55 protein-coding genes and 1 pseudogene (1 of these 56 running past the window's edge) are annotated in these 55,646 nt (G+C 72.5%); 22 read left to right on the top strand and 34 right to left on the bottom strand.

Annotated elements, in window-relative coordinates; all coding sequences use genetic code 11:
- Positions 1–72: 72 nt before the first annotated feature.
- Entirely contained in the window at positions 73–2,598 is a 2,526-nt protein-coding gene (locus ACZ3KJ_RS08665) for an ATP-dependent Clp protease ATP-binding subunit (RefSeq protein ID WP_389524877.1), read from the bottom strand.
- A 430-nt stretch (positions 2,599–3,028) separates the two neighbouring features.
- Between ACZ3KJ_RS08665 and ACZ3KJ_RS08660 the strand changes: the two genes are divergently transcribed.
- Positions 3,029–3,625: an SCO3374 family protein gene (locus tag ACZ3KJ_RS08660; protein ID WP_467525685.1), complete on the top strand. Its 597-nt coding sequence runs from the start codon at positions 3,029–3,031 to the stop codon at positions 3,623–3,625.
- Here ACZ3KJ_RS08660 and ACZ3KJ_RS08655 read toward each other — a convergent pair.
- The 10 genes from ACZ3KJ_RS08655 to ACZ3KJ_RS08610 form a co-directional block, all read right to left on the bottom strand.
- Positions 3,604–3,939, bottom strand: a complete 336-nt coding sequence (locus ACZ3KJ_RS08655; RefSeq protein WP_385065922.1) for a histone-like nucleoid-structuring protein Lsr2 — start codon at positions 3,937–3,939, stop codon at positions 3,604–3,606. The genes ACZ3KJ_RS08660 and ACZ3KJ_RS08655 overlap by 22 nt on opposite strands.
- A gap of 225 nt (positions 3,940–4,164) precedes the next feature.
- Positions 4,165–4,698 carry an amino-acid N-acetyltransferase gene (locus tag ACZ3KJ_RS08650; protein WP_385065924.1) on the bottom strand — a complete coding sequence of 178 codons (534 nt, stop codon included), beginning with the start codon at positions 4,696–4,698 and terminating at the stop codon, positions 4,165–4,167.
- A gap of 9 nt (positions 4,699–4,707) precedes the next feature.
- Positions 4,708–5,136 carry a BlaI/MecI/CopY family transcriptional regulator gene (locus ACZ3KJ_RS08645; protein ID WP_467525682.1) on the bottom strand — a complete coding sequence of 143 codons (429 nt, stop codon included), beginning with the start codon at positions 5,134–5,136 and terminating at the stop codon, positions 4,708–4,710.
- Positions 5,137–5,274: 138 nt separating this feature from the next.
- Complete coding sequence (locus tag ACZ3KJ_RS08640; RefSeq protein ID WP_401686908.1) at positions 5,275–5,454, bottom strand: hypothetical protein; 180 nt, start codon at positions 5,452–5,454, stop codon at positions 5,275–5,277.
- Between the two features lie 75 nt (positions 5,455–5,529).
- The gene (locus ACZ3KJ_RS08635) at positions 5,530–6,228 is read right to left on the bottom strand and encodes a hypothetical protein (RefSeq protein WP_467525785.1); all 699 of its coding nucleotides are present in this window, start codon (positions 6,226–6,228) and stop codon (positions 5,530–5,532) included.
- Positions 6,229–6,616: 388 nt separating this feature from the next.
- The gene (locus ACZ3KJ_RS08630) at positions 6,617–7,414 is read right to left on the bottom strand and encodes a type III pantothenate kinase (RefSeq protein ID WP_467525680.1); all 798 of its coding nucleotides are present in this window, start codon (positions 7,412–7,414) and stop codon (positions 6,617–6,619) included.
- A gap of 15 nt (positions 7,415–7,429) precedes the next feature.
- Positions 7,430–8,419: a carboxylating nicotinate-nucleotide diphosphorylase gene (nadC, locus tag ACZ3KJ_RS08625; RefSeq protein WP_467525678.1), complete on the bottom strand. Its 990-nt coding sequence runs from the start codon at positions 8,417–8,419 to the stop codon at positions 7,430–7,432.
- A gap of 5 nt (positions 8,420–8,424) precedes the next feature.
- A complete protein-coding gene (locus ACZ3KJ_RS08620) occupies positions 8,425–10,197 on the bottom strand; it encodes an L-aspartate oxidase (protein ID WP_467525677.1) in 1,773 nt (590 codons plus the stop codon).
- Positions 10,194–11,186: a pantoate--beta-alanine ligase gene (gene panC, locus ACZ3KJ_RS08615; RefSeq protein ID WP_467525675.1), complete on the bottom strand. Its 993-nt coding sequence runs from the start codon at positions 11,184–11,186 to the stop codon at positions 10,194–10,196. Before panC ends, ACZ3KJ_RS08620 begins: the two co-directional genes overlap by 4 nt.
- On the bottom strand, positions 11,183–12,112 hold the full coding sequence (locus tag ACZ3KJ_RS08610) for a Rossmann-like and DUF2520 domain-containing protein (protein WP_467525673.1): 930 nt from the start codon (positions 12,110–12,112) through the stop codon (positions 11,183–11,185). Before ACZ3KJ_RS08610 ends, panC begins: the two co-directional genes overlap by 4 nt.
- 368 nt (positions 12,113–12,480) lie before the next feature.
- Between ACZ3KJ_RS08610 and ACZ3KJ_RS08605 the strand changes: the two genes are divergently transcribed.
- A complete protein-coding gene (locus tag ACZ3KJ_RS08605; RefSeq protein WP_467525671.1) occupies positions 12,481–13,851 on the top strand; it encodes a threonine aldolase family protein in 1,371 nt (456 codons plus the stop codon).
- Here ACZ3KJ_RS08605 and ACZ3KJ_RS08600 read toward each other — a convergent pair.
- Positions 13,820–14,035: a hypothetical protein gene (locus ACZ3KJ_RS08600; protein WP_467525669.1), complete on the bottom strand. Its 216-nt coding sequence runs from the start codon at positions 14,033–14,035 to the stop codon at positions 13,820–13,822. The genes ACZ3KJ_RS08605 and ACZ3KJ_RS08600 overlap by 32 nt on opposite strands.
- Positions 14,036–14,253: 218 nt before the next feature.
- Between ACZ3KJ_RS08600 and ACZ3KJ_RS08595 the strand changes: the two genes are divergently transcribed.
- Positions 14,254–15,360, top strand: a complete 1,107-nt coding sequence (locus ACZ3KJ_RS08595) for a DUF5937 family protein (protein WP_467525667.1) — start codon at positions 14,254–14,256, stop codon at positions 15,358–15,360.
- A 50-nt stretch (positions 15,361–15,410) separates the two neighbouring features.
- Here ACZ3KJ_RS08595 and ACZ3KJ_RS08590 read toward each other — a convergent pair whose 3' ends face one another.
- From ACZ3KJ_RS08590 to ACZ3KJ_RS08580, 3 genes are all read right to left on the bottom strand, one after another.
- The gene (locus ACZ3KJ_RS08590; protein ID WP_467525665.1) at positions 15,411–16,067 is read right to left on the bottom strand and encodes an AAA family ATPase; all 657 of its coding nucleotides are present in this window, start codon (positions 16,065–16,067) and stop codon (positions 15,411–15,413) included.
- 270 nt (positions 16,068–16,337) lie between these two features.
- Entirely contained in the window at positions 16,338–17,006 is a 669-nt protein-coding gene (locus ACZ3KJ_RS08585; protein ID WP_467525663.1) for a response regulator, read from the bottom strand.
- A gap of 116 nt (positions 17,007–17,122) precedes the next feature.
- Positions 17,123–18,325, bottom strand: a complete 1,203-nt coding sequence (locus ACZ3KJ_RS08580) for a sensor histidine kinase (RefSeq protein ID WP_467525661.1) — start codon at positions 18,323–18,325, stop codon at positions 17,123–17,125.
- Between the two features lie 118 nt (positions 18,326–18,443).
- On the opposite strand from ACZ3KJ_RS08580, the gene ACZ3KJ_RS08575 reads away from it, so the two are divergent.
- The gene (locus ACZ3KJ_RS08575; protein WP_467525659.1) at positions 18,444–19,511 is read left to right on the top strand and encodes an SAM-dependent methyltransferase; all 1,068 of its coding nucleotides are present in this window, start codon (positions 18,444–18,446) and stop codon (positions 19,509–19,511) included.
- A 164-nt stretch (positions 19,512–19,675) separates the two neighbouring features.
- Here ACZ3KJ_RS08575 and ACZ3KJ_RS08570 read toward each other — a convergent pair whose 3' ends face one another.
- On the bottom strand, positions 19,676–20,827 hold the full coding sequence (locus tag ACZ3KJ_RS08570; protein WP_467525657.1) for an NADH-quinone oxidoreductase subunit D: 1,152 nt from the start codon (positions 20,825–20,827) through the stop codon (positions 19,676–19,678).
- 31 nt (positions 20,828–20,858) lie between these two features.
- On the opposite strand from ACZ3KJ_RS08570, the gene ACZ3KJ_RS08565 reads away from it, so the two are divergent.
- Together ACZ3KJ_RS08565 and ACZ3KJ_RS08560 are read left to right on the top strand one after the other, a co-directional pair.
- Entirely contained in the window at positions 20,859–21,362 is a 504-nt protein-coding gene (locus tag ACZ3KJ_RS08565; protein ID WP_467525656.1) for a PH domain-containing protein, read from the top strand.
- Complete coding sequence (locus tag ACZ3KJ_RS08560; RefSeq protein WP_467525654.1) at positions 21,359–22,702, top strand: PH domain-containing protein; 1,344 nt, start codon at positions 21,359–21,361, stop codon at positions 22,700–22,702. The genes ACZ3KJ_RS08565 and ACZ3KJ_RS08560 overlap by 4 nt, the downstream gene beginning before the upstream one ends.
- 146 nt (positions 22,703–22,848) lie before the next feature.
- Here the strand turns inward: ACZ3KJ_RS08560 and ACZ3KJ_RS08555 are convergent, their stop codons facing one another.
- Together ACZ3KJ_RS08555 and ACZ3KJ_RS08550 are read right to left on the bottom strand one after the other, a co-directional pair.
- Positions 22,849–24,633 (bottom strand): hypothetical protein, encoded by a 1,785-nt coding sequence (locus ACZ3KJ_RS08555; RefSeq protein ID WP_467525652.1) that lies wholly within the window; start codon positions 24,631–24,633, stop codon positions 22,849–22,851.
- 177 nt (positions 24,634–24,810) lie between these two features.
- Positions 24,811–25,929 (bottom strand): alpha/beta hydrolase, encoded by a 1,119-nt coding sequence (locus ACZ3KJ_RS08550; RefSeq protein WP_467525651.1) that lies wholly within the window; start codon positions 25,927–25,929, stop codon positions 24,811–24,813.
- Between the two features lie 229 nt (positions 25,930–26,158).
- Between ACZ3KJ_RS08550 and folP the strand changes: the two genes are divergently transcribed.
- From folP to ACZ3KJ_RS08525, 5 genes are all read left to right on the top strand, one after another.
- Entirely contained in the window at positions 26,159–27,058 is a 900-nt protein-coding gene (folP, locus tag ACZ3KJ_RS08545) for a dihydropteroate synthase (protein ID WP_467525649.1), read from the top strand.
- On the top strand, positions 27,055–27,558 hold the full coding sequence (locus tag ACZ3KJ_RS08540; RefSeq protein ID WP_467525647.1) for a nuclear transport factor 2 family protein: 504 nt from the start codon (positions 27,055–27,057) through the stop codon (positions 27,556–27,558). Before folP ends, ACZ3KJ_RS08540 begins: the two co-directional genes overlap by 4 nt.
- 259 nt (positions 27,559–27,817) lie before the next feature.
- Complete coding sequence (folB, locus tag ACZ3KJ_RS08535; protein ID WP_389524936.1) at positions 27,818–28,177, top strand: dihydroneopterin aldolase; 360 nt, start codon at positions 27,818–27,820, stop codon at positions 28,175–28,177.
- Positions 28,174–28,785 (top strand): 2-amino-4-hydroxy-6-hydroxymethyldihydropteridine diphosphokinase, encoded by a 612-nt coding sequence (gene folK, locus ACZ3KJ_RS08530; RefSeq protein WP_467525646.1) that lies wholly within the window; start codon positions 28,174–28,176, stop codon positions 28,783–28,785. The genes folB and folK overlap by 4 nt, the downstream gene beginning before the upstream one ends.
- A 71-nt stretch (positions 28,786–28,856) precedes the next feature.
- Positions 28,857–29,342, top strand: a complete 486-nt coding sequence (locus ACZ3KJ_RS08525) for a DUF3180 domain-containing protein (RefSeq protein ID WP_389524942.1) — start codon at positions 28,857–28,859, stop codon at positions 29,340–29,342.
- A 22-nt stretch (positions 29,343–29,364) separates the two neighbouring features.
- Here the strand turns inward: ACZ3KJ_RS08525 and folE are convergent, their stop codons facing one another.
- From folE to dacB, 6 genes are all read right to left on the bottom strand, one after another.
- A complete protein-coding gene (gene folE / locus ACZ3KJ_RS08520) occupies positions 29,365–29,970 on the bottom strand; it encodes a GTP cyclohydrolase I FolE (RefSeq protein WP_389524943.1) in 606 nt (201 codons plus the stop codon).
- A 143-nt stretch (positions 29,971–30,113) separates the two neighbouring features.
- On the bottom strand, positions 30,114–32,153 hold the full coding sequence (gene ftsH, locus ACZ3KJ_RS08515; RefSeq protein WP_467525644.1) for an ATP-dependent zinc metalloprotease FtsH: 2,040 nt from the start codon (positions 32,151–32,153) through the stop codon (positions 30,114–30,116).
- Positions 32,154–32,334: 181 nt separating this feature from the next.
- A complete protein-coding gene (gene hpt / locus ACZ3KJ_RS08510; protein WP_094057060.1) occupies positions 32,335–32,895 on the bottom strand; it encodes a hypoxanthine phosphoribosyltransferase in 561 nt (186 codons plus the stop codon).
- Between the two features lie 62 nt (positions 32,896–32,957).
- A complete protein-coding gene (tilS, locus tag ACZ3KJ_RS08505; protein ID WP_467525642.1) occupies positions 32,958–34,028 on the bottom strand; it encodes a tRNA lysidine(34) synthetase TilS in 1,071 nt (356 codons plus the stop codon).
- A 234-nt stretch (positions 34,029–34,262) separates the two neighbouring features.
- Complete coding sequence (locus ACZ3KJ_RS08500; protein ID WP_467525640.1) at positions 34,263–35,393, bottom strand: zinc-dependent metalloprotease; 1,131 nt, start codon at positions 35,391–35,393, stop codon at positions 34,263–34,265.
- Between the two features lie 171 nt (positions 35,394–35,564).
- On the bottom strand, positions 35,565–37,238 hold the full coding sequence (dacB, locus tag ACZ3KJ_RS08495; RefSeq protein ID WP_467525638.1) for a D-alanyl-D-alanine carboxypeptidase/D-alanyl-D-alanine endopeptidase: 1,674 nt from the start codon (positions 37,236–37,238) through the stop codon (positions 35,565–35,567).
- Positions 37,239–37,317: 79 nt separating this feature from the next.
- Here dacB and ACZ3KJ_RS08490 point away from each other — a divergent pair, with 79 nt between their 5' ends.
- Both ACZ3KJ_RS08490 and ACZ3KJ_RS08485 read left to right on the top strand, forming a co-directional pair.
- On the top strand, positions 37,318–37,809 hold the full coding sequence (locus tag ACZ3KJ_RS08490) for an inorganic diphosphatase (RefSeq protein WP_030734045.1): 492 nt from the start codon (positions 37,318–37,320) through the stop codon (positions 37,807–37,809).
- A gap of 171 nt (positions 37,810–37,980) precedes the next feature.
- Positions 37,981–39,645, top strand: a complete 1,665-nt coding sequence (locus ACZ3KJ_RS08485) for a threonine/serine exporter family protein (protein WP_467525636.1) — start codon at positions 37,981–37,983, stop codon at positions 39,643–39,645.
- A 190-nt stretch (positions 39,646–39,835) separates the two neighbouring features.
- Here ACZ3KJ_RS08485 and ACZ3KJ_RS08480 read toward each other — a convergent pair whose 3' ends face one another.
- Together ACZ3KJ_RS08480 and ACZ3KJ_RS08475 are read right to left on the bottom strand one after the other, a co-directional pair.
- Positions 39,836–40,819: a DedA family protein gene (locus tag ACZ3KJ_RS08480; protein WP_467525634.1), complete on the bottom strand. Its 984-nt coding sequence runs from the start codon at positions 40,817–40,819 to the stop codon at positions 39,836–39,838.
- 182 nt (positions 40,820–41,001) lie between these two features.
- Positions 41,002–41,763: a MerR family transcriptional regulator gene (locus tag ACZ3KJ_RS08475; protein ID WP_467525633.1), complete on the bottom strand. Its 762-nt coding sequence runs from the start codon at positions 41,761–41,763 to the stop codon at positions 41,002–41,004.
- Between the two features lie 138 nt (positions 41,764–41,901).
- Between ACZ3KJ_RS08475 and ACZ3KJ_RS08470 the strand changes: the two genes are divergently transcribed.
- On the top strand, positions 41,902–43,185 hold the full coding sequence (locus ACZ3KJ_RS08470; protein ID WP_467525631.1) for an ion channel protein: 1,284 nt from the start codon (positions 41,902–41,904) through the stop codon (positions 43,183–43,185).
- Positions 43,186–43,407: 222 nt separating this feature from the next.
- The gene (locus ACZ3KJ_RS08465) at positions 43,408–44,808 is read left to right on the top strand and encodes a glutamate decarboxylase (RefSeq protein WP_467525630.1); all 1,401 of its coding nucleotides are present in this window, start codon (positions 43,408–43,410) and stop codon (positions 44,806–44,808) included.
- A 131-nt stretch (positions 44,809–44,939) separates the two neighbouring features.
- Here ACZ3KJ_RS08465 and ACZ3KJ_RS08460 read toward each other — a convergent pair whose 3' ends face one another.
- Together ACZ3KJ_RS08460 and ACZ3KJ_RS08455 are read right to left on the bottom strand one after the other, a co-directional pair.
- Positions 44,940–46,400, bottom strand: coding sequence for an aldehyde dehydrogenase family protein (locus tag ACZ3KJ_RS08460; protein WP_467525628.1), 1,461 nt, complete (start codon positions 46,398–46,400; stop codon positions 44,940–44,942).
- A 109-nt stretch (positions 46,401–46,509) separates the two neighbouring features.
- Entirely contained in the window at positions 46,510–47,334 is an 825-nt protein-coding gene (locus ACZ3KJ_RS08455; protein ID WP_467525783.1) for a helix-turn-helix domain-containing protein, read from the bottom strand.
- A gap of 354 nt (positions 47,335–47,688) precedes the next feature.
- Here ACZ3KJ_RS08455 and ACZ3KJ_RS08450 point away from each other — a divergent pair, with 354 nt between their 5' ends.
- The gene (locus ACZ3KJ_RS08450; protein ID WP_467525627.1) at positions 47,689–48,195 is read left to right on the top strand and encodes an ATP-binding protein; all 507 of its coding nucleotides are present in this window, start codon (positions 47,689–47,691) and stop codon (positions 48,193–48,195) included.
- A gap of 204 nt (positions 48,196–48,399) precedes the next feature.
- Here the strand turns inward: ACZ3KJ_RS08450 and ACZ3KJ_RS08445 are convergent, their stop codons facing one another.
- From ACZ3KJ_RS08445 to rpmG, 5 genes are all read right to left on the bottom strand, one after another.
- The gene (locus ACZ3KJ_RS08445) at positions 48,400–48,660 is read right to left on the bottom strand and encodes a DUF397 domain-containing protein (protein WP_389524979.1); all 261 of its coding nucleotides are present in this window, start codon (positions 48,658–48,660) and stop codon (positions 48,400–48,402) included.
- A gap of 768 nt (positions 48,661–49,428) precedes the next feature.
- A complete protein-coding gene (gene rpsR / locus ACZ3KJ_RS08440) occupies positions 49,429–49,671 on the bottom strand; it encodes a 30S ribosomal protein S18 (protein ID WP_467525624.1) in 243 nt (80 codons plus the stop codon).
- A gap of 6 nt (positions 49,672–49,677) precedes the next feature.
- Positions 49,678–50,961, bottom strand: a complete 1,284-nt coding sequence (locus tag ACZ3KJ_RS08435) for a GTP-binding protein (RefSeq protein WP_467525622.1) — start codon at positions 50,959–50,961, stop codon at positions 49,678–49,680.
- Positions 50,958–51,212: a type B 50S ribosomal protein L31 gene (locus ACZ3KJ_RS08430; protein ID WP_467525621.1), complete on the bottom strand. Its 255-nt coding sequence runs from the start codon at positions 51,210–51,212 to the stop codon at positions 50,958–50,960. The genes ACZ3KJ_RS08435 and ACZ3KJ_RS08430 overlap by 4 nt, the downstream gene beginning before the upstream one ends.
- Positions 51,213–51,221: 9 nt before the next feature.
- A complete protein-coding gene (rpmG, locus tag ACZ3KJ_RS08425) occupies positions 51,222–51,386 on the bottom strand; it encodes a 50S ribosomal protein L33 (RefSeq protein WP_467525619.1) in 165 nt (54 codons plus the stop codon).
- Between the two features lie 62 nt (positions 51,387–51,448).
- On the opposite strand from rpmG, the gene rpmB reads away from it, so the two are divergent.
- The 6 genes and pseudogenes from rpmB (at position 51,449) to ACZ3KJ_RS08395 (ending at position 55,422) form a co-directional block, all read left to right on the top strand.
- Complete coding sequence (rpmB, locus tag ACZ3KJ_RS08420) at positions 51,449–51,685, top strand: 50S ribosomal protein L28 (RefSeq protein ID WP_385066022.1); 237 nt, start codon at positions 51,449–51,451, stop codon at positions 51,683–51,685.
- On the top strand, positions 51,685–51,990 hold the full coding sequence (gene rpsN, locus ACZ3KJ_RS08415) for a 30S ribosomal protein S14 (protein WP_467525617.1): 306 nt from the start codon (positions 51,685–51,687) through the stop codon (positions 51,988–51,990). Before rpmB ends, rpsN begins: the two co-directional genes overlap by 1 nt.
- A 654-nt stretch (positions 51,991–52,644) precedes the next feature.
- A complete protein-coding gene (locus ACZ3KJ_RS08410) occupies positions 52,645–53,157 on the top strand; it encodes a hypothetical protein (RefSeq protein WP_467525782.1) in 513 nt (170 codons plus the stop codon).
- 223 nt (positions 53,158–53,380) lie between these two features.
- Positions 53,381–53,911, top strand: coding sequence for a DUF4232 domain-containing protein (locus ACZ3KJ_RS08405; protein ID WP_467525615.1), 531 nt, complete (start codon positions 53,381–53,383; stop codon positions 53,909–53,911).
- Positions 53,912–53,997: 86 nt separating this feature from the next.
- A pseudogene (locus ACZ3KJ_RS08400) lies at positions 53,998–54,573 on the top strand (RICIN domain-containing protein); the annotation flags it as partial.
- Between the two features lie 3 nt (positions 54,574–54,576).
- Positions 54,577–55,422, top strand: coding sequence for a pectate lyase (locus ACZ3KJ_RS08395; RefSeq protein ID WP_467525780.1), 846 nt, complete (start codon positions 54,577–54,579; stop codon positions 55,420–55,422).
- 75 nt (positions 55,423–55,497) lie between these two features.
- Here the strand turns inward: ACZ3KJ_RS08395 and ACZ3KJ_RS08390 are convergent, their stop codons facing one another.
- Positions 55,498–55,646: the final stretch of a DUF2786 domain-containing protein gene (locus ACZ3KJ_RS08390; protein ID WP_467525614.1), read on the bottom strand. 970 nt of this gene lie beyond the right edge of the window; 149 of the gene's 1,119 nt are visible here — the last part of the coding sequence; the start codon falls outside the window, past its right edge; the stop codon is at positions 55,498–55,500.

Raw genomic sequence — 55,646 nt, 5'->3', positions numbered from 1 at the left:
TCCTGAGAGCACCGGCCCCTTACGTCAGGTCCGTCGGGTTCCGTCAGGTCCGTCGGGCGAACTCCGGGACGGTCACGCGTCCTTGCTCAGGTTCGGCCCGGCACCGCCGGCCGCCTGCTCGATCGGCGGGACGTCCGGCAGGGCCGACTTCTCCTCACCCCGGAAGGTGAAGGTCTTGGTCTCGCCCTCGCCCTCGGTGTCCACGACCACGATGTGACCGGGGCGCAGCTCGCCGAAGAGGATCTTCTCCGAGAGCGTGTCCTCGATCTCGCGCTGGATGGTGCGGCGCAGCGGACGCGCACCCAGCACGGGGTCGTACCCCTTCTTGGACAGCAGCTCCTTGGCGGACTGGGAGAGCTCGATGCCCATGTCCCGGTCCTTCAGGCGCTCGTCGACCTTGCTGATCATCAGGTCGACGATCCGCAGGATGTCCGCCTGCGTCAGCTGCGGGAACACGACGACGTCGTCGACGCGGTTGAGGAACTCGGGCCGGAAGTGCTGCTTCAGCTCGTCCGAGACCTTGTTCTTCATGCGCTCGTAGTTGGTCTTCGTGTCGCCCGCGGCCGCGAAGCCGAGGTTGAAGCCCTTGGAGATGTCCCGGGTGCCGAGGTTGGTCGTCATGATGATGACCGTGTTCTTGAAGTCCACGACCCGGCCCTGGGAGTCGGTCAGGCGACCGTCCTCCAGGATCTGCAGCAGCGAGTTGAAGATGTCCGGGTGGGCCTTCTCGACCTCGTCGAAGAGGACGACGGAGAACGGCTTGCGGCGGACCTTCTCGGTCAGCTGGCCGCCCTCTTCGTAGCCCACGTATCCGGGCGGGGAACCGAAGAGACGCGACACCGTGTGCTTCTCGCTGAACTCCGACATGTCGAGGGAGATCAGCGCGTCCTCGTCGCCGAAGAGGAACTCGGCGAGCGCCTTGGACAGCTCGGTCTTACCGACACCGGACGGGCCGGCGAAGATGAACGAACCACCGGGGCGCTTGGGGTCCTTCAGACCGGCGCGGGTACGGCGGATCGCCTTCGACAGCGCCTTGACGGCGTCGTTCTGGCCGATGACCCGCTTGTGGAGCTCGTCCTCCATGCGGAGCAGGCGGCTGGACTCCTCCTCGGTCAGCTTGAAGACCGGGATGCCCGTCGCCGTGGCGAGGACCTCGGCGATCAGCTCGCCGTCGACCTCGGCGACGACGTCCATGTCGCCGGCCTTCCACTCCTTCTCCCGCTTGGCCTTGGCGGCCAGGAGCTGCTTCTCCTTGTCGCGGAGGGAGGCGGCCTTCTCGAAGTCCTGCGAGTCGATCGCGGACTCCTTGTCGCGGCGGACGCCGGCGATCTTCTCGTCGAACTCGCGCAGGTCCGGCGGAGCGGTCATCCGGCGGATGCGCATCCGGGAACCGGCCTCGTCGATCAGGTCGATCGCCTTGTCCGGCAGGAAGCGGTCCGAGATGTACCGGTCGGCCAGGGTGGCGGCCTGGACCAGTGCCTCGTCGGTGATGGAGACGCGGTGGTGGGCCTCGTACCGGTCGCGCAGACCCTTGAGGATCTCGATGGTGTGCGGCAGGGACGGCTCGGCGACCTGGATGGGCTGGAAGCGGCGCTCCAGGGCCGCGTCCTTCTCCAGGTGCTTGCGGTACTCGTCCAGCGTGGTCGCACCGATGGTCTGGAGCTCACCGCGGGCCAGCATCGGCTTCAGGATGGAGGCCGCGTCGATGGCGCCCTCGGCGGCACCCGCACCGACCAGCGTGTGGAGCTCGTCGATGAACAGGATGATGTCGCCGCGGGTGCGGATCTCCTTGAGCACCTTCTTCAGGCGCTCCTCGAAGTCACCGCGGTAGCGGGAGCCGGCGACCAACGCGCCGAGGTCCAGGGTGTAGAGGTGCTTGTCCTTGAGGGTCTCGGGCACCTCGCCCTTGACGATGGCCTGGGCGAGGCCCTCGACGACGGCGGTCTTGCCGACGCCGGGCTCACCGATCAGCACCGGGTTGTTCTTGGTACGGCGGGACAGCACCTGCATGACCCGCTCGATCTCCTTCTCGCGCCCGATGACCGGGTCGAGCTTGGACTCACGAGCGGCCTGGGTGAGGTTCCGGCCGAACTGGTCGAGGACCAGGGACGTCGAAGGCGTGCCCTCGGCAGGCCCGCCGGCGGTGGCGGTCTCCTTGCCCTGGTAGCCGGAGAGCAGCTGGATGACCTGCTGCCGCACCCGGTTGAGGTCTGCGCCCAGCTTGACCAGGACCTGGGCGGCGACGCCCTCGCCCTCGCGGATCAGGCCGAGCAGGATGTGCTCCGTGCCGATGTAGTTGTGACCCAGCTGAAGGGCCTCGCGGAGCGACAGCTCCAGGACCTTCTTGGCACGGGGGGTGAAGGGGATGTGGCCCGAGGGAGCCTGCTGGCCCTGGCCGATGATCTCCTCCACCTGCTGGCGGACCGCCTCGAGCGAAATCCCGAGGCTCTCAAGGGCCTTGGCGGCGACACCCTCACCCTCGTGGATCAGGCCCAGGAGGATGTGCTCGGTGCCGATGTAGTTGTGGTTGAGCATCCGGGCTTCTTCCTGAGCCAGGACGACAACCCGCCGCGCGCGGTCGGTGAACCTCTCGAACATCGTTAATCGCTCCTCAGAGCGGTCAGGCAGTGGGGGGAACTTCCCCTCCCTGTCCTTCCGCAGCTTAGTCCCGCAAGCGGGGACCGCTCATTCCAACTGCCGACACCGTCGATGGCCTCCTGACCCCGAACGCCGACATCTGCTCCAACCCGATGGTGCGAGACGATGTTCCCGCAGGCCAGACAGTTACCCCCTTCGCCAGTACGCCGATGGCGAACGTGAGACGTCCCGTCCTGCGTGTCGACCCCTCCCACTAGGGATGTCTTACCCGCTGCGACGGACAGTCCATGCCGCGTGCACCGGTTCCCTCCGCTATGGGCGAACAACCTCACGCCCCCCGGGATCCCCGCGCGCCCCCGCTTTCGGCACGCTGGGCATCCAGGTGAATACTCAGCGTAACTCTCGGGCGTTCCGGACGGTTGCCTTGGGCATGACTGATACGGCCGGCGCCACGGACACGGTCGATGCCGATACGGACACGGTCGATGCCGATACGGCCGATACCGCCGCCCGTGTCCGCGGCTGGTACGAGAACGAACTGGGGTGGGCGACGGCGCCCGGGACGCCCGTGCGGCTTGCGGTCGGCGTGCGCTTCGACGTCCTGGAGGTGCCGGCCGAGGCGGGTCACGCGGCTCTGCGGCGCCTGGCGCCGGGCTCTCCCGTGGCCGTCGAGGGGGAGCGGATACGGCTCCTGGTGGCCGCGGGCAGCACGGAGGAGCTGCCGGGGATCCTTCGGTGGCTCGACTGGGGGGCGCTGCCGCTGGAGCTTCGGGCGATCGGCGCGGGCGGCCTCATCGAGGCGCCGCTGCCCCCGGGCGCGGGGTCCGCCGGGACTGCGCAGGGGGCCGCCCTGTGGGTACGGCCCCCCGTGGCCGGGCGCGAGATCGAGGCCTCATTGGCGACGGTGTCGGCCCTGGGGGGCGGTGGGGGCGCCCCCGATCTGGTGCGGTGGGTGGACACGCTGGCGACGCAATGTCACCGTGTCCGGCTGCGGCGCGCCTGCGCTCAGCCGTTGGCCTTCTCGTAAGCCTCGCGAATGGACGCGGGAACACGGCCACGGTCGTTGACCTCGTAACCGTTCTCCTTCGCCCATGCGCGGATCTGCGCGGTGTCCTGGCTGCCACCGGAAGCGGCGCGCGTCTTTCCGCGTCCGCCCGAAGCGCGGCCACCGGTGCGACGGCCACCCTTCACATAGGGGTCGAGAAGGCCGCGCAGCTTGTCCGCATTGGCCGTCGTGAGATCGATCTCGTAGGTCTTGCCGTCCAGCGCGAACGTAACGGTCTCGTCCGCCTCGCCGCCGTCGAGGTCGTCGACAAGAAGGACCTGAACCTTCTGTGCCACCGGATTTCCTTTCATCGATAACGTGAGGGCCGGGGCTCTGCGGCGTGCGCCGTTTCGCCGCCCCTGTTATATGCAGTACTGCAGTACGTCGGAAAGCAAACCGCTTTTGCTGGAAAAACACAAACCCCCGGCAGAGGCCTGCGGCCCGCCCGCCGTCCGGAAAGATACGCGTTTCGGACATAGGGCACCCGGGCAACGGCGTCCGGCCCGGAATGGACTGGACGATCACAGATGCAGAAGCATCCGGCTGTTGCCCAAGGTGTTCGGTTTCACTCGTTCGAGTCCCAGGAACTCGGCGACGCCCTCGTCATAGGAACGCAACAGCTCCGCGTAGACATCGGTGTCGACCGGCGTCTCGCCGATCTCCACGAAGCCGTGCTTGCTGAAGAAGTCGACTTCGAAGGTCAGGCAGAAAACGCGGCGAACGCCCAGCCAGCGGGCGGTGTGCAGCAACTTCTCCAACAACTGGTGACCCACGCCGGCGCCCTTCAGGCCGGGCTTCACCGCGAGAGTGCGGACTTCCGCGAGGTCTTCCCACATCACGTGCAGGGCGCCGCAGCCGACGACCTCGGCGTTGTCGTCCCGTTCGGCGACCCAGAACTCCTGGATGTCCTCGTAAAGCGTCACGGTCGCTTTGTCGAGCAGGATGCGGTCGCGGACGTACGCGTCAAGGAGACGGCGGACGACGGGGACATCGCTGGTCCGGGCCCGGCGGACGGTGATGGCTTTAGCGCTGACTTCGGGGCTCCGTGCTGACATGTGCGGACGCTATCGCCCGTCGGGTCCGGTTGCCGAGCCGGGGTTCTGGTTCTCCCCGGCACTCGCCGGCCGGGGGGCTTCGGACGTTTCCGGACCTTGGACGATGCGCACCGCGTCCCGCAGGGCGAGCCGCTGTTCCTCGCTCATCATGCCGAAGAAGGCGACGAGAGCGGCGGCGGGGTTGTCGCTCTGCGCCCAGGCGTCGTTCATCAGGGCGGCCGCGTAGGCGGCGCGGGTGGAGACCGCCTCATATCGATAGGCCCGGCCTTCCGCCTCGCGGCGGACCCAGCCCTTCTGATGGAGATTGTCCAAAACGGTCATCACCGTGGTGTACGCGATGGACCGTTCCTGCTGGAGGTCTTCCAGGACTTCTCGAACGGTCACCGGGCGGTTCCACTTCCACACCCGCGTCATGACCGCGTCTTCGAGTTCTCCCAATGGGCGAGGCACACCTCAGAACAATAGTGGGAGATCTCGCCCATCGCGTGCCGGACGTGCAGGTTCACCGACGAAGGAGCACAAAAAGGGCGTACGGCTGCCGGGAGGCTGCCGTACGCCGTGCGGGGGGTGTCCTGGTCAGGCGTCGGGCTGGGCGGAGGGCCGGGGGGTGCCCTCCGCGCGCGCGAGGGCGGCGTCGACGGCCGCGTCCTCCTTGGCCTTGTTGGCCCCGCCCTGGGTCTTCACGATCACCCTGACCACACCGATGAAGAACGCCGCCATGACGACGGGGGGCACGAGCGCGGAGACGTAGTCCATGGATCCAGGGTAGCCAGGAGGGAGGGGGGCTCCGGGGCGGGGTCGGGTGCGGCGGGGCGCCCCGGTGCCGTTCCCTCAGCAGACCGCGAGCCGCCGCTTCCCGGCCCCGGCGGGCGGCGGGACCGGTTTGCGGCGCGGGAAGACCTCGCCCGGCGTGGGGACGGGCCGACGCGGGGGCTCGGGCGCGGCAGGCTTCACGGGCACGGGGCCGGGAGCGGGGTGGGGTGCGGCGGGCCTCTGGGCGGGCTTCTTCCCCGGCTCCCCGTCCGTGCCGTCCGCGGCCACGGCGACCCGGCCGCCGGACACCCGGTCCACGGCCTCCGCCCGGCCCCCGGGCAGGGCCAGGAGGCGCATACGGGACACCGGCACCACGGGAGCCGCCGGAGCGGGCCGACGGGCCGTCTGGCGCGCCAGGCGGGCGCGTACGTCCTGTTCCGCGAGGACCTGGCAGTGGGCCAGGAGGACGGCCGCCGCCGGATTGCCGCGCAGGGCGCGCAGGGCGGCGAGGTCGTCCGCGCCGGGCCGGTGGCCGGCGGCCAGGACCTCCTCCAGCAGCGTGAGGTATCCGGCCGCGGTGCCGGGCAGGGCGGCGCGGTACCGGGCGAGGTCGGCCACCAGGAAGGCCCGCAGCCGGGCGGTCTCACGCACCGCCTCGTCGAGGGACTCGGCGAGGCGGTGGCAGTCCTGGACGTCCTCGGCCGAGGCGGGACCGGGGTGGAGGGCGAGGGCGAGAGCGCGGCGGAGCACACGCAGCTCCTCCGCGCCGAACGCCATGCCGCCGCGGGATCCGTATGGCGTGGGCATGCGGCGACGATACGCGCTAATCAGACAATCTCGGTATAACGGTCAGGCGTGGCGTGCCCTAATCCGCCCGCGGCCCGCGCCGGCTCACCCGTGCGGGCGGTCCGGCACGGGCCGAAGCGGTCCGGCACGGGCCGAAGCGATCCGGCACGGGCCGGTCCTGATCCGGTCCCGGTCAGTTCTTGTCTGGTCCTGTTCCGGTCCGCGGGGCCGGTCTTGCCCAGCCCGGTCCGGCCCGGCCCGGTCTTGTCTGAGCCGGACCGGACCGGTCTTGTCTGAGCCGGTCCGGACCGGTTCCAGACCGGGCCGCAGGGAAACGGGTCCCGTCTGCGCGCGGCGCCCCCGGGGGGGCGTGCGCCGGTCACATGCGGGACACGTTCCGCTCGTACACCAGGCGCAGCCCTATCAGCGTCAGCCACGGCTCGTGCTCGTCGATCACCGAGGACTCGCCCAGCACCATCGGCGCCAGGCCGCCCGTGGCGATCACCGTGACGTCGTCCGGGTCGTCCGCCAGCTCGCGTGCCATCCGGCTGACGACACCGTCCACCTGGCCCGCGAAGCCGTAGATCACGCCCGCCTGCATCGCCTCGACCGTGTTCTTGCCGATCACGCTGCGGGGGCGGGCCACCTCGATCTTGCGCAGTTGCGCGGCCTTGATGCCGAGGGCCTCCACGGAGATCTCGATGCCGGGGGCGATGACGCCGCCGACGTACTCCCCGCGCGCGCTGATCGCGTCGAACGTCGTCGCCGTGCCGAAGTCGACGACGATCGCGGGACCGCCGTAGAGCTCGTTCGCGGCGACCGCGTTGATGATGCGGTCGGCCCCGACCTCCTTGGGGTTGTCGAAGAGGATCGGCACACCGGTCTTCACGCCGGGCTCGACGAGCACCGCGGGCACGTCGCCGTAGTAGCGGCGGGTCACCTCGCGCAGCTCGTGGAGCACCGAGGGGACGGTCGCGCAGATCGCGATGCCGTCGATGCCGTCGCCCAGCTCCACCCCGAGGAGGGGGTGCATGCCCATCAGGCCCTGGAGGAGCACCGCGAGCTCGTCGGCCGTACGGCGGGAGTCCGTCGAGATGCGCCAGTGCTCGACGATGTCCTCACCGTCGAACAGGCCGAGCACGGTGTGCGTGTTCCCCACGTCGATCGTCAGCAGCATGGCCGGATCCCGCTCCTACTCCGCCGCTCGCAGATCCAGGCCGATGTCGAGGATCGGCGAGGAGTGGGTCAGGGCGCCCACGGCCAGGAAGTCGACGCCGGTGTCGGCGTACGCCTTGGCGTTGTCCAGGGTGAGCCGGCCGGACGCCTCCAGCAGCGCGCGCCCGCCGACGATGCCGACGGCCTCCGCGCACTCGCCGGGGGTGAAGTTGTCCAGCAGGACCAGGTCGGCGCCGGCGTCCACGACCTCGCGCAGCTGGTGCAGGGTGTCGACCTCGACCTCGATCGGCACGTCCGGGAAGGCCTCGCGCACGGCCTCGAAGGCCTGGGCGACACCGCCGGCGGCCACCACGTGGTTGTCCTTGACCAGGGCCGCGTCGGACAGCGACATGCGGTGGTTCACCCCGCCGCCGCAGCGGACGGCGAACTTCTCCAGGGCGCGCAGGCCCGGGGTGGTCTTGCGGGTGTCCCGCACCCGTGCCTTGGTGCCCTCCAGGACGTCCGCCCACGCGCGCGTGGCGGTCGCGATGCCGGACAGGCGGCACATCAGGTTGAGCGCGCTGCGCTCGGCGGTGAGCAGGTCGCGGGTGCGCGTGGTGACCGACAGCAGCTTCTGCCCGGCCTCCACGCGGTCGCCGTCCTCCACGTGCCGCTCGACCTCGAACTCGTCCGTGCAGACGACCGAGAGCACGGCCTCGGCGACGCGCAGGCCCGCCACCACGCCCGCCTCCCGCGCGGTGAAGTCGGCGGTGGCGACCGCGTCCTCGGGGATGGTCGCGACGGTCGTCACGTCCACGCCGTGGTCCAGGTCCTCCTGGATGGCGACGTTGGCGATGTCCTCGACCTCCAGCGGGTCGAGCCCGGCGTCGGCCAGGAGCTGGGCGAGCGCGGGGTCCAGCCCGCACTCCAGGTACTCCTCGTCGTCGTGGCCGGCGTCCGCGCCGCAGGCGCAGCCGTCGCCGCAGCCGCCGCTCTGGACGAGGGGAAGGTCCTCGGGGGTGCTCACTTGTGTCACTGCTCCTGCTGGTGCTGCCGGGTAGGGGGGAAGTCTGCGGTATCGGTGGTGCGTACGGCGAGGGTCCGGTCCGGATTCAGCCGTACGACGATATGACGGCGCCAGTCGGTGTCGTCGCGGTCGGCGTGGTCCTCGCGCCAGTGGCAGCCGCGGGTCTCCTCGCGCAGCCGCGCGGCGGCGACCAGGGCACGGGCCACGCACAGGAGGTTGGTGGCCTCCCAGGTGTCGACGCCTGGCTCGGCGGTCTTGCCGTTCTCGGCCAGCGCGTCGCGCGCCTCGGCATGCAGCCGCTGGAGCTGGTCGGCGGCCTTCTCCAGGGAGTCGGCGGAGCGCAGGACGCCCGCGCCGTCGGTCATGATCCGCTGGATCGCGAAGCGGGCCTCGGCGCCCAGCAGCGGGTGCTCGGGCGGCTGCTGGGACGGCTGCCCGGGGCGCTGGGAGGGCTGCCCGGACCGCCCGGGGCCGTCGGGCCGCTGCCCGGCCGGCGCGGGCACGCGCGCGGGGAGCCCGCCGTCCGCGCGGCTCGCCGCGATGTCGGCGGCGATGCGCTCGGCGTAGACGAGGCCCTCCAGGAGCGAGTTGGAGGCGAGCCGGTTCGCGCCGTGCACGCCCGTGCAGGCGACCTCGCCGCACGCGTACAGGCCCGGGACGGTGGTGCGGCCGTGGGAGTCGGTGCGCACGCCCCCGGAGGCGTAGTGGGCGGCCGGGGCGACCGGGACCGGCTCGGTGACTGGGTCGATGCCGTGCGCGCGGCAGGCGGCCAGGATCGTCGGGAAGCGGTGCTCCCACATGTCGGCGCCGAAGTGACGGGCGTCGAGGAACATGTGGTCGGCGCCCTGCTCGTGCATGCGGCGCGTGATGCCCTTGGCGACGATGTCGCGCGGCGCGAGTTCCGCCAGTTCGTGCTGTCCCACCATGAAGCGGACGCCGTCCCCGTCGACCAGGTGGGCCCCCTCACCGCGGACGGCCTCGGAGACGAGGGGCTGCTGGCCCTCCGCGTCCGGGCCGAGGAACAGCACGGTCGGGTGGAACTGGACGAACTCCAGGTCGGAGACCTCCGCGCCGGCCCGCAGGGCGAGGGCCACGCCGTCGCCCGTGGAGACGGACGGGTTGGTGGTGGCGGAGAAGACCTGGCCCATGCCGCCGGTGGCCAGGACGACCGCCGGGGCGTGCACGGCGCCCACGCCGTCGTGCTGTCCCTCACCCATGACGTGCAGGGTGACGCCCGCGGTGCGGCCGTCGGCGTCGGCCAGGAGGTCCAGGACGAGCGCGTTCTCGATGGTGCGCAGCCCGCGCGCGCGGACCGCCTCGACGAGGGCGCGGGAGATCTCCGCGCCGGTCGCGTCGCCGCCGGCGTGCGCGATGCGGCGGCGGTGGTGGCCGCCCTCGCGGGTGAGCTGGATGCCGCCCTCGTCGTCGGTGTCGAAGGCGGCGCCGGTGGAGATCAGCCGCCGTACGGCGTCGGGGCCCTCGGTGACCAGGATCCGCACCGCGTCCTCGTCGCACAGGCCCGCGCCCGCCACCAGCGTGTCGTCCAGGTGCTGTTCGGGCGTGTCGCCCTCGCCGAGCGCCGCGGCGATGCCGCCCTGCGCCCAGCGGGTGGAGCCGTCGTCCAGGCGGGCCTTGGTGACGACGACCGTGGTCAGCCCCTCGGCCTCGCAGCGCAGGGCGGCGGTCAGGCCGGCGACCCCGGAACCGACGACCACGACGTCCGCGGAGATGGACCACCCGGGGGCGGGCGCGTGCAGTCGTATGCCTGTGCTGGTCACGAGGCGGCTCCGAAGGTGAGGGGAAGGTTGTCGATCAGCCGGGTCGTCCCCACCCGGGCGGCGACGGCGAGGACGGCCTCGCCGGTGTAGTCGTCCTCGACCTCGGTGAAGTCGGAGGGATCGACGAGGGCGAGGTAGTCCAGCTCCAGCGGCGGACTCAGCCGGACGGCCTCGTCGAGGACGAGGCGGGCGGCGGCACGGACGGCCGCGGCGGCACCGGGGACGGCCTGGGCGACGGCGTGCGCGTCGGCGGCCGCGCGGGACTCCCCCAGGGCGCTGAGCGCCTCGGCACGCGCCTGCGTGGCGGGGACCTCACGCGCGCGTGCCCGCAGCGCCTCCTGCGCGGCGTGCCGGTCCCGGCCGGCGAACAGCGCCTGCGAGAGGACGAGCGCGGTGCGCCGCTCGGCCTTGGAGAGGTACCGGTTGCGACTGGACAGGGCCAGCCCGTCCTCCTCGCGCACGGTCGGTACGGCGACGATCTCGACGCCGAAGTTCAGGTCGCGCACCATGCGGCGGATCAGGGCGAGCTGCTGGGCGTCCTTCTGCCCGAACAGGGCCACGTCCGGCCGCGTGAGGTGCAGCAGCTTGGCGACGACCGTCAGCACGCCGTCGAAGTGGCCGGGGCGCGAGGAGCCCTCCAGGCGCTCCCCCATGGGGCCCGCGGCGACGCGGACCTGGGGCTCGCCGCCCGGGTAGACCTCGTCCACGGACGGGGCGAACACGACGTCCGCGCCGGCCTGCTCGGCGATCTTGACGTCGGAGTCCAGGGTGCGCGGATAGCGGTCGAGGTCCTCTCCCGCGCCGAACTGGAGCGGGTTGACGAAGACCGTGACCACGACCTCGCCGTCCGCCCCGGCGAGCTCGCGGGCGGTGCGGATCAGGGTGGCGTGTCCGTCGTGCAGGGCACCCATCGTCATCACGACGGCCCGGCGGCCCGCACGCGTGCGTGCGTGCAGTTCGCCGGCGGTGCGCAGCAGGGTCGTGGTCATCCGGCATCTCCCTCGGCGCCGTCGGTCCCGTTGGCGAGTACCCCGAGGAGGTCCTCGGCGAGCTCCGGCTTGAGCAGTCCGTGGGCGAGCGCGCGGTCGGCGGTCGCCCGGGCCATCGCCAGGTAACCGCCCACGGTCTGGGGGGCGTGCTTGCGCAGTTCGCTGACGTGCGCGGCGACCGTGCCCGCGTCGCCGCGGGCCACGGGGCCGGTGAGCGCCGCGTCGCCGGAGCGCAGCGCGTTGTCCAGGGCGGCGCCCAGCAGGGGGCCGAGCATCCGGTCGGGAGCCTCGACGCCGGCCGCGCGCAGCAGCTCCATGGACTGGGCGACCAGGGTGACCAGGTGGTTGGCGCCCAGGGCGAGGGCCGCGTGGTAGAGCGGCCGGCTCTCCTCGGCGATCCACTCCGGTTCGCCGCCCATCTCGATGACGAGGGCCTCGGCGGCCAGCCGCAGCTCGTCGGGCGCGGTCACGCCGAACGAGCAGCCGGCCAGCCGCTGGACGTCGACGGGCGTGCCGGTGAAGGTCATCGCCGGGTGCAGGGCCAGCGGCAGCGCGCCCGCGCGCAGGGCGGGGTCGAGCACGCGCGCGCCGTATCGCCCGGAGGTGTGCGCGAGGAGCTGCCCCGGCCGTACGGCGCCGGTCTCGGCGAGGCCCTCGACGAGCCCGGGCAGGGTGTCGTCGGGGACGGTCAGCAGGACCAGGTCGGCCCGTTGGAGGACCTCGGCGGGCGGCACGAGCGGCACGTCGGGCAGCAGGAGGGCCGCCCGTCGCCGGGAGGCGTCGGAGACTCCGGAGACGGCGACCGGGCGGTGCCCGGCGAGCTGGAGGGAGGCGGCGAGCGCCGGGCCCACACGGCCGGCGCCGACGACGCCGACGGTGAGCCGCGCGGGGCGGTCCCTGGGGTCTGGCTGTTGGCTTGTACTCACGCGACGGCGGCCTTCCCGTTCCAGTCCGCTCCGGGTACCGGACGATTTCTCGTCATGTTAACGCGATCGGTTCCCGGGGCGTCCGTTCGTCCACAGGCTGTGGGTGACCCGCGGGCCGCGGCCGGCCGGGAAGAGACGGGCGCCCCGGGCGGAAGCCCCGGGGGCCACCGGGCGGGAGACCGCGGGGTGGGAGGCCGCGGGGGGGCCGCGGGGTGGGGGGCCGAAGCGGAAGCCCGCTGGGTGGGAGGCCTCACGCGGCCCGCAAGGCGGGCAAGGCGGGAGGCAGCACGGCGGGAGGCCGCGCGGTCCGCGGCCTCCTCGCGGAAACGACGGTGACCCGCGCGGGCGGGCACGGCATGATCCGGGGCATGACGGAGACGGCGCGGGACAGCAGGGGCCGGGCGACGACGGACCAGGCGGCAGCGGACCAGGCGGCGACAGACCGGGCCGCAGTGGGCCCGGCGGCGCAGGGCGGCACGGGTCGGGCGGCGCACGACAGCGCCGGGCGGGCGGCGCACGGCAGCGCGGGGCGCGAGGTGACCGGCCTGTCCGCGGGGGAACGGCTCAGGGAGCGCCGCGCGAACGCGTACCGGACGGCGGAACGCGTCCTGTCGCGCGCGGGCTTCCGCAGGACCCTGCGCGAACAGCTCGCCCTGCTCCAGGAGGCGGCGCCGCAGGTGTACGACGTGGACGAGCCCGGCGACATGTACGGCAACCGGGTCGTGGAGGCCCTGGAACGGCGGGTCGCGGCGCTGCTGGGCACGGAGGCCGCCGCGTTCTTCCCGACGGGCACGATGGCCCAGCAGGTCGCGCTGCGCTGCTGGGCGGGCCGCACCGGCGACCCCACGGTCGCGCTGCACGCGCTGGCCCACCCCGAGGTGCACGAGCGAAGCGCGCTCAGCCTGGTCAGCGGGCTGCGCCCGGTGCGGCTGACCGGCGAGCACCGGCAGCCGACGGCCGAGGAGGTGCGCGACCACGAGGAGCCCTTCGGGACACTGATGCTGGAGTTGCCCCTCAGGGACGCCGGTTTCCTGCTGCCCTCGTGGGAGGAGCTCACCGACGTCGTCGCGGCGGCCCGCGAACGCGACGCGGTGGTGCACTTCGACGGCGCGCGCCTGTGGGAGTCCACCGTCCACTTCGGCCGCCCCCTGGAGGAGATCGCGGGTCTGGCGGACAGCGTCTACGTGTCGTTCTACAAGTCCCTCGACGGCTTCGGCGGCGCGGCCCTCGCCGGTCCGCTGACCCTGGTGGAGGAGGCCAGGATCTGGCGGCACCGCTACGGCGGCACGGTCTTCCAGCAGTTCCCGACGGCTCTGTCGGCGCTCGTCGGCCTCGAACGGGAACTGCCCCGGCTTCCGGAATACGTCGCTCACGCGCGCGTGGTGGCCACCGCGCTGCGCGAGGGGTTCGCGGCGGCCGGCGTGCCGTGGGTACGCGTGCACCCCGAGGTGCCGCACACCCACGAGTTCCAGGTCTGGCTGCCGTACGACCCGGAGGTGCTCACCGAGGCGGCGCTGCGGCAGGCCGAGGAGACGGGGACGCTGCTGTTCGGCGTGAACTGGATGCGGGGCGGGCCGGGCCTCGGCGTCACCGAGGTCACCGTGCGCGCCGACGGCCTGGCCTGGACGGCGGCGGACGTGCGGACCGCGGTGGCCCGGTTCATGGCGCGGGTGACCGCGCTGACGGACGGGACGACGACGGACGAGGTCAGCGGATGGAGCGCGGCCCCGGGTGCGTGAGGCGTCCCAGGGCCGTCCGGATCCGCCCGCGGACCGGGCGGCCGGCGAGGACCGCGCGGAAGCGGCGCCGGTCGCGCAGGCCGCGGACGACCTGCCGGTCGTGGGCGCCGGGTGCGGGCGGGACGGGCTCGCCGAGCTGCCGGGCCCGGTAGGTGTCGAGGACGTACTGCTGCGTGATGCTCATGGCCGGCTTCTCCTCGTGACGTGGGAACGGGGAACGTGAGGCGGGAACGGAGATCGTGACGCGGGAGTGGAGACGTGACGTCGGAACAGGGGGCCCGGAAGGCTCCGCGGTCGCCCCGGTGTCCCAGACTGCGCCGGGCCCGTGCGCCGCGTCGCGTCGATTGACGACGGTCGTCAATCGACGACGGCGTTGTCAGTGGCGGGGTGCACCATGAGGGCATGAGCGTGAGCATCGACATCGCGGGGCTGCGGCCGGAGAGGGTCGCGATCGTGCCCTCCCCCCTGGCCGAGCTCGGCATGGCGCTGCACGCGCTGTCGGAGCCGGGCCACCACCCCGGCCTCCAGGGCTGGGTCACGAGCGTCACCGCACGCCTCGATTCGCACCTGGCCGACCGGATGTGCGAGGCCGACTTCCTGTGGCGCACCACGTTCTCCGACCTGTTCCTGCCCTGCGCGGGCGTCCCCGGCAGGACCACGCTCCCCGGCGCCACCCTCGCCGAGGACCTGGACCTCCTGGACAAGCTGACGGACGAGCAGTTCGCGGACTCGGCGCTGGAGTTCACCTGTGCGCCGGGGTACGACCTGCCCGGCCCCGGCGTCCTCTCCGACCCGGACCTGCGCCGCCGGGCCCTCGACCTCGCCGCCACACGCGGCCCGCGCCAGGTGCGCTTCACCCGGCGGCTGCTCGACGACCCGCCCCGCGTGCGTGCCTGGGTGCGGCAGTTCCTGGAGGAGTGCGACGAGGCGTTCTTCGCCGATGTCTGGGCGCGGGTCCGCCACCCGCTCGCCGCGGACGCCCGCCACAAGACGGAGCTGCTGCACCGCAAGGGCCTCGCGGACGCGCTCGCCTCGGTCTCCTCCGCCGTGGCGCTGGAGGAGCGGGCCGCGCGGATCACGGTGGACAAGCTGGTCGAGGGCCGCACCGCCACCGAGGACGGCGGCCTCCTCCTCGTCCCCACGAGCCTCGGCTGGCCGCACCTGCTGGTCCTGCACCAGTACGGCTGGCAGCCGGTGGTGCACTATCCGCTGAGCTCGCCGGAGCTGGCCTCGCCGCCCTCGGTCGAGCAGCTCACGCTGCGGATGACCGCGCTGTCCCACCCGGTGCGGATGCGGATCTGCCGCCTGCTGGCCCGCAGCGCCTACACGACGACCGAGCTGGCCCAGGTGCACGCGATGACGGCGCCCGAGATATCCCGGCACGTCGGCGTGCTGAAGAAAGCGGGCCTGGTCACCACGCGCCGGCGTGGGCGGTACGTGCTGCACCAGCTCGACGTGACGGCGGTGGCCCGGCTGGGCAGCGACTTCCTCGAGGGGATACTGCGCTAGCGCCGACACCGGCAGCGGCAGCAGCAGCCGATGACACCCCGCCCCACCCGTCAGTCGATGCGGACGTGCCGCAGTCCCACCCGTGCCTGCCGCAGGCGTGTCCGCAGCGCGCCCTCCGTGTTCGGGCGCAGGGTGAGACCGGCCAGGACGGCGATCCGGTCCGCCGTCTTCGGCACCGTCGACTGGTCGGTCCACAGGTGCTCGGCGAACTCCGGCTCGCTCAGCCGCTCCAGGCAGTGGTCCAGCCGCTGGACGGCCCAGCTCTCGCGCCGGGGACCGGCGCCGCGGGCGACGTACGACACCAGGCGGCCGAAGCCGCGCTCGCGCAGTCGCCGCAGGACGGTCTCCCGCTCCGCGAGGAGCGTGAAGTGACGGACGTCGTGGCCCAGTGCGCGCAGCCGGCCGACGGTCTCGTCGAAGCAGCGCGGGTCGGTGACCGTCATGGGGACGACGACCACGCCGTCGTGCCGGGTGAGCACCAGGTCGAGGACCTCGACGACGCCCTGCCGCCAGGACACCAGGTCCTGGAAGTCCTCGATCAGCGGCGTCCCGCCGCGGGCACCGCGCAGCTCGGGCGGCAGCACGCGGCGCAGGCCGAACCCGGCGTGCTCGGGGTCGCAGACGACGCTGCCGGGCAGCCGGCGCTGTATCTCGTGTGCCGTCTGTGTCTTGCCGCCCCCGAAGGGGCCGTTGATCCACAGGAGCATGCGCAGACCCTAATGCGTGTCCGCCGCGCATGGGTGACGTTCGCCGCGGTTCGACCGGGACTCCGGCGGCAGGACCCGGATGCCGGCGGCCGGGCCGAGACTCCGGCAGTCGGACCGGGACTCCGGCGGCCGGGCCGAGACTCCGGCAGTCGGGCCGGGACTCCGGCGGCCGGGCCGAGACTCCGGCAGTCGGACCGGGACTCCGGCCGTCCGGGGTTCCGGCAGGGGTTTCGGCAAGGGCTTCGGCGGTTCGGCGGAGACGCCTGCGGCTCAGCGCCCTCCGGCCCGTACGAGGCCCGTCTCGTAGGCGAGGACCACCACCTGCACCCGGTCCCGCAGCCCCAGCTTGGTCAGGATGCGGCCCACGTGGGTCTTCACGGTCGCCTCGGACAGCACCAGCCGGGCCGCGATCTCGCCGTTGGACAGTCCCTGGGCGACCAGCACCATGACCTCGCGCTCCCGTTCGGTGAGCCGCTCCAGCTCCTTGTGCCGGGGCTCCTTGACCGTGCTGGGCAGCATCGGCGCGAACCGGTCGAGGAGCCGGCGGGTGGTGGACGGGGCGACCACCGCGTCACCGCTGTGCACGGAGCGGATGGCGGCGAGCAGCTCGGCGGGCGGCACGTCCTTGAGCATGAACCCGGAGGCGCCCGCCTTCAGCGCGGAGAAGGCGTACTCGTCGAGGTCGAAGGTGGTCAGGATCAGCACCTTCGGCGGGTCGGTCTCCGCGCAGATGCGCCGGGTGGCCTCCACGCCGTCCAGCTTCGGCATGCGCACGTCCATGAGGATGACGTCGACCGCCGTGGACCGCGCCACCTGGAGGGCTTCGACGCCGTCGCCCGCCTCGGCCACGACCTCCATGTCCGGCTGGGCGGCGAGCACCATCCGGAAGCCGGTGCGCAGCAGCACCTGGTCGTCGACGAGCATCACGCGGATCGTCATCGGGATCGAGTCCTCTTCCGTGTCGTTTCGCAGGATGCGAAGGGGGTTTCGCGCTGTGGTGGCCAGTGTCGTGCGCCGGGTCGTGACAGGTGTCAACGGGGGTGCGTGCGCGGACGTCAATGTGCCGGTTTCAGCGGGAGCAGGGCGCTGATGCGGAATCCTCCGCCCGGGCGCGGGCCGGCGTCCAGGGTGCCGCCGACCATGCCGACCCGCTCCCGCATCCCGATCAGGCCGTGGCCCTGGCCGTCGGCGCCGCCCTCGTCGTACAGCTCGTGCGGGGCGCCCTTGCCGTCGTCCTCGACGAGCAGGCCGAGGCCGTCGTCGAAGTAGACCAGGCGCACGCTGGCGCCCGCGTCGGGACCGCCGTGCTTGCGCGTGTTGGTCAGCGCCTCCTGCACGATGCGGTACGCGGTGAGCTCGACGCCGCTGGGCAGCGGCCGCGGAGTGCCCTCGATCTTGAAGTCCACGGGCAGTCCGGAGCCGCGGCACTGCTCCACGAGGTCCTCGATCTGCTCGACGTCCGGCTGCGGCACGTACTCGCCGCCCTCCTGGTGCTCGCCGGTGCGCAGCACGCCCAGCAGGCGGCGCATCTCGGCGAGGGCCTGCCGGCCGGTGGAGGAGATCGTCTCCAGGGCCTTCTTCGCCTGGTCGGGGGCGGCGTCGAGGACGTAGGCGGCGCCGTCGGCCTGCACCACCATCACCGACACGTTGTGCGCGACCACGTCGTGCAGTTCGCGCGCGATCCGGGCCCGTTCGGCGGCGACCGCGACCTTCGCCTGGGCCTCGCGCTCCTTCTCCAGGCGGGCCGCGCGCTCCTCCAGCTGGGCGAAGTAGGCGCGGCGGGTGCGTATGGAGTCGCCGAGGACCCAGGCGAGGGCGAACGGCACCGTCTGGAACACGACGAGCGCGATGTTGCCCGCGACGCCCGTCTGCGCGCTGGGCCAGCGCAGCTGCGCCAGCGTGGCGGCGCACAGGCCCGTGCCCAGCGCGAGCCTGGACGCCCAGCGGGCGCCGGTCGCGGCGACCGTGTACACGATCACCAGCAGAGCGAAGTCGGCGGCCGTCGTCGGGACGTCCAGCACCAGCTGCGCCAGCCCGAGCGCGCCGGCCAGCAGCAGCATCTTCTCGGGCAGCCGGCGGCGCAACGCGATCACCAGGCACAACAGGAGCACGACCGGCACGACGACCGTCGGGGAGTCCGTGCCGGTGGCCTCCTGCCGTGTCGTCTCCGAGACGAGGGAGATCCCGAACAGGACGAGGGCCCAGAAGCCGTCGACCCCGGTCGGGTGCCTACGGAGGAAGTCATAGAGGCGCTGCACGTAACCCAGAGTAGGGAAGCGTGACGAGTGCACGGGTCAACCGGAGGGCCGATCCGCGACCGGCGCGCGTACTCCGCAAGGTGGAGGCGGTGATCAGCTGTGCGCATAGTCTGACCAGGTGGTGGAGAAGGTGACGGACCCCGGCGGGTGGCGCGGCTGGCGGGCGGCGACGCAGGCCGCCCTGTACGGACCGGGCGGCTTCTACCTGCGGCCCGAGGGGCCCGCCGGGCACTTCCGTACGTCCGTGCACGCGTCGCCGCTCTTCGCCCGGGCGGTGGCCCGGCTGCTGTGCCGGGTCGACGGGGCGCTCGGCCGGCCCGCGACGCTGGACTTCGTCGACATGGCCGCCGGACGCGGCGAACTGGTCACCGGGGTGCTCGCCGCGCTCCCCGCCGACGTGGCCGCCCGCACGCGCGCCTACGCCGTCGAGGTCGCCGCACGCCCGGCGGTCCTCGCGGACCGGATCACCTGGCTCGCGGAGCCTCCACCGCAGGTCACCGGCCTGCTCTTCGCCAACGAGTGGCTGGACAACGTGCCCGTCGAGGTCGCCGAGACGGACTCCGCGGGCGTGGCGCGGCTGGTGCTCGTGCGGGACGACGGGGCCGAGCGGCTCGGGGAGCCGGTGTCGGGCGCGGACGCGGAGTGGCTGGCTCGGTGGTGGCCGCTGCCGGGTGAGGAGGGGCTGCGGGCCGAGATCGGGCGGCCCCGGGACACCGCGTGGGCGTCCGCCGTCTCGTGCCTCGCGCGGGGGCTCGCGGTGGCGGTCGACTACGCGCACACCGTGGACACGCGCCCCGCGTCCGGGACGCTCACCGGCTTCCGGGGAGGGCGCGGGACGGCGCCCGTACCGGACGGGTCGTGCGACATCACGGCGCACGTGGCGCTGGACGCGTGCGCGGACGCGGGGTCGGAGGCCGCGGCGTGCGTGGGGCACGCGGGGGCGGAAGCCGCGGCGTGCGCGTCCCCGGGAGCGCGTCTGCTGAGCCAGCGCGCCGCGCTGCGCGCGCTCGGCGTCACCGGCGCACGCCCCCCGCTCTCGCTCGCGAGCACGGACCCCTCCGCGTACGTGCGCGCCCTGGCGGGCGCCGGGGAGGCCGCCGAGCTCACCGCACCCGGCGGACTGGGCGACTTCGGATGGCTGCTCCAGCCGGTGAGGATGCCGAACCCGCTCCTCCCGGAGGAATGACGGCCGGTCGGCTCGGCGGCCGGCCCTCCGCCGCCGCCTGCTTGCCGGCTCACCGCCTGCCTGCCGATCGCCACTTGCCTGCCAATCGCCGCCTGCCTGCCGATCGCCACTTGCCTGCCGATCGCCGCCTGCCTGCCGATCGCCGCCTGCTTGTCGGTGTCGCGCTACTTGTCGATGTCGCCGACCACGAAGAACATCGACCCCAGGATCGCCACCATGTCCGCGACCAGCGTGCCCGGCAGCAGCTCGGTGAGCACCTGGACGTTGTTGTACGAGGCCGAGCGCAGCTTCAGGCGGTACGGGGTCTTCTCGCCCTTGCTGACGAGGTAGTAGCCGTTGATGCCGAGGGGGTTCTCGGTCCACGCGTACGTGTGTCCCTCGGGCGCCTTGAGGACCTTGGGGAGCCGCTGGTTGACCGGGCCCGGCGGGAGGTCGGCGAGCCGGTCCAGGCAGGCGTCGGCGAGGTCGAGCGCGTTGTGCGTCTGCTCCAGGAGGCACTCGAAGCGGGCGAGGCAGTCGCCCTCGGTCCGGGTCACCACCTTCAGGGTGTCCTGGAGCTCCCCGTACGCCAGGTAGGGCTCGTCGCGGCGCAGGTCCAGGTCGACCCCCGAAGCGCGCGCGATCGGCCCGCTCACGCCGTACGCGTGCACGGCCCCGGGGGTGAGGATGCCGACGTCGCGGGTGCGGCCGCGGAAGATCTCGTTGCCGAGCACCAGGTCGTCGAAGACGTCCATGCGCGAGCGCACGGCGGCGACGGCCGCACGCGCGCGTGCGGCCCATCCGGCCGGCAGGTCCTCCTTGAGGCCGCCGACGCGGTTGAACATGTAGTGCATGCGCCCGCCGGACACCTCCTCCATGACGTTCTGGAGGACCTCGCGCTCGCGGAAGGCGTAGAAGACGGGCGTGATGCCGCCGAGTTCCAGCGGGTACGAGCCCAGGAACATCAGGTGGTTGAGCACCCGGTTCAGCTCCGCCAGGAGGGTGCGCGTCCACACCGCGCGCGGGGGGACCTCCATGCCGAGCATGCGCTCCACGGCGAGGACCACGCCCAGTTCGTTCGAGAAGGCGGACAGCCAGTCGTGGCGGTTGGCCAGCATGATGATCTGCCGGTAGTCCCGCGCCTCGAACAGCTTCTCCGCGCCGCGGTGCATGTAGCCGATCACCGGCTCCGCGTGGGTGATGCGCTCGCCGTCCAGCACGAGCCGCAGCCGCAGCACGCCGTGCGTAGAAGGGTGCTGCGGCCCGATGTTGAGCACCATGTCGGTGCTCTCCGCGGCACCGCCGATCCCGACCGTGGTCTCCGTCGTAGGAGTCATGGCCCCAGTCTCCCCTACGTACGCTGGCCGCATGGAAACGGGGAGCACGGCGGGCGAGCGGACGGAGGGGGCCGGTCCCGTGTGGACCGGGCTGCCTCCGGGGCTGCTGCGGATGCGGCGGCTGTTGCTGGTGGTGTGGCTCGGGACGGCGGCCGCCGGCCTCGGGGTGCCGCTCGGGCTGCTCGCCGGCCCGGCGTGGGCCGCTTTCGCCCTGCTGCCGCTGGCGGGCATCGGCTGGGGCTGGGTCGTGCTGGGCCGCAACTGGCGGTCCTGGCGGTACGCGGAACGCGCCGACGACCTGCTGATCAGCCGGGGCGTGCTGTGGCGCGAGGAGACGGTGGTGCCGTACGGGCGGATGCAGCTCGTGGAGGTGACCTCGGGGCCCGTCGAGCGGCACTTCGGACTGGCCGGCGTCCAGTTGCACACCGCGGCCGCCGCGACCGACGCGAGGATCCCGGGCCTGGACCCGGCCGAGGCGGAACGGCTGCGGGACCGTCTCACCGCACTCGGCGAGGCCCGATCGGCGGGTCTGTGACGGCCCCGGGCGCCGACGAGGCCGACCCCGGCGGGCCCCCCGCGCGGGTCGTCGCCGAGCGCCGGCTGCATCCCGTCACGCCGTTCCGGCGGGCGTGGGCGCCCGTCGCGGTGCTGGCCGGCTGGGCCGCGCACGACCCGAACCAGGCGCACGCGCAGCTGACCCGGCTGACCGCGACGACCCTGCTGATCGCGCTCGCCGTGGTCGTGCCCGCGGCCGGCCTCTACGGGTTCCTGTCCTGGTGGTTCACACACTTCGCGGTCACCGACTCCGCACTGCGCATACGGACCGGCCTGCTGTTCCGGCGCACCGTCCACATCCGGCTGGAGCGCGTCCAGGCCGTCGACGTCACCCAGCCGCTGCTCGGGCGGATCGCGGGCGTGGCGAAGCTGCGCCTCGACGTCGTCGGCACGGACAAGAAGGACGAACTCGCCTTCCTGGGCGAGGCCGAGGCACGCGCGCTGCGGGCCGAGCTGCTCGCGCGCGCCGCGGGGTTCGCGCCCGAGACGGCGCACGAGGTCGGTGAGGCACCGGCGCGCGAGCTGCTGCGCGTGCCGGCGCGCGAGCTGGCGGTCTCGCTGGTCCTGACCGGCGCGGCCTGGGGCGCGCTCGTGGCCGCGCTCGTCGTGCCGCTCGCGCTGTGGCCGGCCACCCACAGCGTGTGGACGGTCCTCGCGACCGGCGTGCCGCTGCTCGGCGCGGCGGGCGCGAGGAGCGCGGGCCGGTTCGCCGTCGAGTACGACTGGACGGTCGGCGAGTCGCCGGACGGACTGCGGATCGACCACGGTCTGCTGGACCGTACGCACGAGACGGTGCCGCCCGGGCGCGTGCAGACCGTGCGGATCGTCGAGCCGCTGCTGTGGCGGCGCCGGGGGTGGGTGCGGGTCGAGCTGGACGTGGCCGGATCGGCGAACTCCGTGCTCGTGCCGGTCGCCCCGCGCGGGGCGGCGGAGGCCGTCGTCGCGCGCGTGCTGCCCGGCACGGCCGTCCCGGCGGCGGCCGCGCTGTCCCGGCCCCCGCAGCGCGCCGGGCGCTGCCTCCCCCTCTGGTGGCGGGGCCACGGCCTCGCCGTCACGGAGGCGGTGTTCGCCGTACGGCACGGGCTCCTGCGCCGGAGCCTGGCGCTCGTGCCGCACGCCAAGGTCCAGAGCGTACGGCTCTCGCAGGGTCCCTGGCAGCGGCTCTGGGGCGTCGCGGACGTGCACGTGGACACGGGAGCCGGGAAGACCGTGACGGCGCGTCTGCGGGACGCGAGAGAGGCCGGGGAGCTGCTGCTGGCCCAGGCGGAGCGGTCCCGCACCGGGCGCCGGGACGCGCGGCCCGACCGGTGGATGGCGTAGGGAACGGCCAGGGCCCGCCCCGACGCGCGGAGAGCGGCGGGACGGGCCCTGTGGGTCGTGAGTCGTCGGGCGTACGTCGTGTTCGTGAGTCGTCGGCCGTGAGTCGTCGGCCGTGAGTCCTGGTGGGGGTGTGCGGGCGCGGTGGTTCAGGAGACGGCGCTGCGCAGTCCCTGGAGCTCGATGTGCTCGGTCTCGTCGTGCGCGGTCAGGTCGATCACCTGGCCGACTCCGCGCGACGCCTCGTCCGCGGGCTTGAACTCCGCCTCCGCCTCGGCCTTGTGCAGGACGATCGCCTCCTCGCCGGCGACATCGGCGAGGTCTTCGTTGCGGACGGCGTCCGGCTCCTCGGGCGTCGAGGACTTCTTCGTACCGAAGAAGTCGAACCCGCCCTCGGCCGCCGGAGGCCGCACCGGCTGCGCGGCCGGTACGACGGCCACGGCGGTCGGCACGGTGAAGTGCCCGGAGGGGGGCTGCACGGGGCCCGCGGGGCGCGGGACGAGGGCACCGGTGTCGGAGGCGAGGGCGGCCTCGGGCGCGACGGACTCCGGGAACTCGGCTTCGGAAACGTCGGCTTCGGAAACGTCGGCTTCGGAGGCGTCCGCTTCGGGAGAGTCCATTTCGGGAGAGTCGGCTTCGGCACGGCTGACCTCGGGGGCTCCGGCCTCGGGAACACCCGTCTCGCGCGCGTCGGCGTCCAGGGCGGCGGTGCCGGACACCTCGGCCTCGGAGACGGCGTGCTCGACCGGCTGCCCGGCCTCCGACCGCGGGGCAGCGGCCTCGGCGTCGGGTCCGTCCGAAGGGTCCGAAGCGTCCGGCACGTCCGCGGCGGTGGCGGGGTCAGTGTCGGTGTCGGCGGAAGCGGCCGGGAACTCCAGGTCCTGCGGCCGGGCGGCGGCCTCTTCGACAGTGGCCGGTCCGGCGGGGTTCCCGCTCTGTCCGACGGCCGTGTGGGGGGCGACCGCGCGCGGGTGCTCGTCGGCCGCCTCGGGCTTCCCCTTCGCCTCGTCCTCCCGCGCGGCCTCCGCGTCGCCGCCGGTCTCCGCGACGGCGGCCCGCACGGGCGCTTCGGCCCCGGCGGACTCCTCGCCGCTCACCGGCTCGGCCGCGTCGGCGTCGGAGCCGAACCGGGCCAGCGCCGCCCGTGCCCGCCGGAACAGCGGGGAGCCCTCCGGCGAGAAGACCGCGGGAGCCTGCGGCTCGTCCTCGGCAGCGTCGACGGTCTCGTCGGTCCCGCCGTCGGTCCCGACGGTCCCGGCGGTGCCACCGCCGGGCGCCTCGCCCTCGGAGTCCTCGACCTTGTCGACCTTGTCGACGTCTCCGATGCTGTCGTCTTGGATGCCGTCGTCTTGCATGCCGTCGGCGTTCTCGGCGCTCCGGACGCTCTCGGCGTTCTCGGTGTCCTCGACGCTTCCGGTCCCGTCCGCGTCGGGCGCGTCCTGCGCGGACCGCGCGGGCGGCAGGGCGAGCGACGGGGCGGTGGTCTCGATCTCGAGGAGGCGGCGGCCCTCCAGGGCGCTCGCCCGCTCGGTCTCCGCCGTGGCGTAACGGCGCAGCAGTGCCGCGTGCTCGTTGCGCAGTCCGGCCAGCTCGGCACGCTTGGCGCGCAGCCGCTGTTCCAGCTTGCCGCGCAGCTCCCGCGACTCGTCGAGGTCGCTCTCCAGTTCGGCGAGGCGTTCCTCGAAGCGCCACTCGTCGCTCGCACGCGCGCGCGTGAGCTCGGCGACCTGTTTGCCGGCCTGGATGTCCCAGCGGCGCATGACGAACGCGCCGGCGACCGCCGTCACCGCGGCGACCGCGGCCAGACCTCGGAGCACCAGTGGCTCCGAGAACGCCCAGGGGCCGAGGGCGCAGACGACGGAGACGCCTGCGATCGCCGAAGGCGGCAGCAGCCTATGCAAAGGCGGGGAATGGCGGTGACGTCCACGTGGCATGGCCAGAAACTTACCGCGCGTAGACGAATGTTGGCGCCCCGCCCCGTAAAAACACAGTCATACCGAAGGCTTCACAGAGCATCAGCAATCACTCGTGTCGCGGAATTCGACAAGAATCAAGATCATTTCTGATCAACGCGCCCCTCGGCCGGCGTCCCGACCCGCTCGACCACCCGCTCAACCGCTCAACCGCCCGCCGATCCACTCCAGCGCCGACGGGATCTCGCGCCGCCAGGTGTTGAAGTTGTGCCCGCCGCTTTCGAGGATGATCGACGAGATCCTGGTCCTGTTCGTCGCCTTCACCTGTTCGATGAACTTCAGCGTCGCCTTGTAGTTGGATTCCCCGGCCTTGCTGCTGGTGACGAGCAACGAGGTGTCCGGCGCGGACCGGTTCTTCAGGTACCACCGCAGGTCGGCCTCGTTCCGCAGCGTCGCGTTCCTGTGGAAGAGGTCGCCGGTGGTCGGGTCGGTCGGCGCCTTGTAGTACGCCGAGAGGCCCGCGCCCGCCGCGAACACGTCGGGGTGGTGCATGGCGAGCTTCAGCGCGCAGTACCCGCCCGTGGAGTTCCCGATGACGCCCCATCCGCCCGGTTCCCCGCTCACCCGGTAGCGCGCCGCCACGGCCTCCGGCAGGTCCTTCGCGAAGAACGACTCGGTCCGCGGTCCACCCGGTATGTCGACGCACTCCGTGTCCCTCGGTGGCGCCACCGTCGGCCGCAGCATCACCAGGATCATCGGCCGCGTCCGCCCCTCCGCCACGAGCCGTCGCGCGGTGCGCGGGTAGTCCAGCCTGTCGACGAGCGCCTCCGCCGTACCGGGATATCCCGTGAGGACCACGGCCGCCGGGAACGTACGCGTCGGCCGGCGGGGGTCGAAGTACTCCGGCGGCAGATACACGAACGCGGGCGTGGCGATGCCTGTGGTCCGGCCGGAGACGGCGACCTCCTGCACCTGCCCGCCGGACCGCGGCCGCCCGCCCGCGCCCTCCACCCGCCGGGTCGCCACCACCCGCAGCGCCGCCGCGCCGGCGCCCGCCGCGTGGTCGACGACCACGCCCTGGCCGGTCTCCCGGCCGAACAGGTCCGCCCAGCTCGCGTAGAAGCCGAAGGCCTGGTTGGCGGCGAGCCCCACCGCCACGAAGACCGCCGACTGGGTGGCGAGCAGCAGGCCGACGCGCCCGCTGACGGCCCGCGCGCCGGGCCCGGCCAGCCGCGGCCACTGCCACACCGTCCCGGCGAACAGCAGCACGGCGGACGAGACCGCCAGCAGCAGCACCGTGGTGCTCGTAAGACCCATGCGCGTTCCCGTCCACCGTGTGTTCGCGGCCGCCATGTATGCCCGGCCACCATGCGTTCCCGACCACCATGCGTTCCCGACCGCCATGTATGCCCGGCCACCCTGCGACGAGTGCACCTCCTTCCCGGATGGACGACCCCGCGGACCGCGCCTCTCCCCCGCCCCGGCCCGGGGGCGTCCGCCCGGGCCGCACCGCATGGCCGCACCTTCCGGGGCCTACGCTGAACGTATGAGCAAGCAGAGCGGACGCGGGCGCGTCGCCGGCCTTCCGGAATGGGACCGCTGCGCGGTCATGGGAGTCGTCAACGTGACCCCCGACTCCTTCTCCGACGGCGGCCGCTGGTTCGACACGACGGCCGCCGTCAAACACGGCCTCCAGCTCGTCGCCGAGGGCGCCGACCTCGTCGACGTCGGCGGCGAGTCGACCCGCCCCGGCGCGACCCGCGTCGACGAGGCCGAGGAACTCCGTCGCGTGATCCCCGTCGTCCGCGGCCTCGCCTCGGAGGGCGTCGTCGTCTCCGTCGACACCATGCGCGCCTCCGTCGCGGCCCGCTCCCTCGCCGCCGGCGCCGCCCTCGTCAACGACGTCAGCGGCGGCCTCGCCGACCCGGAGATGGTCCCGGCCGTCGCCGAGGCGGGCGCGCCCTTCGTCGTCATGCACTGGCGCGGCTTCCTGGAGGGCGGCAACGTCCGGGGCGTCTACGACGACGTCGTCGGCGAGGTGGTCGACGAGCTCCACGCGCGCGTGGAGGCCGTGCTGGCCGGAGGCATCGCCCCCGACCGCATCGTCGTCGACCCGGGTCTCGGCTTCTCCAAGGGTGCCGAGCACGACCTCTCCCTGCTCGCCCACCTCGACCGGCTGCACGCCCTCGGGCACCCCCTGCTCGTCGCCGCCTCCCGCAAGCGGTTCCTCGGCCGGGTGCTGGCGGGGCCCGAGGGCGCCCCGCCGCCCGCCCGCGAGCGGGACGCCGCGACGGCGGCCGTCTCCGCCCTCGCGGCCCACGGAGGCGCGTGGGCGGTACGCGTGCACGAGGTACGCGCGACGGCGGACGCGGTACGGGTCGCGCGCGCCGTGGAAGGGGCGCGCACCACCGCGGGCAGCCGCGACGGCGCAGAAGGAGCCCGGTGAGCGCCCCCCACACCGATGTCGAGCAGGTCGAGGCAGCCAACACCGCCTTCTACGAAGCACTGGAACAGGGTGACTTCGAGACGGTGTCCTCGCTCTGGCTCACCCCGGCCGACCTGGGGGTCGACGAGGAGTACCACGACCCGGCCGACACGGGCGTGATCTCCTGCGTGCACCCGGGCTGGCCCGTGCTCACCGGGCGCGGCGAGGTGCTGCGGTCGTACGCGCTGATCATGGCGAACACCGACTACATCCAGTTCTTCCTCACCGACGTCCACGTGTCCGTCACCGGCGACACCGCCCTGGTGACCTGCACGGAGAACATCCTCAGCGGCGGCCCCGCCCCGAGGGCCGGCGAGGAGCTGGGCCCGCTCGTGGGCCAGCTGGTGGTCGCCACGAACGTGTTCCGCCGCACCGCCGACGGCTGGAAGATCTGGGCGCACCACGCCTCCCCGGTCCTGGCCGAGAACGGCGAGGAGGAGGACGAGGAAGGCCCCTCCTGAGGGAGGTGGAGGGCCGTTCCCGAGGGGGTAGGCGGAAGAAGTGGCTGGAATCACGAACCCGTGGGTAGGCGCGGCCACCGACCCATGAGCCACCGGGTTCCCCAGGGGAAACGCATGGTGAAACCTCGTGGCGGCCGGCCGTGCCGAAGCCCCCCGTGGCCCGGTCCTGCCGGTGTTCGCGGGTACATTCGTTCGAGGCCGGTGCGCCGCCCGCACAGGGCAGGACCGGCCGTCACCGACGACGGCAGGAGTGATTCGCGTGGATCGTGTCGCGCTGCGCGGCCTGAAGGCCCGCGGGTACCACGGCGTGTTCCCCAAGGAACGCGAGGAGGGGCAGACCTTCATCGTGGACCTCTCCCTCGGCCTGGACACCCGTCCGGCCGCGGCGGACGACGACCTGGCGAAGACCGTGCACTACGGCATCGTGGCGGAGGAGGTCGTGGCCGTCGTCGAGGGCGAGCCGGTCGACCTCGTCGAGACGCTCGCCGAGCGCATCGCGCAGGCCTGTCTGAAGCACGAAGGAGTCCAGGAGGTCGAGGTCTGCGTCCACAAACCGGACGCGCCGATCACGGTCCCCTTCGACGACGTGACCGTCACCATCACCCGGAGCCGAGTATGACCGCGTCCTTCACCGAGGGTCACAGCGACCCGACCGTACAGCCGGTACCCGCCTCCGTCGTCGAGAGGGTCGACGCCGCCGACACCACCCTGCACAACCCGAAGCGGGCCGTCGTCTCCATCGGCTCCAACCTCGGCAACCGCCTGGAGACGCTCCAGGGCGCCATCGACGCCCTGGAGGACACCCCCGGTGTCCGGGTCAAGGCCGTGTCCCCCGTGTACGAGACGGAGCCGTGGGGCGTCGAGCCCGGCAGCCAGCCGGCCTACCTCAACGCGATCGTCCTGCTGAAGACGACCCTGCCCCCGTCCTCGCTCCTGGAGCGGGCCCACGCGGTGGAGGAGGCCTTCCACCGCGTCCGCGACGAGCGCTGGGGCGCCCGCACCCTCGACGTCGACATCGTCGCGTACGCCGACGTCGTCTCCGACGACCCCCACCTCACGCTCCCGCACCCCCGCGCGCACGAACGCGCCTTCGTCCTCGCCCCCTGGCACGACGTGGAGCCGGACGCCCTGCTGGCCGGCCGCGGCCCGGTCGCCGACCTGCTCGACGTCGTCACACGCGACGGCGTGGCCGCCCGCGAGGACCTGGAACTCCGGCTGCCCGAGTAGTCGTTAAGGTCGACGACGACCACCGTCGCACGACCACAGCCCGTGGCATCCGGGGGAACCGAAGGGACACCGTGAGAGAGCTGCGCATCAGGACGCTGGCCGGCGTCTTCGTCGTCGCCGGCGTCCTGTCCTGGGCGGGCGCCCGCCTCTGGAACTCGGTCGGGACCCTCCCCAGCGTCCCGCTCGCCGCCCCCATCGTCCTCGCCGTGATCGCCGCGATCCTGCTCGCCACGGCGCTCTCCCTGCGCGCCCGGCTCAAGGCCCAGCGCGAGCGCCGCCCCGAGGCCAAGGGCGTCGATCCCCTGATGGCGGCCCGCGCGGTCGTCTTCGGCCAGTCCAGCGCCCTGGTCGCCGCCCTGGTCGCCGGCATGTACGGCGGCACGGGCGTCTTCCTCCTGGAGTCCCTCGACATCCCCGCCCGCCGCGACCAGGCCATCTACGCCGGCTTCTCCGTCCTGGCCGGCGTCGCGGTCATAGCGGCGGCCCTCTTCCTGGAGCGCGTCTGCAAGCTCCCGGAGGACGACGACGACAACACCGGGGCGGCTTCGACGGCCTGAGCCGCCGGCCGCCCCACGGGCGTCAGCGCGCCATGATCAGGCTCATCGCCTCGTTGCGCGTGGCCGCGTCCCGCAGCTGCCCGCGCACCGCCGAGGTGAGGGTCTTCGCGCCGGGCTTGCGGATGCCCCGCATGGACATGCACATGTGCTCGCACTCCACGACGACGATGACGCCGCGCGGTTCGAGGATGTCCATCAGGGAGTCCGCTATCTGAGTGGTGAGTCGTTCCTGCACCTGCGGGCGGCGGGCGTAGACGTCCACCAGGCGGGCCAGCTTGGACAGACCCGTGATCTTGCCGGTGGTGGCCGGGATGTACCCGACGTGCGCGACTCCCCGGAACGGCACCAGATGGTGCTCACAGGTCGAGTACACCTCGATGTCCTTCACCAGCACCATCTCGTCGTGCCCCAGGTCGAACGTCGTCGTCAGGACGTCCTCGGGCAGCTGCCACAGCCCGGCGAAGATCTCCTTGTAGGCGCGCGCCACCCGCGCCGGCGTCTCCCTGAGCCCCTCGCGGTCCGGGTCCTCGCCGACCGCGATCAGCAGTTCGCGTACGGCGTTCTCGGCGCGCTTCTCGTCGAACTCGCCTATGCGGCCCTCGCCGTCCAGCGTCACGGGGTCGGTCATCCTGGGTGCCTCGTTCCTGTGCGGGTCGCGTCTCGGTCACGCGTGTGTGTGCGGGCATAACGGAAATGCCGCGCCCCCCAAGGCTAGAACCAGGGGGGCGCGGCATCCATTCCGGGCCTGGTGGGCCGCCGGAGGCCGGAGGGTCAGTTCTCCGGACGCTCCTCGGGGGCCGGCTCGGCCACCGCGGCGGAGTCCGCCACGGTGGACTTGGCGGTGGTGATCGCGGGCGTCGCGCCGTTGGCACCGTTGGTCAGTGCGAGCTCCTTGGGGGAGAGCACCGGCGGGCGGGTGGACGGCGTGCGCCGCGAGGAACCGGTCCAGGCGGGCCGCGGCGGGCGCTTGACGATGGGGGCGAAGATCTCGGCGATCTCCTCCTTGCCCAGCGTCTCCTTCTCCAGCAGCTGGAGCACCAGGTTGTCGAGGACGTCGCGGTTCTCGACGAGGATCTCCCACGCTTCGTTGTGGGCATTCTCGATGAGCTTCTTGACTTCCTCGTCCACCAGGGCGGCGACCTCTTCCGAGTAGTCGCGCTGGTGGGCCATCTCACGGCCGAGGAAGGGCTCGGTGTTGTCGCCGCCGAACTTGATGGCGCCGAGCCGCTCGGTCATGCCGTACTGGGTGACCATCGCGCGGGCCGTGGCGGTGGCCTTCTCGATGTCGTTCGCGGCACCCGTGGTCGGGTCGTGGAAGACCAGTTCCTCGGCCGCGCGTCCGCCCAGCATGTAGGCCAGCTGGTCGAGCATCTCGTTGCGGGTGGTCGAGTACTTGTCCTCGTCCGGGAGCACCATCGTGTAGCCGAGGGCACGGCCACGGGACAGGATCGTGATCTTGTGGACGGGGTCGGAGTTGGGGGAGGCCGCCGCGACCAGGGCGTGACCGCCCTCGTGGTACGCGGTGATCTTCTTCTCCTTGTCCGACATGATCCGGGTCCGCTTCTGCGGGCCCGCCACGACGCGGTCGATGGCCTCGTCCAGCATCTGGTTGTCGATCAGCTTGCGGTCGGAGCGCGCCGTGAGCAGCGCGGCCTCGTTCAGCACGTTCGACAGGTCCGCGCCGGTGAAGCCCGGCGTGCGGCGGGCGACCGCCGAGAGGTCGACGTCGGGCGCGACCGGCTTGCCCTTCTGGTGGACCTTGAGGATCTCCAGGCGGCCCTGCATGTCCGGGCGGTCGACCGCGATCTGGCGGTCGAAGCGGCCGGGGCGCAGCAGGGCCGGGTCGAGGATGTCGGGGCGGTTCGTCGCGGCGATGAGGATCACGCCGCCCTTGACGTCAAAGCCGTCCATCTCGACGAGCAGCTGGTTCAGCGTCTGCTCGCGCTCGTCGTGACCGCCGCCGAGGCCGGCGCCGCGGTGACGGCCGACCGCGTCGATCTCGTCGACGAAGACGATCGCCGGGGCGTTCGCCTTGGCCTGCTCGAAGAGGTCACGGACGCGGGAGGCACCGACACCGACGAACATCTCGACGAAGTCGGAACCGGAGATCGAGTAGAAGGGGACGCCCGCCTCGCCGGCGACGGCGCGCGCGAGCAGGGTCTTGCCGGTGCCGGGAGGCCCGTAGAGCAGCACGCCCTTGGGGATCTTGGCGCCGACGGCCTGGAACTTCGCCGGTTCCTGGAGGAACTCCTTGATCTCCTGGAGCTCCTCGACGGCCTCGTCCGAACCGGCGACGTCCGAGAACGTCGTCTTCGGGGTGTCCTTGGTGATGAGCTTCGCCTTGGACTTGCCGAAGTTCATGACCCGGGAGCCGCCGCCCTGCATCTGGTTCATCAGGAACAGGAAGACGACCACGATGAGGACGAAGGGGAGCAGGGAGAGCAGGATGCCCACGATCGGGTTCTGCTTGGACGGCGCCACGGTGTAGCCGTCCGGGATCTGCTTGTCCTGGTATTTGGTCTGCAGCGTGTTGGCGATGGTCACGCCCTGGTCGCCGATGTAGCTCGCCTGGATCTTCGAGCTGTCCTCGACCTTTACGCCGTCCTTGAGCGTGACCTTGATGATCTGCTCGTCACCGGTGGTGAGCTTGGCCGACTCGACCTTGTTGTCGTTGATCGCTGCCACGACCTGGCCGGTGTCCACCGTCTTGTAGCCGCCGGACGAGCCGACGACCTGCATCAACACGACCACGGCAAGGACGGCCAGCACGATCCACATGACCGGCCCACGGAAGTATCGCTTCACGTCCATCCATACGGAGCGGTGCCGCCCCGTCCCTCCTGCCATAGTGAGTTTGATAAGACAGTTCTTCTGACGGTACCCCAGCATTGTCGCCCGAAGCGGCACGGGACGGCTGGCGAACCCGTCTGCATGCTCCAACGGCGCGGAACCCGCTGGGGTTCCCGCTCGTCCTGCGAGGGACTCGTGTGGCTCAGCCGCCGTAGACGTGGGGCGCGAGCGTCCCCACGAACGGGAGGTTGCGGTACTTCTCGGCGTAGTCGAGGCCGTAGCCCACGACGAACTCGTTGGGGATGTCGAAACCGACCCACTCGACGTCGATGGCGACCTTCGCGGCCTCGGGCTTGCGCAGCAGCGTGCACACCTTGAGGGAGGCGGGCTCGCGCGAGCCGAGGTTGGACAGCAGCCAGGACAGCGTCAGTCCGGAGTCGATGATGTCCTCGACGATCAGGACGTGCTTGCCCTTGATGTCGGTGTCGAGGTCCTTGAGGATCCGCACCACACCGGAGGACTGGGTGCCCGCGCCGTACGACGACACGGCCATCCAGTCCATCGTGACGGGGGTGGACAGCGCCCGGGCGAGGTCGGCCATGACCATCACCGCGCCCTTGAGCACACCGACGATCAGCAGGTCCTTGCCCGCGTACTCCGCGTCGATCTTCGCGGCCAGCTCGGCCAGCTTCGCGTCGATCTCTTCCTTGGTGATGAGTACCTGCTGGAGGTCGGCACCCATGTCTTTCGCGTCCACCCGCATCACTTTCGGTCGTCCCACCGGCCGGCCGACCCCTCCCCGAGGTGCTCGGAGGGGGTCGGGATTCAGCCTTGCCGAATCACCAGTCTGCCACCCTGGCGCTGGGCGACGACCCGGCCGGGGAGATTGATGGCTCCCTGGCCGCGCCAGCCGGTGATCAGCCGGTCGACCTCCTCGATGTGCCGGGCGAACAGCGAACCGGCCGGGGCGCCCGCCTCGATGGCCGCGCGCCGCAGGACGCGGCGGCGCACGGCGGGCGGGAGGGCGTAGAGCTTGGCGCACTCCAGGAGCCCGGCGGAGTCCCGTACGGCGGCCTCGGCCTGGCGGGCCCAGGCGTCGAGGGCGTCGGCGTCGTCGCGGGAGAGCCGGGCCGTGCGGGCGAGGGCTTCGACGACGCCCTTGCCGAGGGCCTTCTCCAGGGCGGGCAGACCTTCGTGGCGCAGCCGGGAGCGGGTGTAGGCGGGGTCGGTGTTGTGCGGGTCGTCCCAGACGGGCAGGGACTGGACCATGCAGGCCTTGCGGGCGGTCTGCCGGTCGAGGGCGAGGAAGGGGCGGCGGTAACGGCCGCCGGCCCCCGAGACCGCGGCCATTCCGGACAGGGAGCGGATGCCGGAGCCGCGGGCGAGGCCGAGGAGGACGGTCTCGGCCTGGTCGTCGCGGGTGTGGCCGAGCAGGACGGCGGTGGCGCCGTGGCGTTCGGCGGCGGCGTCGAGGGCGGCGTAGCGGGCGTCCCGGGCGGCGGCCTCGGGGCCGCCCGTGCGGCCGACGGTCACGGCGGTGGACTCGACCGGGTCGAGGCCGAGTTCGCGCAGGCGCAGGACGACTTCCTCGGCCCGCAGGTCGGAGCCGGCCTGGAGACCGTGGTCGACGGTGATGCCGCCGGCGCGGATGCCGAGTCTGGGGGCCTCGAAGGCGAGGGCCGAGGCGAGCGCCATGGAGTCGGCGCCGCCGGAGCACGCCACGAGCACGAGCGGCGACGGGGGGCGCTCGTGCGGGGGGACGCTCGGGGGGGTGCGCGGTGGGACACCCCGGGGGGTGTCGGGGGCGTCTGGGGTGCTGGTGCGTTCGGTCAGGAGGTCGTGGAGGACGCGGCGGACCGCCAGGCGTATCGCCGCGACCGCAGGATGGGGACCCATGTCCGGTTCCCTTCATGAAGTTGTCGGGGGGTGAACCCGAGCTCGGTCACTCAGAGTGTGTAGATGGTGACAGAACCGGGCCGTTCCCCGAGCATTGCACGCCTGCCGGGGGCCCACGGTCCCTCGGACGGGTGATTGCGGGGGCATTCGACTGCCGTGGGGCCGGATCGCGGTTCACGAGGGACCACGGAGGATCACTGGGGATCGCGGGGGATCACGGCGGACCGGTCCTGTTCAGGGCTCGGCCCTGCGGTGCACCCGTGCGACCCAGTCCGCCGGTGCGGCGATCTCGGCCTTGGTCGGGAGGGTGTTGGGCGAGGTCCACACGCGGTTGAAGCCGTCCATGCCGACCTGGTCGACGACCGCCCGGACGAAGCGTTCGCCGTCCTTGTACTGCTTGAGCTTGGCGTCCAGCCCCAGCAGCTTGCGCAGCGCCATGTCCAGGCGGGACGCCCCCTTGGCGCGGCGCTGCTGGAACTTCTCGCGGATCTCGGAGACGGTCGGGACGACGGCCGGGCCGACCCCGTCCATGACGAAGTCGGCGTGGCCCTCCAGGAGGGACATCACGGCGGTGAGGCGGGCGAGGATCTCGCGCTGGGCGGGGCTCTGCACGAGTTCGACCAGGGAGTGGCCGCCGTCGTCCTCGTCGCCCTCGGGGCGGCCGCCGACGAGGGACTGGGCGGCTTCCCGGATGCGTTCCAGGAAGGTCATGGGGTCGACGTCGGTCTCGGCGAGGAACGCCTGGATCTCGCCCTCGAGGTGGTCGCGCAGCCAGGGCACCGCGGAGAACTGGGTGCGGTGCGTCTCCTCGTGGAGGCACACCCAGAGGCGGAAGTCGTGCGGTTCGACGTCGAGTTCGCGCTCCACGTGGACGATGTTCGGCGCGACGAGGAGGAGCCGGCCGCCGCCGTCGGCGCCGGCGGGGAGGTCGCGGGTGGAGGGGGCGAAGGTCTCGTACTGGCCGAGGACCCGGGAGGCCAGGAACGACAGCAGCATGCCGAGTTCGACGCCGGTGACCTTCCCGCCCAGGGTGCCGAACACCGCGCCGCCGGGGGTGTTGCCCCGGCGCTCCTGCATCTTGTCGAGGAGCGGCTTGAGGATCTCGCGGAAGCCGGCGACGTTCGCCCGGACCCAGCCGGGGCGGTCGACGACGAGGACGGGGGTGTCGTGGACGTCCTCGGTCCCCATACGAGTGAAGCCCCGGACGTGTCCCTCCGAGGCCTTGGCGTGCCGGCGCAGTTCCGCGACGACGGCGCGCGCCTCGTCGCGGCTCACCTCGGGGCCCGGCCGCACGAGCCGCGTCGCGGTCGCCACCGCGAGATTCCAGTCGACCATCCCGGAAGAGGCACCACCGAAGCTCGTCATGTGTCAACCGTACGTGAGCGCCCGCGCTGGGGGCAGATCGCGGAAGAGGGGTGGGGGACAGATCAGGGTGGCCCGGAGGCCGGGCGGGACGGTGACGCCGTCCCGCCTCCGCGGCGCCCCCGGCTCCGGCTCCCGCCCCGCTCCCTCCTCACCGGCATCCGCACCCCGCCCTCACCGGCATCCGCACCCCGCCAGCGCCGTCGCGGCGCGGTCCAGCGCGGCCTGGGCCGCCGTCGGGTCGGTCGTGTCCGAGGTGAGGAGGGCGAAGGACAGGAGGCGGCCGTCCTGGTCGACGACGGTGCCGGCGAGGGTGTTGACGCCGGTCAGCGTGCCGGTCTTGGCACGGACGACGCCGGCCGCACCGTCGGTGTAGCGGCTGCTGAGGGTGCCGGTGAAGCCGGCGACGGGCAGACCGGTGAGGGTCGGGCGCAGCTCGGGGTGGGCCGGGTCGCCGGCCTTGGCGAGGAGGGCGGTCAGCAGGTTCGCGGTCAGGCGGTCCTCGCGGTCGAGGCCGCTGCCGTCCTTGAACTCGACGCCGGACAGCGGCAGTCCGAGCTTCGCCAGCTGCGCGCGGATGGCCCGGCCGGCGCCGGCGAAGTCGGCGCGTTCGCCGGTGGCGACGGCCGTCTGGCGGGCGAGCGCCTCGGCGATGTCGTTGTCGCTGTTGGTCAGCATCCGCTCGACCAGGGCGGACAAGGGGGGCGAGGAGACCGTCGCGAGGGTCTCCGCGCGGGCGGTCGCCTTCGACGGGCCGGGGGGCGTGGTGTCGATGCCGTGCGACCGGAGGAGGTCCGCGAACCCGCTCGCCGCGTCGGCCGCCGGGTCCGCCACGCGGGTCGCCGGGCCTTTGGCCGAGCCGTCCGTGCGGCCCTCGTCGGCGATCAGGGCGGTGACGGGGGCGAGGTTGGGGTTGACCCCGATGGGGTGAATCTCGGAGCCGGCGTACAGGGTGGTGTCGTAGGAGAGCGTGGCCCGGGTGATGCCGCGTTTCTTCAGGGCCGCGGCGGTCGAGGCGGCCAGGGTGCGCAGGCTGGCGTAGCCCTCGGCGTCGGCGCGGGCGGTGAGGGTGGGGTCTCCGCCGCCGACGAGGACGACCTCCCCGGTGTCGGGTTCGAGGGCGACGCGGGTGGTCAGGCGGTGGTCGGCGCCCATCGCGGCGAGCGCGGCGACCGCGGTGGCGATCTTGGTGGTGGAGGCCGGGGTGAGTGCCTCGTCGGCTCCGGCGCCGTACAGGAGCGTGCCGGTGGCCACGTCGACGACCGCGGCCGTACGCCGGGCGCCGAGGGCCGGGTCGGCGAGCAGGGGGTCCAGGACGCGGGCGAGGGCGTCGGCCGCCGGGGCGGCCTTCACGGTGGTCGTGGTGCCGCCCAGGCCGGTCAGGACGGAGGCCGCGCTGGGGGCGGGCTCCGGCGCGCCGGCCGCCGCCGCTCCGGACGTACCGGACGCATCGGACGGGCCGGTGTCCGGCGTCCCGGCCGTGGCGCCGTGATCTGTGCCACCCGCCCGTTCCAGTGCGGCGGCCCGGTGGCGCTCGGCCGTACGCTGACCGGTGGAGTCCCAGGGGCCGGCGGCGGTCGCCACGCCGACGGCCAGGGCCAGTCCGGCGGTCGCCGCGCACGTGGTGTACTGCCAGGTCCGGCCGGCCTTCGGCATCGCGATCCGCGCGAGCTGCGGTTTCGCCGCCTGCGTGAGCCGTGCGATCCGCGGCTTCGCGGCGGCCGCGGCGCGTTCGGCGCGAGGCCGTACGATCCCTGCGGCCCGTGCCAGACGCGGTCGTACGGCGTTCGCGGCCCGCTCCACGTGCGGTCTCGCGGCGCGCCAAGGCCTCAGTTCCGGCACGACCACCAGCCCCTTTCGCGATCACACCCCTGCGTGAGGGACACTTAACCACCAGAACTATGTGCTGATCATGGAGGAGCCACCGGTGGAGTTCGACGTCACGATCGAGATCCCGAAGGGTTCGCGGAACAAGTACGAGGTGGACCACGAGACCGGTCGGATCCGCCTGGACCGTCGACTCTTCACCTCGACCGCCTACCCGACCGACTACGGCTTCGTCGAGAACACCCTCGGCGAGGACGGCGACCCGCTGGACGCGCTGGTCATCCTGGACGAGCCGACCTTCCCTGGCTGCCTCATCCGCTGCCGCGCGATCGGCATGTTCCGGATGACGGACGAGGCCGGCGGCGACGACAAGCTGCTGTGCGTCCCGGCGACCGACCCGCGCGTGGAGCACCTGCGCGACATCCACCACGTGTCGGAGTTCGACCGCCTGGAGATCCAGCACTTCTTCGAGGTCTACAAGGACCTGGAGCCCGGCAAGTCCGTCGAGGGCGCCAACTGGGTCGGCCGCACCGACGCCGAGACCGAGATCGAGCGGTCGTACAAGCGCTTCAAGGAGCAGGGCGGTCACTGACCTCCCCGCAGCGAAAGGGGCCGCACGCGCGCGTGCGGCCCCTTTCGCATGTCCGCGGGCGGAAGGCCCTTGTGCGGGTCGCGTGACCGTGGGCAGAGGTGCCTCGGTGTGCGGACGGGCGTCTGCGCATACTGAGGCTTACGGAATGTGTCGTTCAGGGAGCGTTGCTCAGTGACGGAGGCGGAGGACCGCAAACCGCAGTCGGACGAGGCCAGGAGCGTGCCCGACTCCGAGATCACCTCCGAGTTCGCGGTTCCGCCGGGCCTGGCCCTGCCCAGGACCGGCGGCGAGTCGGAGACGACGTCGGAGTTCGCCGTTCCCAAGGGGCTGGGCGCCCCGCAGCCGGTGTCGGGGGAGCCCGAGGGGTCGGCGTTCAGCACACCGAGCACCTACAGCACCCACCACGCGCCGGCGGCGTTCACGCCCGCCGAGGGCGTCCCGGTGGTCAGCCTGACCAAGGACGTGCCCTGGCAGGACCGGATGCGCACGATGCTGCGCATGCCGGTGGCCGAGCGGCCCGCGCCGGAGCGGGTGCCGAAGGCGGAGGAGGAGGGCGGTCCGGCCGTCCCGCGCGTGCTCGACCTGACGCTGCGCATCGGCGAGCTGCTGCTGGCCGGCGGTGAGGGCGCCGAGGACGTGGAGGCCGCGATGTTCGCGGTCTGCCGTTCCTACGGGCTCGACCGCTGCGAGCCGAACGTCACCTTCACCCTGCTGTCGATCTCCTACCAGCCGTCCCTGGTGGAGGACCCGGTGACGGCGTCGCGGACCGTGCGCCGCCGGGGCACCGACTACACCCGGCTCGCGGCCGTCTTCCAGCTCGTGGACGACCTCAGCGACCCCGAGACGCACCTGTCCCTGGAGGAGTCCTACCGGCGGCTCGCCGAGATACGGCGCAACCGGCACCCGTACCCCACCTGGGTGCTGACCTCGGCGAGCGGGCTGCTCGCGGGCGCGGCCTCGGTGCTCGTGGGCGGTGACGTCGTCGTGTTCGTGGCCGCCGCGCTCGGCGCGATGCTCGGCGACCGGCTCGCCTGGCTCTGCGCGGGGCGCGGACTGCCGGAGTTCTACCAGTTCCTGGTGGCCGCGATGCCGCCGGCCGCGATCGGGGTCGCGCTGACGCTGGCGCACGTCGACGTGAAGGCGTCCGCGGTGATCACCGGTGGGCTGTTCGCGCTGCTGCCCGGGCGGGCGCTGGTGGCGGGCGTCCAGGACGGGCTGACCGGCTTCTACATCACCGCGGCCGCCCGCCTGCTGGAGGTGCTGTACTTCTTCGTGGGCATCGTCGTCGGCGTGCTGCTGATGCTGTACGTGGGCGTGCAGCTCGGTGCCCATCTCAACCCCGACGCCGCCCTCGGCATCACCGAGCGGCCCGTGGTGCAGATCGGCGCGTCGATGCTGCTGTCGCTGACCTTCGCGGTCCTGCTCCAGCAGGAACGGACCACCGTGCTGGCCGTGACGCTGAACGGCGGTGTCGCCTGGTCGGTGTACGGCGCCATGCACTACGCCGGCGACATCTCGCCGGTCGCCTCCACCGCCGTCGCGGCGGGGGTGGTGGGGTTGTTCGGGCAGTTGCTGTCGAGGTACCGGTTCGCCTCGGCGCTGCCCTACACGACCGCGGCGATCGGGCCGCTGCTGCCGGGGTCGGCCACCTACTTCGGGCTGCTGTCGATCGCCCAGAGCGAGGTGGACACGGGGCTGACCTCGCTGACCAAGGCCGCGGCGCTGGCCATGGCCATCGCCATCGGGGTGAACCTGGGGTCCGAGGTGTCGCGGCTGTTCCTGCGGATCGGCTCCGCCGAGAAACGGCGGGCGGCCAAGAGGACGCGGGGATTCTGAGCGGGGCGCTGCGCTGTGCGGTGCGGTGTGTTCGCTTCCGGTGCGTACCGGTGCGGTGCGTACCGGTGCGGTGCGTACCGGTGCGGTGCGTACCGGTGCGGTGCGTTCCGGTGCGGTGCGTTCCGTTCCGGGCGGGCGCGGGCTCGTCGGGGCTTGTCGCGCAGTTCCCCGCGCCCCTTTCCGGCCGGGGTCAGTAGCCCTGGTTGTGGGGGTACTGGCCGTTCTGGTGCTGCCGGGCGTCGTACGGCTGCTGCTGGGGCTGCTGTGGGGGCTGCCAGTCCTGCTGGTGCGGGTACGGCTGCTGCTGGTACGGCTGCTGCTGCGGGTACTGCTGCTGGTGGGGGTACTGCTGCCGGCCGTAGTGGTCGTCCTGGTAGCCGGCCTGGTGACCGTCCCGGTACTCCTCCTGGTGCCCGTCCCGGTACTCGCCCTGGCCCTGGTGGGTGGTGTACGGCTCATGCTGGTCGATGCGGCGGAGCTGGGTCGTGGCGTCGTCCATGACCGGGGCGTGGGCCTGGGCCATGGCCGGGGCGGGGGGCTCCTCCGCGGCCGCGCGCTTCTTCTTCCCCCGCTCGCGCAGGTACTCGATGATGATCGGCACGACGGAGACGACCACGATGAGGACGAGGATCGCCTCGACGTTCGTCCGGATGACCTTGATCTGGCCGAGCCAGTAGCCCGCGAGCGTGACGCCGGTGCCCCAGGCGACGCCGCCGATCACGTTGTACGACAGGAAGGTGCGGTACTTCATGCGGCCGGCGCCCGCCACGATGGGGGCGAAGGTGCGCACGATCGGCACGAAGCGGGCCAGGACGATCGCCTTCGGGCCGTACTTCTCCATGAACTCGTGCGCTTTCTCCAGGTTCTCCTGTTTGAAGAGCTTGGAGTTGGGCCGGCTGAAGAGCTTGGGACCGAAGAACTTGCCGATCATGTAGCCCACTTGGTCGCCGAGGACGGCGGCGATCACGATCAGCGTGCAGACCAGCCACAGGGGCTGGCTGATGTACTGCCCCTGGGCCACGAAGAGACCCGCCGTGAACAGCAGGGAGTCACCCGGGAGGAAGGCGAAGAGGCCGGACTCGGCGAAGACGATCAGCAGGATGCCGGGCAGGCTGAAGGTCTCGATCAGGTAGTCCGGGCTGAGCCACTCGGGGCCTAGCGCAAGCGTGGTCACGGGGATGTGGCTCCTGCTGTGGGTGCGGGCTGGGACTGGCTGCCCCAACGTATCAACGCAGCCGCCACGGCCCAGGTTCCATGGGGCTTCCCAGGATGCACTGTGATCCCGGTCGGTGAAACCTGTGGCACGGGCACCGGGAACCACGCCCGCGGGCAGGACCCCGGCGGACGTACCGGGCGCTAAGAGGTGTACCGGGCCGCGTTCGCCGTGATCGCCTCCTTGAGGTGTTCGGCGAGACCGGGCCGCAGGGAGTCGTAGAACGCCTTGAAACGCTCGTCGGAGACGTACATCTCGCCCAGACAGCGGTGCATGTCGTACGGGCAGTCGTAGTACCAGGCGCAGATGTGCCGTCGGTGTTCCTCGGCGAGGTCCATGGCCGCCTCGCCGGCGGGCGGCTCGCCGGCCTCCATGAGGTCCGTGTAGCGCTCGCTCCAGGCGTCGACCTCGGCCTGGAGCCGTTTCCAGTCGTCCTTGGTGTAGCGGGCGACGCGGCGCCGGGACTCGGCGTGCGCCTCGGTGCCGCCCCAGCGCGCCTCCGCCTCCTCCGCGTACCGCTCGGGGTCCTTGTCGCCGAAGACCTCGAACCTCTCCTCGGGCGTGAGCCTGATGCCCATCTCGTGCGCCTCCATGGCGTGTTCCACGGCCGCGGCCATCTTCTGGAGCTTCTCGATCCGCGCGGTCAGCAGTTCGTGCTGGCGGCGCAGGTGCGCGCGCGGGTCCGCGTCCGGGTCGTCCAGCAGGGCGGCGACCTCCTCGAGCGGGAAGCCGAGCTCGCGGTAGAACAGGATCCGCTGGAGCCTGTCGAGGTCGGCGTCGTCGTAACGCCGGTGGCCCGCGTGGCTGCGGCCGCCGGGGACGAGCAGTCCGATCTCGTCGTAGTGGTGCAGGGTGCGCACCGTGACCCCGGCGAAACCCGCCACCTGTCCTATGGCGTAGCTCACTTCGTCCGCTCCCTTCTCGGTTCGCTTTCCACGGTGCGCCCTCACGCTGCGTGAGGTGCAAGTCCCGCCGCCCCACACGCCCCCCTCTTTCGGCTCCCCCCGAGCGCCATGTCCGTTTTGCCCGCTTACCGTGAGGTCGTGGCCCAGGACAGCACGCGGCAGGCGTCCACCGCTCCCACGACCCCGGCACGCGCCCTGCTGCCGCTGATCCTGCCCGCCCTGGCCGTCGGCGTCCTGGCGAGCCTGCTGCTCCTGCTGGTGAGCGGGGCGGCCGAGCGGCTCCAGGACGTGCTGTGGGGGGATCTCCCGGACGCGCTGGGGGTGGGCCGGTACTCGGTGCTGTGGGTGCTCGTCATGCTGACCTCGACCGGGATCCTGGTGGGCCTCGTGGTGTGGAAGGCTCCGGGGCACGCGGGACCCGACCCCGCCACGACGGGCCTGGACGCGCCCGTGCTGCCGCCCGTCGTCCTCCCGGGCCTGGTGGTGGCGACCGCGCTGATGCTGGCGGGCGGGCCCAGCCTGGGCCCGGAGAACCCGATCATCGCGGTGAACGTCGCTCTCGCCTTCTGGCTGGGGCGCAGGCTGGTGCCCCGGATGCCGGGCCCGGTGTGGCCGGTGCTCGCCGAGGCGGCGACGATCGGGGCGTTGTTCGGGACCCCGGTCGCGGCGGCGTTGCTGATCTCCGAGGCGCTGGCGGGCAAAGCGGCCGAGGGGCCGCTGTGGGACAGCGTCTTCGCGCCGCTGGTCGCGGCGGCGGCGGGCTCGTTGACCACCACCCTGGTGGCCGAGCCGAGCTTCGACCTGCACCTCCCCCCGTTCGGGCATCCCGGCTGGGCCGACCTGCTCGCGGCGGTTGTGATCGCGTCCGTGGCCGCGCTGCTCGGCATGTGCGCCGTACGGGCCTTCCCCTACGTGCACGGCGCGTTCGCGCGCCTCGGACACCCGATGCTGGCGCTGCCGGCCGGCGGACTCGTGCTGGGGCTGCTGGCTGCCCTGGGCGGCCCGCTGACGCTCTTCAAGGGACTGGAGCAGGTCGGGGAGCTCGCGGCCGATCCGGACGGCTGGTCGGCCGGGCAGCTGGCCACGATGACGGTGGTGAAGCTGGCCGCGTTGCTCGTCGCGGCGTCCTGCGGGTTCCGGGGCGGGCGGATCTTCCCTGCCGTGTTCATCGGCTCCGCTCTCGGCCTCACCGCCCACGCGCTGGTGCCCGGGGTGCATCCGGCGGTGGGCGTGGCCACGGGCGTGCTGGGCCTGCTGCTGGCCATCACCCGGCAGGGCTGGGTGAGCCTGTTCGTCGCGGCCGTCCTGGTGTCCTCCCCGACGATCGTCACGCTGCTGTGCATCGCCTCGCTCCCGGCCTGGCTGCTGGTGACGGGCCGGCCACAGATGCAGTTGCGCGACGACGGAACGGCGGTGCGCTGAGCGTGTGAACCGGACAGGCCCCCCGATCCGATGAACGGACAGACACCTCGCCCCGACGAACCGAACACACCCCTCGATCCCGATGAACCGATCACACCCCTCGACCCGCCGAACCGAACACGCCCCTCGATCCCGATGAACCGAACACGCCCCTCGATCCGATGAAGTGATGCAAGCCGAGGCGAGCCGGCCGGAGGCCGGTCCGCGGTTGGGAGGAAGCCCGTGCCCCTGCACAAAGGTCCCCAGAAGTCCGACGAACGCCCCCTGTCCGTGAACCCGTTCTACGGTGAGGCGAACCCGGTCGGCGGCATGGCCGAGGCCCCGCCCAAGCACCGGCTGCCGGACGAACCCATGGCGCCGTCGGCGGCGTACCAGCTGGTCCACGACGAGCTGATGCTGGACGGCAACGCACGGCTGAACCTGGCCACCTTCGTCACCACCTGGATGGAGCCGCAGGCCGGCGTCCTGATGGGCGAGTGCCGGGACAAGAACATGATCGACAAGGACGAGTACCCGCGCACCGCCGAGCTGGAGCGCCGCTGTGTGGCGATGCTCGCCGATCTGTGGAACGCGCCGGATCCGTCGGCGGCGGTGGGCTGTTCGACGACCGGGTCCAGCGAGGCGTGCATGCTGGCCGGGATGGCGCTGAAGCGGCGCTGGAGCAAGCGCGGTCAGGCGCCCGCAGCGCGGCCTAATCTCGTCATGGGTGTCAACGTCCAGGTGTGCTGGGAGAAGTTCTGCAACTTCTGGGAGGTGGAGGCCCGTCTGGTCCCCATGGAGGGCGACCGCTTCCACCTCGACCCGCAGGCCGCCGCCGAGCTGTGCGACGAGAACACCATCGGGGTCGTGGGCATCCTCGGCTCCACCTTCGACGGGTCCTACGAGCCGATCGCCGACCTGTGCGCGGCCCTGGACGCCCTCCAGGAGCGCACCGGCCTCGACATCCCGGTGCATGTCGACGGCGCGTCCGGCGCGATGGTCGCCCCCTTCCTCGACGAGGACCTGGTGTGGGACTTCCGTCTCCCGCGGGTGGCGTCGATCAACACCTCGGGGCACAAGTACGGCCTGGTGTACCCCGGGGTGGGCTGGGCGCTGTGGCGGGACAAGCAGGCCCTGCCGGAGGAACTCGTCTTCCGGGTGAACTACCTGGGCGGCGACATGCCGACCTTCGCGCTGAACTTCTCCCGGCCCGGCGCCCAAGTCGTCGCCCAGTACTACACGCTGCTGAGACTCGGCCGCGAGGGCTACCGCGCGGTGCAGCAGACCACGCGGGACGTGGCCCGGGGCATCGCCGACCGCGTGGAGGCCCTCGGCGACTTCCGGCTCCTCACCCGGGGCGACCAGCTGCCGGTCTTCGCGTTCACGACGGCACCGGACGTGACGGCGTACGACGTCTTCGACGTCTCCCGCCGGCTGCGGGAGAACGGCTGGCTGGTCCCGGCGTACACCTTCCCGCCGAACCGGGAGGACCTCTCCGTCCTGCGGGTCGTCTGCCGCAACGGCTTCTCGGAGGACCTCGCGGAACTGTTCGTGGAGGACCTGGAACGGCTGCTGCCGGAGCTGCGGCGCCAGTCGGGACCGGCGGTCCGGGACAAGGGGGCGGCGACCGGGTTCCACCACTGAGGCGCGCTGAAGCCCGCCGGCCGCCCCTCCCCGGCGGGTCTCAGCGGCCCAGGGGCGAGGACCGGCCTCTGCGACCCGACCTGAACGCCAGGGCGTGGCAGGCCCTGGAAAACGCCAGGGCCTGGCAGACCCTAGAACGGGAAGCCGCTCCGGCCGTGCTGGACGGAGATCCACTTGGTGGTGGTGAACGCCTCCAGCGTCGTCTCGCCGTTGAGACGGCCGACGCCCGAGTTCTTCTCGCCGCCGAAGGGCACGAGGGGCTCGTCGTGGACGGTGCCGTCGTTGACGTGGAACATGCCGGTGTCGATCCGCTGGGCGAAGCGGACGCCGCGCTCGACGTCGCCGGTGTGGACGGCGCCGCTGAGGCCGTACGGGGTGTCGTTGACGAGGCGGACGGCCTCTTCCTCGCCGTCGAAGGGGATGAGGAAGGCGACCGGGCCGAAGAGTTCCTGGCGCAGCAGGGGCGAGTCGGCGGGGACGTCCGTGAGGACGCTGGGCTCGACGAGGTTGTCGGTGGTGGTGCCGTGGACGAGTGCCGTCGCGCCGCCCGCGACGGCCTGCTCCACGGCGGCCGTCAGGGACTCCGCCTGAGAGGAGTTGATGACCGGGCCGATCACCGTCTGCGGGTCGCTCGGGTCGCCGGCCTTGAGGGACTTCACCTTGGCGACGAACTTCTCGGTGAACTCGTCGGCGATCGAGCGGTCGACCAGGACGCGGTTGGCGGCCATGCAGACCTGGCCCTGGTGGACGTAGCGGCTGAAGACGGCCGCGTCGACGGCGTAGTCGACGTCGGCGTCGTCGAGGACCACGAGGGCGCTGTTGCCGCCCAGTTCCAGGACCGTGCGCTTGAAGTGCGCGGCGCAGACGGTGGCGACGTGACGGCCGACCTTGTCGGAGCCGGTGAAGGAGATGACCCGCGGGACGGGGTGCTCGAGGAAGGCGTCACCGATCTCGGCGACGTCGGTGAGGACCACGTTCAGCAGGCCGGCGGGCAGGCCCGCGTCCTCGAAGAGCTTCGCGACCAGGGTGCCGCCGACGATCGGGGTGTCCTGGTGGGGTTTGAGGACCACGGCGTTGCCGAGCGCCAGGGCGGGCGCGACGGACTTCAGCGACAGCAGGAAGGGGAAGTTGAAGGGGCTGATCACGCCGACGACGCCCACCGGGAGGCGGTAGAGGCGGTTCTCCTTGCCGTCGACCGGCGAGGGGATGATCCGGCCCTCGGGGCGCAGCGCCAGGTGGATCGACTCGCGCAGGAACTCCTTGGCGAGGTGCAGTTCGAAGGCGGCCTTGAGGCCGGTGCCGCCGAGCTCGGCGATGATCGCCTCGGTGATCTCCCGCTCGCGCTCCTCGACCAGGCGCAGCACCTTCTCGAAGACGGCACGGCGGGCGTAGGCGTTGGTCGCGGCCCAGGCCTTCTGGGCGCGGGCGGCGGCCCGGTAGGCCTGATCGACTTCGTCGACCGTGGCTATCGTGATCGAGGCGAGCTTCTCGCCGTCATAGGGGTTGAGGTCGATGATGTCCCACGAGCCGGTGCCCGGGCGCCACTCACCGTCGATGTACTGCTGGGCCAGGTCGGTGAAGTACGACGACATGTGATCCCTCAATCCCCTGCGCTGCGACCGACGTCACGATCTGAATGGACGTCATGGTACGAGCGCGGCAAGGGGGTTGTGGCTCCTCCGGGGTTCTCTGGGGAAAACCCTAGGAAAGCTGGAGCAGACCGCGCAGCAGGTCCCGGCTCTCGTCGGGCCCGGGGCTGTCCTGCTGGAGCTCCTTCAGCGCCTGCTCGTACTGGGCGACGTCCTCGCGCTTGTCCAGGTAGAGGGCGCTGGTGAGCTGCTCCAGGTAGACGACGTCCGAGAGGTCCGACTCCGGGAAGCTGAGGATGGTGAAGGCGCCGCTCTCCCCGGAGTGCCCGCCGAAGCCGAACGGCATGATCTGGAGCCGCACGTTGGGGCGCTCGGAGATGTCGATCAGGTGCTGGAGCTGCCCGCGCATCACCTCGCGGTCGCCGTAGGGCCGGCGCAGGGCGGCCTCGTCGAGGACGATGTGGAAGTCGGGGGCGTTCTCGGCCACCAGGTACTTCTGCCGCTCCAGGCGCAGCGCCACCCGGCGGTCGATGTCGGCCACGCTCGCGCCCTTCATGCCGCGCCGCACGACCGCGTGCGCGTACGCCTCGGTCTGGAGCAGACCGTGCACGAACTGCACCTCGTAGGCGCGGATCAGCGAGGCGGCACCCTCCAGGCCGACGTACGTCGGGAACCAGTTGGGCAGGACGTCGGAGTAACTGTGCCACCAGCCCGCCACGTTGGCCTCGCGGGCGAGCGAGACGAGCGCCTGGCGCTCGGTGTCGTCCGTGATGCCGTACAGCGTCAACAGGTCCTCGACGTCTCGCGTCTTGAAGCTCACCCGTCCCAGCTCCATGCGGCTGATCTTCGACTCCGACGCACGGATCGAGTAGCCGGCCGCCTCGCGCGTGATGCCGCGCGCCTCCCGCAGTCGCCGTAGTTGCGAGCCGAGCAGCATCCGCCGCACCACCGATCCGGGCTCTCCCGCGCTCACCTTCGCCAGCCTCCCCAACCGTTCTCAGGGTCCCGCAGTCTGCCACTAAAACACTTCGAGCTGTACTCGTCCGATTACAGAGATGGAAAGAAGCCAAAGGATACGCACAGAGTGCCTTCAGGGAAGAGGGGGGAGAAGGCAAGGGCCTGCCCCTGATCGGCAAGAAGATGGCGGAAAAAATGGCCAAGAAGCGGTACGGGGAGGTCCATTTCGGTCACGTGCACGTGCATCTGCCCTTGCATCTGCTCTACGCATCGGAAACGATGGTCTCGCGCCACCGCTGCATCGCAACGACCGCGAATCCCGGGAGTGCCTCGCATGGGGACGAATGGATCGACCATGCTCGAGCCGTTACGGCAGGGCCTTCCGCCGCTTGATCCCGCGGCCGTGTCCGACGCCGCCTCCTGCGCACTGCCCGCCCGCTACGAAGCGGTGCGCGACGCACGGCGGTTCACCCGCAGAACGCTCGGACAGTGGGACGTCGGCGACCGTTTCGACGACGTCTGCCTGGTCGTCTCCGAACTGGTGACCAACGCCCTGCGGCACGGACTGCCGTCCGACTGCGCCACCCGCCTCCCGCACGAGCAGCACCCGCCCGTGCGCCTGCACCTGATGCGGTGGACCGGGCGGCTGGTGTGCGCGGTGCGCGATCCCAGCGACGACAGCCCGCTGCCGCGCGAGGCGGACGACTTCGCCGCCGAGTGCGGCCGCGGTCTGTTCCTGGTCGACTCCTTCGCCGACGGCTGGGGCTGGCACCCGTTCGCCGGCACACTGGGCGGCAAGGTCGTGTGGGCGCTGTTCCGGCTGCCCACCGCGGACGAATGAGAACCGCGGCGTCTTGTGACGCCGCGGTTCTACGCGCGTCGTAGCCACTTTTCCACCCCTTCCCGCAGAAACTCCGCCGCCACCACCACCATCGCCACCGCCAGACAGCCAGGCAGCCGGCGATGAACAGCGGGCACAGACGGCGGACGACAGACCGCAGACGGCAGACGGCAGACGGTGGTCAGCTCAGGCGGCAGACGGTGGTCAGCTCGCGATCAGGTGGTCGAACTCGCCGTCCTTGATGCCCAGCAGCATCGCCTCGATCTCGGCACGCGTGTAGACGAGCGCGGGACCGTCCGGGAAGCGCGAGTTGCGCACGGCCACCTCACCGCCGGGCAACCGCGCGAACTCCACGCAGGACCCCTGTGAATTGCTGTGCCGGCTCTTCTGCCAGGCAACCCCGGACAACTGTGTGGCCGCCATGCCGTTGTACACGTCATGCCCCCCGTCAACGTCGTGGTCCACAGGTCGCCTCCTGGTGGTGCACTGGCTCGTGTGGCCATAGGTGCCGTGGTCAACTGTTCCGGATCATAACCCCGTTCATGTGCAGCTGCATGAGCAGATGCACGTGCACACCGGGTGCCTGAGCGGTTACAGCGGGGACGCCCGCCGTACCCGATGCGTTCGTCCTCAGCTCCCCGTCGCGCGTCTGCCCCGGGGTCCACGGGCCATGCGACCACCGGTTCCTGTGGGCGGGCCCGCGGCCGCGCGGGCCCGCCCACAGATGGTTCGGATCGAACTATCGCGCACAGGAGAAGACGCACCGGGTGGCGCCCGTGTTCCGCCGTCGCGCAGCCGGTTCGGCGGGCGACGCACCGTGCACACCGCGGGTTCCGGCCGGGGCCCCCGCGCCCGGGCGGACGCGGACCGTCCACTCGCCGTGGCCGCGCGGCGCACGGGCGGCCCGCGAGGCCCTCGCGCCGCGCGAACCGGAACGCCACGCACCTCCTCCGCCTCCCGGCGCGAACAGGCCGGGGGCGCCTCCCCCGCGCCCGGCGTCCGCGACAAGCGCTCGCCCCCGCGGACGACGGGGAGATCGTCCACGGGGGCGAGTGGCGGGACCGGCGCGCACACGGCCGCGCCGAGGGCACGTCGGCGCAGATTCACCCGGATCCGGCACGCGACGGAACCGGACAGCGGTCGTACTCCCGCTCCTCCGAAAGGCACTCGGGCATACGCCATCGGCGGGACCGTTTCTCCGCAGGTGGCCGATCTCCGCTGCTGTCCTCGGCGTCAGCGGCCGCCGTACGGCAGGAGGGCCATCTCCCGGGCGTTCTTGATCGCGCGGGCCACCTGGCACTGCTGCCGGGCCGAGATCCGGGTGACCCGGCGGCTGCGGATCTTGCCGCGGTCGGAGAGGAACGTCCGCAGCAGGTCGGTGTCCTTGTAGTCGATGTAGTCGATGTACGTGATCCGGGCCCGGTCCAGCGGGTTGGGCCGGTTCCGGGCGGGCTCGCGCTCGCTCCTGCGGGGCATCGGGGGTCAGACCTCCAGAAGGGTGTCGAAGGCGGGCGGCAGCCGCTTCCAGGCGTCGCGCCCGGCGGCGTACTCGGCGTCGGTGAGCAGGCAGGACTCCAGCAGACCGGTCAGACCGTCCCGGTCGAGCGCGGGGGACGTGAAGACCAGGTGCTGGCAGCGGTCGCCGTGTTCGGGGTGCCAGTCCAGCGCGGCGGCCGCGCGGCGCACCGGCGGCACCAGGTCCCAGGCCGCGTCGGGCAGGGACGCGAGCCACGGCCCGGCCGGCTCCACGCACAGGGCTCCGCCGGCCGCGTCCCAGTGGAGCAGCGTGTCGGGCCGGTCGGCGAGCCAGAACCGGCCCCTGCTGCGGGCCGCGGCACAGGTCAGACCCTCCAGCGCCGCGTACAGCCGCTCCGGGTGGAAGGGGCGGCGGCGGTGCCAGACGAGCGTGGTGACGCCGTGCGCGTCGGCCTCGGCGGGCAGCAGCGCGCAGGCCGGGTGCTGTGCGGCGGCGGCCGCCTCCACGTCGAAGCCGGCGAGGGCGGCGGCGGCCAGCGGGGAACCGGGCGCGCCGGGCAGGGGTCCGGCGGGTGGAGGTGTGGGTGTGGGTGTGGCTGTGGGCGGGGTGCTCCCGGAGGCGGACGGCGGGGTGCCCGCCCGGTTTCCTTCCCGGTTCCCCTTCCGGTCCCCCTCCCGGTCCCCCGGCCGGCCGCCCGGCGCCGGGACCCCGACTCTGCGGGCCGTGGGGTGGAGCTGGGCCAGCAGCTCGTGGTCCTCGTCGTCGGCTTCCGGGGAGTCCACGACGGCCAGGACCGGGGCGTACTCCAGCTGCCGCGCGAAGGTGTCGGCGACGGTCCGCCGGTCGGTGGCGGCCGCGGCGAGGCCGACGTCCGCGAGGTCGTCGCCGTCGGCGAGGTACGGCAGCAGCAGCGCCGGGTCGACGGCCGTGATCACGCCGGTGACGGTGAGACCGCCGGCCACCACCGCCTCGGCCATGGCCTTGGGCTCGACGGAGTCCCACAGCTCGACCACCGCGAGCCGGGTGGTGCCGTCGTCGGCGAGGCGGCGCAGTTCGGGCACCATGTCCTCGCGCAGGGCGCAGCAGGCACAGTCGTCGACCAGGGGCGCCTCGCGGACCGAGAGGACGCCGGTGGCGTCCCGCACGGTCCGTACGACCGTGCCGGCGGCGGCCGTCGACAGGTCGTGGTGGAGGACGACGGCGCCGGGCACGTCGGCGAGCAGCCGCGCGACGGCGGCCCCGCGGGCGTCGGCGTGCAGCCCGCCGACCAGGACCACGGACAGGCTCACGCCCCGCCCCGCTTCCCGTACCGGAGCTCGAAGCGCTCCACGCGGCCGGCGGTGTCCAGGACGCGGGCGGTGCCGGTGTAGAAGGGGTGGCTGACGTTCGAGATCTCGACGTCCACGACCGGGTAGGTGTGCCCGTCCTCCCACTCGACCGTCTTCTCGCCGGTCATCGTCGAACGGGTGAGGAAGGCGTGGCCCGCGGCCCGGTCGCGGAAGACGACGGGACCGTAGGCGGGGTGGATTCCCTTGCGCATGGCGGTGGTTCAGCGCTCCTCTCGGAAGTCGACGTGACGGCCGACGACGGGGTCGTACTTGCGCAGGGTCATACGGTCCGGGTCGTTGCGGCGGTTCTTGCGGGTGACGTAGGTGTAGCCGGTGCCCGCCGTGGAGCGGAGTCCGACGACCGGGCGCAGTTCGTTGCGTGCCATGCTGATACCTTACTGAAAATGAATTCCATTAGCACTATGGCTTCAGGAGAGGTACGTCACCCATGTCCGCGCACTGCATGCTGACCGGCGCCCGGCCCGGCTTCGGCAACCGCGTCTCCCACTCCCACCGGCGCACCTCGCGCCGCTTCGACCCGAACATCCAGTCCAAGAGGTACTGGCTGCCCGGCGAAGGCCGGTACGTGCGGCTGCGGTTGAGCGCCCGCGGGATCCGGACCGTCGACGCGATCGGCGTCGAGGCCGCCGTGGCCCGGATCCGTGCCCGGGGGGTGCGGGTCTGATGGCGAAGAAGAGCAAGATCGCGAAGAACGAGCAGCGGCGGGAGACCGTCGCCCGGTACGCCGGGCGACGGGCCGAACTGAAGGAGATCCTCCGGCGCCCGTCGTCGACGGACGCGGAACGCCAGGCCGCTCGGCGCGAGCTGCGACGCCAGCCGCGCGACGCGAGCGCCACGCGCGTACGCAACCGTGACCAGGTGGACGGGCGGCCTCGGGGGTACTTCCGCACGTTCGGGCTGTCCCGGGTGAGCCTGCGGGAGCAGGCGCACGCGGGGTACCTGCCGGGCGTGCGGAAGGGGTCGTGGTGAAGGGGAAGACGGTGCGGGGTGGGCGGTCGCGGAGAGGACCGTCGCGGAGAGGGCAGTCGAGGAGAGGGCGGTCGCGGAGAGGCCGGTGGTGATGGGCGGTCGCTGAGGGGGTGGGGGCGGGCCGCCGGATGGCGGGCGGGATGCCCGGGCGGCGACTGTTCCGGGGACCATCCGGGGGGCCGCCGGGGATTGCGGCCGGGGTGCAGTCGATGGCGCGGCAGCGGTGCAGCCGGGGGTGTTGCCGGGGCAGGGACGGGACCGCCGCCGGGGTGCAGTCGGTGGCGCGGCAGGCGGGCAGCCAGGGGTCCAGCCAGGGCAGGGACGAGGGCGCCACCGGGGACGCGGCCGAGGTCCAGCCAGGGCAGGGACCAGGGCGCCACCGGGGACGCGGCCGAGGTCCAGCCAGGGCAGGGACCAGGGCGCCACCGGGGACGCGGCCGGGGTGCAGCCGGGGTGCGTCCGGGGGTGCTGCCATGGCAGGGGCGGCTGGTAGCTTGCTGCGGTCCTTCCGGCCGACCGGGCCGCCCGGCTACCGCTTGGGAGCTAGCAGTGACCACGGCGAACTTCTCGCGTACCACGCCCTCCTCGAGCCACTCCCCCTCCCTCCCGACCTCCGCTCCGGCGCGTCCCGCGCGCGGGACGGCCCCCCGGGCGGTGCGGGCCGCCGTCGTGACGGCCACGCTGGCGGGCGCGCTCGTGCTGACCGCGTGCGGCGACGGCGGCGGGTCCGACGACACGCCGTCGGCCACGTCCGGCACGGCGTCGAGCACGGCGTCGGGCGCGGCCGCCGGGGGCGGCACCGGCGGTACCGGCGGCTCCGGCGGCACCGGCGGGTCAGCGTCCGCGCAGGCCTCCTCCGAGCTGGAGGGCAGCTGGCTCGCCACCACGGACGGCAAGGCCGTCGCCCTGGTCGTCACCGGTTCGCAGGCCGCCCTCTTCGCGACCGGAGGGACCGTGTGCAGCGGGACCGCCGGCGACGAGGCGGGCATGCGGATGATCCACCTGAAGTGCACGACCGGTACGGACGACCGTACGACCGGCATGGTCGACTCCGTCGACGCCGACTCCCTCCGGATCACCTGGGAGGGTGGGGCCGGTCAGGAGACGTTCACCAGGGCGGAGGGCGGCCAGTTGCCGTCGGGGCTGCCTACGGCCGGCCTGGGGTGACCGGACGCCATGACCGCACGCCATGCCGCACGCCATGCCGCACGCCCTGGCCGGACGCCGTCCGGGCCCCGGGCGCCCGGCGACCGCATGCCGTCACCGGACCCTGTGACCGTCGTGGCCGGGGTCTGTGACCGGAGATCAGGAGGGCGGGGTGGGCGGCGGTTCGGGGCGGACATGCGTGATGATCCTTCGAGCACCGTCACGTCATGCAAGGGACCCATACATGCGCGCCGTTCCGATCACCGTCACCGCCCTCGCCGCCGCCTTCCTCCTCACCGCGTGCGGCGGCGGGGACGACAACTCCTCCGGTGGCGAGGAGAGCAAGGCCGCGTCCGGCTCCGCCTGTGCCGCCGGTGACCTCGCCATGGAGCTCGGCGCGGTGAACGCCGCTCCCGCCGCCGGGGACACCGGCAACGTCACCGTCACCGTCACGAACAACGGCGCCGAGTGCACCCTGGACGGCTTCCCCGAGGTCGAGTTCGACGCCGACGGCGCCAGCACCGCCGTCCCGCGGAACGAGGCCGCCGAGGCACAGGAGCTGACCCTGCCGGAGCAGGGCACGACCTCCTTCACGATCACGTACGTCCGTGCCGAGGAGGGCGCCTCGGAGGGTCTCGCCGTGACGACGGTGAAGTACGGGCTGCCGGGCGGCGAGGCGGACCAGAGCTTCGATTGGACGTACGGCGACGTGGCGCTGAAGGGCGAGGACACCCCGGACGCCTCGGTGAGCGCCTTCCAGCAGGCGGGCGACTGACCGTCAAGAACCGTTCTGTCGTGGGCCCGGGAAAAAAATCTCGCCGCCCGGCAACCTCCGGCCGGGCGGCGGCGACAAAGGGCCAGATGGACGAGGAAGGCCATCGCACGCCGAACGAAAGCTGCGACATGAGTACAGAGACAGCCCCACGCCCGGGGCACCGCCGGAGGACCGGACGCCGCCGTACCGTCCTGGTCGGTGCCATCGCCGCATCGCTGGTCGGCGGCGCCGTCGTCGGCGGAGTGCTGATGACGGCGTCCGCCTCCGGACCGGGCGCGGGCACCTACCGTCTGGTGAACTCGGACGGCACCTGTCTGGAGGTCCCCTCGGCGAGCACGGCGGACGGTGTCCAGCTGACGCTGGCCACGTGCGACGGGGGCGCCGACCAGAGCTGGAAGCTGACCGCGTCCGGGGACGGGTTCACCGTGGCGTCCTCCGCCACCGGGCTGTGCGCCGGGGTCCAGGGCGACTCGGCCTCCGCCGGCAAGGCCGTACAGCAACAGACCTGCGACGACGGCACCTCGCAGGTCTGGCGGATCAGCGCGCTGGACGACGCGTACCACCTGGTCAACGCGCACAGCGAGAAGTGCCTGAACACCAAGTCCGCGCGGGCGCAGCAGAACTCCTGCGACAAGGCGGCCACCAAGAGCTGGACCCTGGAGACGGTGAGCGGCGCGTCGGCCACGCCGTCGGCCGGTGCCACGACGTCCGCCTCCGCGTCCCCGTCGGCCACCGCCACCACCTCTGCCTCGGCCACCGCCTCCGCGACGACGACGGCGACGGCGACGGCGAGCGCCACGGCCTCCAGCGGCACCACGTTCGCCTCCTGGCCCACGGCCACCGGCGAGCAGGCCGTCACCGAGACCATCGAGGTGAGCGGGACGTACGACGGCTCCCTGAAGCGCTTCTACGGTTCGGGCGACCTGGGCGGCGACGGCCAGGACGAGGGCCAGGACCCGATCTTCAAGCTCGCCGACGGCGCGACGCTGAAGAACGTGATCCTCGGCTCCCCGGCCGCCGACGGCGTCCACTGCTCCGGCAGCTGCACGCTCCAGAACGTGTGGTGGGAGGACGTCGGCGAGGACGCCGCGACCTTCAAGGGCAAGTCCTCCTCGGCGACCTACGTGATCGACGGCGGCGGTGCGCAGAAGGCCGACGACAAGGTCTTCCAGCACAACGGCGCCGGCACCCTGACCATCAAGAACTTCCAGGTCTCCGACTTCGGCAAGCTCTACCGGTCGTGCGGCAACTGCTCGACGCAGTACACCCGGCACGTGGTGGTCAGCAACGTCCAGGTCACCAGCCCCGGCAAGGTCGTCGTCGGGATCAACTCCAACTACGGTGACACGGCCACGCTGTCCGACGTGACGATCGTCGGTGACAGCAGCAAGAAGATCACCGTGTGCGAGCGTTTCGAGGGCAACAGCAGCGGCGACGAGCCGACCGAGCTGGGCAGCGGCCCGGACGGTACGTACTGCATCTACGACTCCTCGGACGTGACCTACCAGTAGGCCCTGTCCGCCCGTCCCGCCCGCCGTGTCACCGGACCGGCGGGCGGGCCGCGTCCGGCCCCGCCCGCGCGGAGCTCATCCGGGCAGGCGGGGCCGGGAGCTCATCCGGGCCCGGTCCGCCGCCCGGGCGCCCTCCGTCCAGCCCGCCTCGTCGGTCACGCCCCGCAGACGGGTGGTGACGGTCTCCGGGAACATGCGGTCCGTCGCGTCGGTGACCGCGAGGT

This window comes from Streptomyces sp. NPDC003248, assembly GCF_055563235.1.
The sequence above is the reverse complement of the archived record's forward strand: the minus strand, read 5'-3'. Positions and strand labels throughout refer to the sequence as shown.

Bases quoted from the DNA above. Each gene is read 5' to 3' on its own strand.
- ACZ3KJ_RS08500 (WP_467525640.1), bottom strand. From the start codon at position 35,393: ATGACGAGCTTCGGTGGTGCCTCTTCCGGGATGGTCGACTGGAATCTC.
- rpmB (WP_385066022.1), top strand. From the start codon at position 51,449: ATGTCCGCGCACTGCATGCTGACCGGCGCCCGGCCCGGCTTCGGCAAC.
- ACZ3KJ_RS08555 (WP_467525652.1), bottom strand. From the start codon at position 24,633: ATGCCACGTGGACGTCACCGCCATTCCCCGCCTTTGCATAGGCTGCTG.
- rpmG (WP_467525619.1), bottom strand. From the start codon at position 51,386: ATGGCACGCAACGAACTGCGCCCGGTCGTCGGACTCCGCTCCACGGCG.
- ACZ3KJ_RS08600 (WP_467525669.1), bottom strand. From the start codon at position 14,035: ATGAGCATCACGCAGCAGTACGTCCTCGACACCTACCGGGCCCGGCAG.
- ACZ3KJ_RS08650 (WP_385065924.1), bottom strand. From the start codon at position 4,698: ATGTCAGCACGGAGCCCCGAAGTCAGCGCTAAAGCCATCACCGTCCGC.
- ACZ3KJ_RS08565 (WP_467525656.1), top strand. From the start codon at position 20,859: ATGGAAACGGGGAGCACGGCGGGCGAGCGGACGGAGGGGGCCGGTCCC.
- ACZ3KJ_RS08550 (WP_467525651.1), bottom strand. From the start codon at position 25,929: ATGGGTCTTACGAGCACCACGGTGCTGCTGCTGGCGGTCTCGTCCGCC.
- ACZ3KJ_RS08455 (WP_467525783.1), bottom strand. From the start codon at position 47,334: ATGCTGCTCGGCTCGCAACTACGGCGACTGCGGGAGGCGCGCGGCATC.
- ACZ3KJ_RS08660 (WP_467525685.1), top strand. From the start codon at position 3,029: ATGACTGATACGGCCGGCGCCACGGACACGGTCGATGCCGATACGGAC.
- folE (WP_389524943.1), bottom strand. From the start codon at position 29,970: ATGACCGACCCCGTGACGCTGGACGGCGAGGGCCGCATAGGCGAGTTC.
- hpt (WP_094057060.1), bottom strand. From the start codon at position 32,895: ATGCGGGTGGACGCGAAAGACATGGGTGCCGACCTCCAGCAGGTACTC.
- ACZ3KJ_RS08430 (WP_467525621.1), bottom strand. From the start codon at position 51,212: ATGCGCAAGGGAATCCACCCCGCCTACGGTCCCGTCGTCTTCCGCGAC.
- ACZ3KJ_RS08405 (WP_467525615.1), top strand. From the start codon at position 53,381: ATGCGCGCCGTTCCGATCACCGTCACCGCCCTCGCCGCCGCCTTCCTC.
- ACZ3KJ_RS08640 (WP_401686908.1), bottom strand. From the start codon at position 5,454: ATGGACTACGTCTCCGCGCTCGTGCCCCCCGTCGTCATGGCGGCGTTC.
- folP (WP_467525649.1), top strand. From the start codon at position 26,159: ATGAGCAAGCAGAGCGGACGCGGGCGCGTCGCCGGCCTTCCGGAATGG.
- ACZ3KJ_RS08630 (WP_467525680.1), bottom strand. From the start codon at position 7,414: ATGCTGCTGACGATCGACGTGGGGAACACGCACACCGTGCTCGGCCTG.
- rpsN (WP_467525617.1), top strand. From the start codon at position 51,685: ATGGCGAAGAAGAGCAAGATCGCGAAGAACGAGCAGCGGCGGGAGACC.
- ACZ3KJ_RS08570 (WP_467525657.1), bottom strand. From the start codon at position 20,827: ATGACTCCTACGACGGAGACCACGGTCGGGATCGGCGGTGCCGCGGAG.
- ACZ3KJ_RS08590 (WP_467525665.1), bottom strand. From the start codon at position 16,067: ATGCTCCTGTGGATCAACGGCCCCTTCGGGGGCGGCAAGACACAGACG.
- tilS (WP_467525642.1), bottom strand. From the start codon at position 34,028: ATGGGTCCCCATCCTGCGGTCGCGGCGATACGCCTGGCGGTCCGCCGC.
- ACZ3KJ_RS08595 (WP_467525667.1), top strand. From the start codon at position 14,254: ATGAGCGTGAGCATCGACATCGCGGGGCTGCGGCCGGAGAGGGTCGCG.
- ACZ3KJ_RS08605 (WP_467525671.1), top strand. From the start codon at position 12,481: ATGACGGAGACGGCGCGGGACAGCAGGGGCCGGGCGACGACGGACCAG.
- ACZ3KJ_RS08665 (WP_389524877.1), bottom strand. From the start codon at position 2,598: ATGTTCGAGAGGTTCACCGACCGCGCGCGGCGGGTTGTCGTCCTGGCT.
- ftsH (WP_467525644.1), bottom strand. From the start codon at position 32,153: ATGGACGTGAAGCGATACTTCCGTGGGCCGGTCATGTGGATCGTGCTG.
- ACZ3KJ_RS08585 (WP_467525663.1), bottom strand. From the start codon at position 17,006: ATGACGATCCGCGTGATGCTCGTCGACGACCAGGTGCTGCTGCGCACC.
- ACZ3KJ_RS08460 (WP_467525628.1), bottom strand. From the start codon at position 46,400: ATGTCGTCGTACTTCACCGACCTGGCCCAGCAGTACATCGACGGTGAG.
- ACZ3KJ_RS08450 (WP_467525627.1), top strand. From the start codon at position 47,689: ATGGGGACGAATGGATCGACCATGCTCGAGCCGTTACGGCAGGGCCTT.
- rpsR (WP_467525624.1), bottom strand. From the start codon at position 49,671: ATGCCCCGCAGGAGCGAGCGCGAGCCCGCCCGGAACCGGCCCAACCCG.
- panC (WP_467525675.1), bottom strand. From the start codon at position 11,186: ATGACCACGACCCTGCTGCGCACCGCCGGCGAACTGCACGCACGCACG.
- ACZ3KJ_RS08635 (WP_467525785.1), bottom strand. From the start codon at position 6,228: ATGGCGTTCGGCGCGGAGGAGCTGCGTGTGCTCCGCCGCGCTCTCGCC.
- folK (WP_467525646.1), top strand. From the start codon at position 28,174: ATGACCGCGTCCTTCACCGAGGGTCACAGCGACCCGACCGTACAGCCG.